Source organism: Pseudomonas sp. Pmew2, from assembly GCF_058129885.1.
Genome location: NZ_CM176702.1, coordinates 2,825,682 through 2,883,352, shown reverse-complemented (window position 1 = coordinate 2,883,352; position 57,671 = coordinate 2,825,682). Strand labels below are relative to the sequence as shown.

Annotated in this window: 50 protein-coding genes, 8 pseudogenes and 1 other annotated feature (2 of these 59 cut by a window edge); of the genes and pseudogenes, 31 read left to right on the top strand and 27 right to left on the bottom strand. The window is 56.3% G+C overall.

Going from position 1 to position 57,671, the window contains the following annotated elements:
* The 7 genes and pseudogenes from tssH to tssA all read right to left on the bottom strand — a co-directional run.
* Positions 1-1,985, bottom strand: the 5' portion of a protein-coding gene (gene tssH / locus AC4ANK_RS13160; protein ID WP_031596000.1) for a type VI secretion system ATPase TssH. It extends 610 nt beyond the left edge of the window; only the first 1,985 of its 2,595 coding nucleotides appear in the window; the start codon lies at positions 1,983-1,985; its stop codon lies beyond the left edge, outside the window.
* Positions 1,973-3,001, bottom strand: a complete 1,029-nt coding sequence (tssG, locus tag AC4ANK_RS13155; RefSeq protein WP_460382779.1) for a type VI secretion system baseplate subunit TssG — start codon at positions 2,999-3,001, stop codon at positions 1,973-1,975. The genes tssH and tssG overlap by 13 nt, the downstream gene beginning before the upstream one ends.
* Complete coding sequence (gene tssF / locus AC4ANK_RS13150) at positions 2,965-4,752, bottom strand: type VI secretion system baseplate subunit TssF (protein WP_002553525.1); 1,788 nt, start codon at positions 4,750-4,752, stop codon at positions 2,965-2,967. The genes tssG and tssF overlap by 37 nt, the downstream gene beginning before the upstream one ends.
* 92 nt (positions 4,753-4,844) lie before the next feature.
* Positions 4,845-5,252 (bottom strand): type VI secretion system baseplate subunit TssE, encoded by a 408-nt coding sequence (gene tssE / locus AC4ANK_RS13145; RefSeq protein WP_460382781.1) that lies wholly within the window; start codon positions 5,250-5,252, stop codon positions 4,845-4,847.
* An 8-nt stretch (positions 5,253-5,260) separates the two neighbouring features.
* Positions 5,261-6,712: pseudogene (gene tssC / locus AC4ANK_RS13140) on the bottom strand (type VI secretion system contractile sheath large subunit).
* Between the two features lie 28 nt (positions 6,713-6,740).
* Entirely contained in the window at positions 6,741-7,241 is a 501-nt protein-coding gene (gene tssB / locus AC4ANK_RS13135) for a type VI secretion system contractile sheath small subunit (RefSeq protein WP_002553522.1), read from the bottom strand.
* Positions 7,242-7,272: 31 nt separating this feature from the next.
* Entirely contained in the window at positions 7,273-8,823 is a 1,551-nt protein-coding gene (gene tssA / locus AC4ANK_RS13130; RefSeq protein WP_002553521.1) for a type VI secretion system protein TssA, read from the bottom strand.
* Positions 8,824-9,424: 601 nt separating this feature from the next.
* On the opposite strand from tssA, the gene AC4ANK_RS13125 reads away from it, so the two are divergent.
* The 8 genes and pseudogenes from AC4ANK_RS13125 (at position 9,425) to AC4ANK_RS13090 (ending at position 15,643) form a co-directional block, all read left to right on the top strand.
* Positions 9,425-9,943, top strand: a complete 519-nt coding sequence (locus AC4ANK_RS13125) for an Hcp family type VI secretion system effector (RefSeq protein ID WP_005759943.1) — start codon at positions 9,425-9,427, stop codon at positions 9,941-9,943.
* 69 nt (positions 9,944-10,012) lie between these two features.
* Positions 10,013-10,219 (top strand): annotated as a pseudogene (locus tag AC4ANK_RS13120) (type VI secretion system tip protein VgrG); the annotation flags it as partial.
* A 49-nt stretch (positions 10,220-10,268) separates the two neighbouring features.
* Positions 10,269-11,491, top strand: a protein-coding gene (locus AC4ANK_RS13115) for an IS3-like element IS51 family transposase (RefSeq protein ID WP_095178853.1) whose coding sequence is annotated in 2 segments (ribosomal slippage) — positions 10,269-10,554 and positions 10,554-11,491 — 1,224 coding nt in all. Because the reading frame shifts where the segments join, the coding sequence is not laid out codon by codon here.
* Positions 10,547-10,663 (top strand) — a sequence feature (AL1L pseudoknot). It overlaps the preceding gene by 117 nt.
* An 87-nt stretch (positions 11,492-11,578) precedes the next feature.
* Entirely contained in the window at positions 11,579-12,388 is an 810-nt protein-coding gene (istB, locus tag AC4ANK_RS13110) for an IS21-like element ISPsy4 family helper ATPase IstB (RefSeq protein ID WP_005741073.1), read from the top strand.
* Between the two features lie 244 nt (positions 12,389-12,632).
* The gene (locus AC4ANK_RS13105) at positions 12,633-13,382 is read left to right on the top strand and encodes an IS5 family transposase (protein ID WP_460382697.1); all 750 of its coding nucleotides are present in this window, start codon (positions 12,633-12,635) and stop codon (positions 13,380-13,382) included.
* Between the two features lie 79 nt (positions 13,383-13,461).
* A complete protein-coding gene (locus AC4ANK_RS13100; RefSeq protein ID WP_044424202.1) occupies positions 13,462-14,442 on the top strand; it encodes an IS5 family transposase in 981 nt (326 codons plus the stop codon).
* A 131-nt stretch (positions 14,443-14,573) separates the two neighbouring features.
* Positions 14,574-15,011: pseudogene (locus AC4ANK_RS13095) on the top strand (permease); the annotation flags it as partial.
* Positions 15,012-15,067: 56 nt separating this feature from the next.
* Positions 15,068-15,643 (top strand): GNAT family N-acetyltransferase, encoded by a 576-nt coding sequence (locus tag AC4ANK_RS13090; protein ID WP_005734614.1) that lies wholly within the window; start codon positions 15,068-15,070, stop codon positions 15,641-15,643.
* 71 nt (positions 15,644-15,714) lie between these two features.
* Here AC4ANK_RS13090 and AC4ANK_RS13085 read toward each other — a convergent pair whose 3' ends face one another.
* Positions 15,715-17,283, bottom strand: a complete 1,569-nt coding sequence (locus AC4ANK_RS13085) for a TerC family protein (RefSeq protein WP_031597214.1) — start codon at positions 17,281-17,283, stop codon at positions 15,715-15,717.
* A gap of 652 nt (positions 17,284-17,935) precedes the next feature.
* Between AC4ANK_RS13085 and AC4ANK_RS13080 the strand changes: the two genes are divergently transcribed.
* The 5 genes from AC4ANK_RS13080 (at position 17,936) to AC4ANK_RS13060 (ending at position 20,851) form a co-directional block, all read left to right on the top strand.
* Positions 17,936-18,217 carry a hypothetical protein gene (locus AC4ANK_RS13080; protein WP_002553776.1) on the top strand — a complete coding sequence of 94 codons (282 nt, stop codon included), beginning with the start codon at positions 17,936-17,938 and terminating at the stop codon, positions 18,215-18,217.
* Between the two features lie 150 nt (positions 18,218-18,367).
* A complete protein-coding gene (locus AC4ANK_RS13075) occupies positions 18,368-18,709 on the top strand; it encodes an FKBP-type peptidyl-prolyl cis-trans isomerase (RefSeq protein ID WP_002553777.1) in 342 nt (113 codons plus the stop codon).
* Between the two features lie 130 nt (positions 18,710-18,839).
* Entirely contained in the window at positions 18,840-19,067 is a 228-nt protein-coding gene (locus tag AC4ANK_RS13070) for a hypothetical protein (protein WP_002553778.1), read from the top strand.
* A 51-nt stretch (positions 19,068-19,118) separates the two neighbouring features.
* The gene (locus AC4ANK_RS13065; protein WP_002553779.1) at positions 19,119-19,823 is read left to right on the top strand and encodes a YoaK family protein; all 705 of its coding nucleotides are present in this window, start codon (positions 19,119-19,121) and stop codon (positions 19,821-19,823) included.
* A gap of 65 nt (positions 19,824-19,888) precedes the next feature.
* Positions 19,889-20,851 (top strand): class I SAM-dependent methyltransferase, encoded by a 963-nt coding sequence (locus AC4ANK_RS13060; protein WP_002553780.1) that lies wholly within the window; start codon positions 19,889-19,891, stop codon positions 20,849-20,851.
* 62 nt (positions 20,852-20,913) lie between these two features.
* Here AC4ANK_RS13060 and AC4ANK_RS13055 read toward each other — a convergent pair whose 3' ends face one another.
* The 3 genes from AC4ANK_RS13055 to AC4ANK_RS13045 form a co-directional block, all read right to left on the bottom strand.
* Positions 20,914-22,536, bottom strand: coding sequence for a methyl-accepting chemotaxis protein (locus AC4ANK_RS13055; RefSeq protein ID WP_460382787.1), 1,623 nt, complete (start codon positions 22,534-22,536; stop codon positions 20,914-20,916).
* Positions 22,537-22,846: 310 nt separating this feature from the next.
* A complete protein-coding gene (locus AC4ANK_RS13050; RefSeq protein WP_460385213.1) occupies positions 22,847-24,466 on the bottom strand; it encodes a methyl-accepting chemotaxis protein in 1,620 nt (539 codons plus the stop codon).
* Positions 24,467-24,664: 198 nt separating this feature from the next.
* On the bottom strand, positions 24,665-25,504 hold the full coding sequence (locus tag AC4ANK_RS13045; RefSeq protein WP_002553783.1) for an IclR family transcriptional regulator: 840 nt from the start codon (positions 25,502-25,504) through the stop codon (positions 24,665-24,667).
* Between the two features lie 241 nt (positions 25,505-25,745).
* Here AC4ANK_RS13045 and AC4ANK_RS13040 point away from each other — a divergent pair, with 241 nt between their 5' ends.
* The 9 genes from AC4ANK_RS13040 to moaA all read left to right on the top strand — a co-directional run bounded on the left by AC4ANK_RS13040 (position 25,746) and on the right by moaA (position 35,128).
* Positions 25,746-26,774: an ABC transporter ATP-binding protein gene (locus AC4ANK_RS13040; protein ID WP_002553784.1), complete on the top strand. Its 1,029-nt coding sequence runs from the start codon at positions 25,746-25,748 to the stop codon at positions 26,772-26,774.
* Positions 26,771-27,643, top strand: a complete 873-nt coding sequence (locus AC4ANK_RS13035; RefSeq protein ID WP_002553785.1) for an ABC transporter permease — start codon at positions 26,771-26,773, stop codon at positions 27,641-27,643. The genes AC4ANK_RS13040 and AC4ANK_RS13035 overlap by 4 nt, the downstream gene beginning before the upstream one ends.
* Before the next feature lie 3 nt (positions 27,644-27,646).
* A complete protein-coding gene (locus tag AC4ANK_RS13030) occupies positions 27,647-28,441 on the top strand; it encodes an ABC transporter permease (protein WP_005734602.1) in 795 nt (264 codons plus the stop codon).
* Positions 28,442-28,458: 17 nt separating this feature from the next.
* The gene (locus AC4ANK_RS13025; protein ID WP_002553787.1) at positions 28,459-28,749 is read left to right on the top strand and encodes a (2Fe-2S)-binding protein; all 291 of its coding nucleotides are present in this window, start codon (positions 28,459-28,461) and stop codon (positions 28,747-28,749) included.
* Positions 28,746-30,137, top strand: a complete 1,392-nt coding sequence (locus AC4ANK_RS13020) for an FAD/NAD(P)-dependent oxidoreductase (protein WP_002553788.1) — start codon at positions 28,746-28,748, stop codon at positions 30,135-30,137. The genes AC4ANK_RS13025 and AC4ANK_RS13020 overlap by 4 nt, the downstream gene beginning before the upstream one ends.
* Positions 30,134-31,318: an NAD(P)/FAD-dependent oxidoreductase gene (locus AC4ANK_RS13015; RefSeq protein WP_002553789.1), complete on the top strand. Its 1,185-nt coding sequence runs from the start codon at positions 30,134-30,136 to the stop codon at positions 31,316-31,318. Before AC4ANK_RS13020 ends, AC4ANK_RS13015 begins: the two co-directional genes overlap by 4 nt.
* Entirely contained in the window at positions 31,315-32,367 is a 1,053-nt protein-coding gene (locus AC4ANK_RS13010) for an ABC transporter substrate-binding protein (protein WP_002553790.1), read from the top strand. The genes AC4ANK_RS13015 and AC4ANK_RS13010 overlap by 4 nt, the downstream gene beginning before the upstream one ends.
* Positions 32,368-32,516: 149 nt before the next feature.
* Complete coding sequence (locus AC4ANK_RS13005) at positions 32,517-33,878, top strand: cation:proton antiporter (protein ID WP_460382791.1); 1,362 nt, start codon at positions 32,517-32,519, stop codon at positions 33,876-33,878.
* A gap of 251 nt (positions 33,879-34,129) precedes the next feature.
* A complete protein-coding gene (gene moaA, locus AC4ANK_RS13000; protein ID WP_002553792.1) occupies positions 34,130-35,128 on the top strand; it encodes a GTP 3',8-cyclase MoaA in 999 nt (332 codons plus the stop codon).
* A 39-nt stretch (positions 35,129-35,167) separates the two neighbouring features.
* Here moaA and AC4ANK_RS12995 read toward each other — a convergent pair whose 3' ends face one another.
* From AC4ANK_RS12995 to AC4ANK_RS12935, 13 genes and pseudogenes are all read right to left on the bottom strand, one after another.
* Entirely contained in the window at positions 35,168-35,701 is a 534-nt protein-coding gene (locus AC4ANK_RS12995; protein WP_002553793.1) for a DUF3833 domain-containing protein, read from the bottom strand.
* Positions 35,702-35,718: 17 nt separating this feature from the next.
* The gene (locus AC4ANK_RS12990) at positions 35,719-36,237 is read right to left on the bottom strand and encodes a chalcone isomerase family protein (protein ID WP_002553794.1); all 519 of its coding nucleotides are present in this window, start codon (positions 36,235-36,237) and stop codon (positions 35,719-35,721) included.
* Between the two features lie 224 nt (positions 36,238-36,461).
* Positions 36,462-36,779, bottom strand: a complete 318-nt coding sequence (locus tag AC4ANK_RS12985; protein ID WP_002553795.1) for a hypothetical protein — start codon at positions 36,777-36,779, stop codon at positions 36,462-36,464.
* A 643-nt stretch (positions 36,780-37,422) separates the two neighbouring features.
* Positions 37,423-38,763 (bottom strand): DUF6531 domain-containing protein, encoded by a 1,341-nt coding sequence (locus tag AC4ANK_RS12980; protein ID WP_460382794.1) that lies wholly within the window; start codon positions 38,761-38,763, stop codon positions 37,423-37,425.
* Between the two features lie 293 nt (positions 38,764-39,056).
* Complete coding sequence (locus AC4ANK_RS12975; RefSeq protein WP_031597223.1) at positions 39,057-39,344, bottom strand: hypothetical protein; 288 nt, start codon at positions 39,342-39,344, stop codon at positions 39,057-39,059.
* A 427-nt stretch (positions 39,345-39,771) separates the two neighbouring features.
* Positions 39,772-41,022, bottom strand: a pseudogene (locus AC4ANK_RS12970) (RHS repeat-associated core domain-containing protein); the annotation flags it as partial.
* Positions 41,015-41,402, bottom strand: a pseudogene (locus AC4ANK_RS12965) (chemotaxis protein); the annotation flags it as partial. The pseudogenes AC4ANK_RS12965 and AC4ANK_RS12970, both read right to left, overlap by 8 nt.
* An 85-nt stretch (positions 41,403-41,487) precedes the next feature.
* Positions 41,488-42,210: a general secretion pathway protein GspK gene (locus AC4ANK_RS12960; protein ID WP_044423844.1), complete on the bottom strand. Its 723-nt coding sequence runs from the start codon at positions 42,208-42,210 to the stop codon at positions 41,488-41,490.
* Positions 42,207-42,629: a type II secretion system protein gene (locus tag AC4ANK_RS12955; RefSeq protein ID WP_002553800.1), complete on the bottom strand. Its 423-nt coding sequence runs from the start codon at positions 42,627-42,629 to the stop codon at positions 42,207-42,209. Before AC4ANK_RS12955 ends, AC4ANK_RS12960 begins: the two co-directional genes overlap by 4 nt.
* Before the next feature lie 188 nt (positions 42,630-42,817).
* Positions 42,818-43,754, bottom strand: a pseudogene (locus tag AC4ANK_RS12950) (nitrate- and nitrite sensing domain-containing protein).
* 417 nt (positions 43,755-44,171) lie between these two features.
* A complete protein-coding gene (gene poxB / locus AC4ANK_RS12945; RefSeq protein ID WP_460382798.1) occupies positions 44,172-45,890 on the bottom strand; it encodes a ubiquinone-dependent pyruvate dehydrogenase in 1,719 nt (572 codons plus the stop codon).
* 151 nt (positions 45,891-46,041) lie between these two features.
* Positions 46,042-47,931 (bottom strand): penicillin-binding protein 2, encoded by a 1,890-nt coding sequence (mrdA, locus tag AC4ANK_RS12940; protein ID WP_002553803.1) that lies wholly within the window; start codon positions 47,929-47,931, stop codon positions 46,042-46,044.
* Between the two features lie 138 nt (positions 47,932-48,069).
* Positions 48,070-48,498 carry a winged helix-turn-helix transcriptional regulator gene (locus tag AC4ANK_RS12935; RefSeq protein WP_002553804.1) on the bottom strand — a complete coding sequence of 143 codons (429 nt, stop codon included), beginning with the start codon at positions 48,496-48,498 and terminating at the stop codon, positions 48,070-48,072.
* A gap of 88 nt (positions 48,499-48,586) precedes the next feature.
* Here AC4ANK_RS12935 and AC4ANK_RS12930 point away from each other — a divergent pair, with 88 nt between their 5' ends.
* The 5 genes and pseudogenes from AC4ANK_RS12930 to AC4ANK_RS12910 form a co-directional block, all read left to right on the top strand.
* The gene (locus tag AC4ANK_RS12930) at positions 48,587-49,444 is read left to right on the top strand and encodes an SDR family oxidoreductase (RefSeq protein WP_002553805.1); all 858 of its coding nucleotides are present in this window, start codon (positions 48,587-48,589) and stop codon (positions 49,442-49,444) included.
* 97 nt (positions 49,445-49,541) lie between these two features.
* Positions 49,542-49,847, top strand: a complete 306-nt coding sequence (locus AC4ANK_RS12925) for an RcnB family protein (protein ID WP_002553806.1) — start codon at positions 49,542-49,544, stop codon at positions 49,845-49,847.
* Between the two features lie 183 nt (positions 49,848-50,030).
* Positions 50,031-50,345 (top strand): annotated as a pseudogene (locus AC4ANK_RS12920) (AraC family ligand binding domain-containing protein); the annotation flags it as partial.
* A gap of 83 nt (positions 50,346-50,428) precedes the next feature.
* Positions 50,429-51,178, top strand: coding sequence for an IS5 family transposase (locus AC4ANK_RS12915; RefSeq protein WP_460382697.1), 750 nt, complete (start codon positions 50,429-50,431; stop codon positions 51,176-51,178).
* A gap of 14 nt (positions 51,179-51,192) precedes the next feature.
* A pseudogene (locus AC4ANK_RS12910) lies at positions 51,193-51,723 on the top strand (helix-turn-helix domain-containing protein); the annotation flags it as partial.
* 9 nt (positions 51,724-51,732) lie between these two features.
* Here the strand turns inward: AC4ANK_RS12910 and AC4ANK_RS12905 are convergent.
* Positions 51,733-52,317 (bottom strand): LysE family translocator, encoded by a 585-nt coding sequence (locus tag AC4ANK_RS12905; protein WP_004667690.1) that lies wholly within the window; start codon positions 52,315-52,317, stop codon positions 51,733-51,735.
* A 198-nt stretch (positions 52,318-52,515) separates the two neighbouring features.
* Here AC4ANK_RS12905 and AC4ANK_RS12900 point away from each other — a divergent pair, with 198 nt between their 5' ends.
* The 3 genes from AC4ANK_RS12900 to AC4ANK_RS12890 all read left to right on the top strand — a co-directional run bounded on the left by AC4ANK_RS12900 (position 52,516) and on the right by AC4ANK_RS12890 (position 53,571).
* Complete coding sequence (locus AC4ANK_RS12900; protein ID WP_460382802.1) at positions 52,516-52,947, top strand: DUF3828 domain-containing protein; 432 nt, start codon at positions 52,516-52,518, stop codon at positions 52,945-52,947.
* A gap of 63 nt (positions 52,948-53,010) precedes the next feature.
* The gene (locus AC4ANK_RS12895) at positions 53,011-53,214 is read left to right on the top strand and encodes a hypothetical protein (RefSeq protein WP_002553810.1); all 204 of its coding nucleotides are present in this window, start codon (positions 53,011-53,013) and stop codon (positions 53,212-53,214) included.
* Between the two features lie 159 nt (positions 53,215-53,373).
* Positions 53,374-53,571, top strand: a complete 198-nt coding sequence (locus tag AC4ANK_RS12890) for a hypothetical protein (protein ID WP_002553811.1) — start codon at positions 53,374-53,376, stop codon at positions 53,569-53,571.
* An 8-nt stretch (positions 53,572-53,579) separates the two neighbouring features.
* Here AC4ANK_RS12890 and AC4ANK_RS12885 read toward each other — a convergent pair whose 3' ends face one another.
* Together AC4ANK_RS12885 and AC4ANK_RS12880 are read right to left on the bottom strand one after the other, a co-directional pair.
* Positions 53,580-55,031, bottom strand: a complete 1,452-nt coding sequence (locus tag AC4ANK_RS12885) for an MFS transporter (protein ID WP_002553812.1) — start codon at positions 55,029-55,031, stop codon at positions 53,580-53,582.
* Positions 55,032-55,092: 61 nt separating this feature from the next.
* Complete coding sequence (locus AC4ANK_RS12880; RefSeq protein WP_161938286.1) at positions 55,093-56,400, bottom strand: Nramp family divalent metal transporter; 1,308 nt, start codon at positions 56,398-56,400, stop codon at positions 55,093-55,095.
* Positions 56,401-56,716: 316 nt separating this feature from the next.
* On the opposite strand from AC4ANK_RS12880, the gene AC4ANK_RS12875 reads away from it, so the two are divergent.
* A protein-coding gene (locus tag AC4ANK_RS12875) for an MFS transporter (protein WP_057425673.1) crosses the window boundary here: on the top strand, positions 56,717-57,671 show its 5' portion. Its footprint extends 464 nt past the window's final position; the window shows 955 of its 1,419 coding nt (coding positions 1-955); its start codon is at positions 56,717-56,719; its stop codon lies off the right edge, out of view.

Sequence of the window (57,671 nt, the reverse complement as noted above, 5' to 3'; positions counted from 1 at the left end):
ATGCCTCCCTCGCCATAACCGACGTAGCCCGGCGGTGCGCCGATCAAACGGGAAACGGTGTGTTTCTCCTGAAATTCGGACATGTTGATCGTCGTGAGAAAACGCTCGCCGCCATACAGCAGGTCAGCCAGAACAATAGCTGTTTCGGTTTTGCCGACCCCGCTGGGCCCTACCAGAAGAAATACTCCGGTTGGGGCACCGGGTTTGTTCAAACCGGCAGCCGATGCCCTCACCGATTTCTCGATGGTCTGCATCGCCTGCTCCTGGCCCCTGATGCGCAAACGTAGTTCTGAAGAGAAGCGGTCAATCCGTTCACTGTGTTCCTGAGCCAATCGCGACACCGGAATTCCAGTCCAGGCACTCACCACTTCTGCGATCAGTCTGGGGCACACTTCAAAGCTCACCAGACGCTCATTCACTTGCGTATCGATCAGGGCCTGTCGGACCTCAGTCAACTCGGACTCCAGCGCCTGCGTGTATTGAGAGTCGCTACCCTCGCCTGCCTGCTGTACTTTTCGGTCGGCCAGTTGACTGCGCAGATTAATGAGCCGCTTGACGGCTGCGAGTTGATCAACCCACCTGCACTCAAGCGCATCCGCGTCGCTCTGCATTAGTGACAGGTCAGAAACCAGCGTATTCAGCAAGCTTTCATCAACCGACAACCCGGCATTGGCATCACGCTGTATTGCCTCGAAATGCCTTCGTTGCCGAGCAAGTTCACCTCGCAGATGCTCAAGACGTTCAGGCACGGCAACCAGACCGATTCGCACACGAGCACACGCTGTATCGAGCAGGTCAACTGCCTTATCCGGCAACTGACGCCCGGAAAGGTAGCGGGCCGAAAGCCGGGCAGCGGCAACCACAGCGTCATCGCGCAGATAGACGCCATGACTGCGTTCATATAACGGCGCGAGCCCACGCAGAATGGTGATGGCCTGCCCCACCGTGGGTTCCATTACGCGGACCGGTTGAAAGCGACGTGCAAGCGCCGGATCCTTTTCGAAATATTGTCTGTATTCGGCCCACGTTGTCGCTGCAATGGTACGCAGCTCCCCGCGTGCCAGCGCAGGCTTCAACAGGTTGGCCGCATCCGACCCTCCGGCCTGAACACCGGCCCCGATGAGCGTGTGGGCTTCGTCAATGAACAGAATGACAGGCCTGAGTGAAGACTGGACTTCCTCAATGACCCCCTTCAAACGACGCTCGAACTCACCCTTGATACTGGCGCCCGCCTGGAGCAACCCCATATCCAGCGACAGTAGCTCGACATTCTTCAACAGATCAGGCACTTCACCATGAACGATCCGCAGCGCCAGTCCCTCGACAACTGCGGTTTTGCCGACACCCGCCTCGCCCACCACAATCGGATTGTTCTTGCGTCGACGAGCCAGTATGTCGACCATCTGGCGCAAGCAGTCATCACGACATAGTACGGGATCCAGCAAACCCTCTCGGGCCTGCTGCGTCAGGTTATGAGTGAAACGTGCAAGTAGCGATTCACTTTGATTCAGGGCTGGCTTTGCGACGTCCGGTGATTGCTGGGCAAGGGCGTAATCGCGAAAGCGTTCAATGTTGATCCTGCCCAATAACGGCTGGTATGGACGGTCCGCATAGCGCGAAGGATTGCGCAGCAAGGCAAGAATCAACGCAGCCTGGTCAATGAGGCTTTCGCCCAAATCCAGATTGGAAATCAACAGCGCGTCTTGAAGCCACTGAACAAGCTCGGCAGAGAATACCGGGTTACGGATTGCACTTTGCTCGATCGGCTGGCGAAGGAAGCCTGCAAATTCGTCAGCTGCAACATCGGCCTCCAGCAGCGCACGCGCAAGCATTCCATCAGGCCGTTCCAGTAGGGCAACCAGCAGATCCTCAACCGAAATTTTACTACTGCCTCTGGAAACACAACGTTCGGCGGCCCCCTCAAGCTCGCTGCGTGTAGGGGCATCAAGGGCTCTGACGAGCTGCTGCAGGTCTACATCGATGATGAATAGTCCTTATTAGTCGGTCTGTTGAACGTCACAAGCCCTTGGGCATGCTCGCGCCCGAGCCAACTGGTCCAACCCAGGTGGCAAGTGTTCGATTGGCCAATGCGCAGATCCCTGATATCCGAATTAAGAAGCTCGAGACAAACGTCGTAATCCAGTGGATCGCGCAACGTGAACCGCACAAGTGCGCCCAACGGTTGGTAGCTCCGGCCGGCGGGTAGAAATTCGTGGAAGCGCTCCCAATCAAGCTGTTTTATATGAATGCGAAACTTGCCACTCCGATCTGGAACACGAACACCCAGCACCATATTCCGCCCTGGCTGGTTGTTGGCTTTGCCAAGGCAATTGAGCTGAGCACGACTGATCTCAACCGTTCGCTCAACACATTTTTCGATGAACATCCGGGCATGCTTGAAGTAGTAACGAAGCACCGACTCGATCAACGCGGCAGAATGAGCACGCAGGCTCAAGAGCCCCAGATAGGGCAACAGCCGCTTCCAGTTCAACTCGGTTGTTTCTCGAATGCGCGCGCCATGTAAACCGATCAATGCAAAGAGATGTTCGGAAAAAGGATCGGTTGCGCCACTGGCGAATACCGCGTGATAGCGGTACTTGCGCCAGACAGGCAACATCAGTTTTTGCAGGCGATGATTAAAAATATCCAGGAAATCCCGAGTGGCATTAGGCTTGTCCCGTTCCCCCAACGCCTGCTCGGCATAGAAAGCCGGCAGCGGTGAACCGGACCCGACCAGGCTCATCACGTTGAGGTACAACCGGACATACAGGTCAGTGTGCTCATGAAAAAAATCCAGACGTTCTATGTCGCTACAGGGAAATCCAAGACTGGGATTTGCCCTTAATTCAAGAAAAGCATGCAGTTGCTCATCATCGGCATCCGGGTGAACTTCACGTAAAACCCCGAGGATCAAAGGTATCGCCTGATACACGGAATATTCCCGTATATGCTGACTGAGCGTAGTCAGAGCAGCGGCTGCTGCCCCATGCGTGGCGTCCATTCGTAACCACCTCCCTGAGCGGTTTTTACATGCAGTTCATGGAAAGAATTCAAACTGGCATAAAGCGCAAAGAATTCGTTTAGGACTGACGCAAACAGAAACAGACTGGCTTCGTCTGCAAGCGCGCCAGGGGCAATGAGCAGCTCGGTTTTAATGCCTCGCACCGGCCGGCCATCATGCAAGCGATCAACGTGCTGGTGACGTATCGATTTCAGCCCACTTAACAAATGCTGACTGACCTTCTCCGCTTGCTTGTCGTAATAACGCGGCAAGTCGTAGGTCTCGATAATGACCTTTAAAGCTTCGATACTTGCCAGAGACAGATAATTCAGCGACATGTTACTAATGACGCGCCATAGAAAGTCACGTCCAATCGGCGGCGCATAGCTTTTAGTTGCTGGTGTAATATTTCTGAACCGCAGGAAGTCTGGAGTGCCTTCGCACGGCTTGCATATCCCGCCGGCCCTGATCTGCTGTGGAAGATTATGGTTGGTGCAGGTCAATCCAATCGAGATCGTTTCGTTGTCTCGGTCGCCACGCGTATCGAAACTCAGGTAAGTATCCAGCCCTCCATGCGCTACGGAGTCACGATGACGCACGCTGTAATAAGGGGCGTTGCTCTGCACATCGACGGCCGGATCATGTTCGAAGGACTCAAAGGGCACATAGTTCTGATATCCCCTGCCTCCTGGCTGCCATCCGGTGACGGTATCAACCGAGTAAACCCCGCACTTGCCATGACCGTAGTGCGCAGGAATCAGCAGATACTCATCCTGTCGTGCGTCGGCCAAAATGGGGAGTGCATCCTGTTTGAACAAGTTGACCACGGGTGTGCAATATAATTTTATATGTTCAACCTTCGGCCGAAGATGCAGCATATCCTCGCCATGCACTTCAAAGATCAGCTGAAAGCCACGAGCAACTTTCAATACATCTTCACTCACTGATGCGATGATCTGAAGACCGCCAATATCAGAAAAAAGGAATTTCTCCGGAAAGCAAAAATACTCTTGCAGGTAGCGATAACCGCGAAAAGTGTTCAGCGGATAAGGGATCAATGACTCATCTTCTGCAAAGCCCACTGGCTGTACTTGATCTACAGAAATGCTCAGTTCATATGATTTGCCATCCCCATCCAGAAGCGGCTTGCCCTGTTCATCCAACAGTAATATCTTAACGCTTTTAAGTTTGCGCATGAGGCCAAGATACAGCGCTTGGCTAATAGCGCGATCGCCTGCAAAGTGCAGGCGTAGCCTATTCAGCTCCAGTGCCCCCAGGTGCCCGTCACCTGTCATCTCCAGAGACAACGTCAAAGTCGTCGCCTCCGCGCTGGCCGAGTAGGAAACATTTGCCAACTTCAGTGGAAGAATGTCGGTTGGAAAGCAGGTACGAAATTGACAGACCTGCCCCTTCACGGGCTCACTTTCTACCGGGGTATCGCGCTCGACCCTTATGCCAGGCCCTACAGCCATCAACGGATCGAACTGCAACATGCTCACTGCCGGCATCGGTCGCATATAATTGGGCCATAACAATTGCATAAGCGAATGAGTCAACTCAGGCAGATCATCATCGAGTTTTTGACGCAAACGACCCGTCAGGAAAGCAAACCCTTCAAGCAACCGTTCAACGTCGGGATCCTGACCTGCCTGCCCCAAAAAAGAAGCCAATGCCGGATTCCGATCAGAAAACTGCCGGCCCGACTGACGCAGGGCCATCAGCTCCTCTTGATAGTAATGGTTAAATGACAATGCTCACCTGCCGGATCTTGTTTTATGAATAAATAACGGAGTTTATGTAAAGAAATAGGAAACAACCGATTCGCGAGAATCACTTGGCATAGTCAACTCACCCTTACCCTTCCGGCTTCGCTGACAGTTGCGGAAAACCGAACAGCCTTTTTAATGCCGTCAGCTTTTAAAATTGCATCAATAAAAAATTGCAGTGTCAGCCTATTTTCCGAGTGCCCTTCAGACATGACGTAAACCTCTGACAAGCGGGGCTCATAGAGCCTGACAGCTTTCTCGATCGCCACTCGGGATTGCCTCAATATATCGTGAGCGCTCATGCTCATGTCATTCAAGTCAGGCAAGCCATAATCAGATAGCATTTTCACGCTTCCTGCACGAGCGCCAAGCATGTTCGACAAATGTGTCGCTATCGATGCCGTTAACTGTTCTTCCTCAGAAAAGCCTGGCGGCTGTAACCTCACTTCGGCAAGGCGTTCAAAAAGACTACCGAGGCCTCTCATGGCGTCACCTATTCCTTTTCCATTTTCCCGACCAGCGACAGAGTAAAATCAGCCCCCATATATTTGAAATGAGGACGGATATTCAAACTGACACGGTACCAGCCAGGATCACCTTCAACGTCGCTAACAATAATTTGCGCTGAGCGTAACGGGCGTCTTCCTCGCACTTCCGCGCTCGGGTTTTCCTGATCTGCAATGTACTGGCGAATCCATTTATTAAGTTGACTCTCCAGATCCGCTCGCTCTTTCCAGGACCCGATCTGCTCTCGCTGCAACACCTTGAGGTAGTGCGCGAGGCGGTTGACAATCATCATGTAGGGCAGTTGGGTCCCCAGTCTGTAATTATGCCATCCGAATGGTTGCCAAAGAACTTGGGCTTTTGCACCGAACTCGCGGAAAAGAACGCGGCGTTATCGCTTCCTTTGCGCATGGTCAGCGCGATAAACCCCTCTTCTGCGAGTTCATACTCTCGGCGATCAGAGACCAGGACCTCCGTCGGAATCTTTGTCTCGATTTCACCCATGCTGTGGAATCGGTGCAAGGGAAGGTCTTCCACCGCACCACCACTCAGTGGCCCGATGATGTTGGGACACCAACGAAATTTGGCAAAACTGTCTGTCAGCTTCGTCGCAAATGCATAGGCCGTATTTCCCCATAGATAGTGCTCGTGGCTATTCGCAACGTTTTCCTTGTAGGCAAACGTTTTTACCGGGTTTTCCTCTGGCTCGTAAGGACTGCGCAGCAGGAAACGCGGCACGGTCAAGGCAAGATACCGAGCGTCTTCTTGCTGCCGGAAGCTCTGCCATTTGGCGAACTGCGGCCCTTCGAAATGATCGCTCAGATCCTTGAGGTCAGGCAGACCGGTGAACTGCTCAAGCCCGAAAAAATTGAGCGATGAAAGGTGCATGCGCCATACAGGCAACGCTTGAAACGTATTGCATGGTTTTGACATCAGGGGCGCTTGGCGAGAAAAAATAATTGGCGATGATTGCGCCAACGGGATTACCGCCAAACTGGCCGTACTCAGCGGTGTAGACGTGTTTATAGAGGCCCGACTGAACAACTTCAGGTGAATCTTCGAAATCCTCTAGAAGATCCTGTTTGGAAACGCTTAATAACTCGATTTTTATATTTTCACGAAAATCGGTTCGATCAATCAGTAACTGCAACCCACGCCATGAAGCTTCCAATGCCTGAAATTCTACATGATGGATGATCTCGTCCATCTGGCGACTCAGCTTGACGTCAATCTCGGTAATCATCCGGTCAACCAGCGCTTTTTTGACCGGTTCGTTGTTATTACGCGGCTTCAGCAACTCTTCAATAAATGCAGCCACCCCTCGTTTGGCAATGCCATAGGCGTCGTCACAAGGCTCTAATCGGGTATGCGCAATAATCTGATCGAGAATTCCATGGTGAAGCTCATTTACGTCGCGCTGCGGTATGGCTTTTGTGTTCATATATTAATTCCTGACAATAAATCCGACATTACCGTTGCGACGCGACATCCAGGCCAAGCTCATCCAGCACGTTCTTACGCGACGTTTCATCCGTAATGACATGCTCGATGGCCTTGCGAAAAGAAGGCATGTTCCCCAGCGGCCCCTTGAGCGCCATTAGGGCGTTGCGGAGCTCCATCAGTTTTTTAAGCTCCGGAATCTGTTCGACGAGACTGGCAGGGTTGAAGTCTTTCATCGAAGAGACCTTGATGCTGACAGTCAGCTCGTCAGCCCCGCTATCAGCCTGCAAGCGGTCAGGTATATTCAGTACCAGTTCAAGCTCCTGTTTCGCCAACACATCATCGAAATTATTCTTGTCGATACTGATTGATTTACGGTCCTCAAGCTTTCGCTCGTCCGCGCGTTGTATGAAATCGCCAAGAACCAGCAACTTCAGCGGCAGCTCTATTTCTTCCTGTGCGCCACCAACAGCAGGTTTGAACGTCACGTTAATCCGTTCTTTGGGCGCTACAGAGCCTTCTCTGGCCATCTCATTTCCCCTCAATTCATTCAACTGTGCATTAGCTATCAATAAACCGCTCAAGGTCGTGATGACACAACCTCTGGTAAATTACTTCTTTGCGCGCTACTGCCTTTTCGTTCAGAGCAATGCGCTCGTAACAGCTGTATAACAAGCGCGACACATCCAGGAAGACCGTGGGTTCCCATGCCGGCAACCCTGCTGTTTGAAGTTCTTGATCAAGGTGCTCAAGTTGAACCTTCGCCAACTCGTATTTTTTTGCATCTATACAGAGACGTGCGATGCATAGCTTGCAGAAAAATCGCTCTCGCCCGCCCTCCACGCCTTTCAAATGATCATTCACCAATCGCACAGCGGCCTTCAGTCCTTTTTTCTGCAAAACCGGCAGTGCATCGTGATACAACGAGCTTTGTTCTAAGGCGTCATGCTGACTTTCGCTGCCACGCGCATTACTGACATGAACTTCAGGAACCAGGATATGAGCGGCGATCCACTGTAACGTCTCCTCGTCTGCAAACGGCACACCATCATGAAAGCGAAGTTCAACAAGGTCTGGAATGCGCTTTAAAAGTAAAGCAAATTGAACCTCCACCTCGCGCATTGCCGCTTCGCCACCCAAGGCTTTCAGACAGTTCCAGACCATTCGCTGACCATCAAACCAAAAAGGCGAGCCTGCAAGACTTGCTTCAAGGTCTACAATGAGGTCTGCGTAAAGACCCTGTTCGAATCGCTCTTGGTAATTACTCAGTTTGTCAGCGGGCAATCTCCTTAACTGCGTTATTTTCTCACTATTTCTTTCAGGAAGACTATCCACCGCATACCAGACCTGCGAGCGACCAAGGCGAAAAGCCCGCAGATCTGTAGTTTTTTGCTTGAGCCACCATCTGCAAAGGCTGCGTACGGAGTTCTCTTGCATACTTAAAGCCCGCTGCGCATCTCTCTCGTTGTCAATGTCGGAGTCACTTGAAAATAACTGAACCGCAGCCTGCTTGACGCGCTCCACCACCTTGACAGGCTCTTGCTCAACCTGCTCAGCACGCTGAATCATACGGGCGAGCCGTCTTCGCAACGGCAGCAGCAACGGGGCGTCACTTCCCAGATACAGATTAAATATTTCATCCAGGCCATCAAGCTGCCTGAGCAGTTGCTGGAACTCAGGAAGCTGGTGAGTAATGGAAATATCTTCTCCCAGTGCCTTTTCAAGTTTCAGCAAGAGCCATTGCATGCTCGCCGAACGTGTTCGTAACTTTCTGGGATGAAAGAGCAGCCAACGCTCTTTGCACAAATAATGAATCAACCCCAGGCCCGCAGCTAATCCGCTGACAGACTCGCATTCATATAGAGCCCAGGCCAGCCAGCTGGCGACGCGCAGGTCTTTGGACTGGTTTGAAAGAATATGTTCACAGCCCTCTCTGATCCGCAGCCAGTCTACATTTACTTCCCCGAAAACGGCCTGCGTACAGCCCAGCTCACGCTCCAAGACTTCAAACATCGTAGAAAAACGAATGTCTTCGCCTGCGTAATCGTCCGCAGCTACAGGGTGCCGAGCCAGATCCAGATATAGAATGGAGAGCTTGTCTTTACCTGCCACTGCTCATACACCCCACATAGCGTACACTTCATTGTGAAAAGCTTTTCCAGCTACTCATAAAACCAGGCAAACCTTATCTTCATAAAAACCAGCAAGCAAGGTGACACCTGAAAGATATTAAACTTTCGGAAAATTCTTACACCCGAGCAGAGCAAATATGTAGGAAGCAATTAATTTATGTACCAAAATATTTATAGCTTTAATTATCCATTGACCGGATACGCTGCTATATGCGTATCAGAACTCACAGATATATTCGGTCTAAAATTCACCGAAAGGGACTACTGAACGGCCAAAAATCTTGTCAGGAGAACGTGCGAAAAATGTGACTTTCCACACAGAAAGACCAGATATGAAAATATTAATATTTTCAGATAGCAGCTTGGAAAGCTGCGCAAAAAAAATGATAACGGTGCGCAAAAGCCTGCACAATTTACTCGAAGAAAACTCACTACAAGCGTCTTCTGCATATCCTGTAAATGGCCAAACCAGCTGACATTACTGACTTAAGAGATACCTGGCACGTAACTTGTTATAGCAATGCTTCGATCTCCAAGCCGATTCGCTTGTGAGGTACCATCGACTGTAAGGAAGAACGTTAATGCCTACACCCGCCTATATGACTGTCATAGACGCCAATCAAAAAACGCTGACAGCAGGAGCTTTCACAGCAGACTCTGTCGGTAACGTCTATCAGGAAGGCCATGAAGATGAAGCGATCATCCAGGCATTCAGCCATAACATTATTACACCCTGTGATACGCAGTCAGGTCAGCCTACTGGCCAACGCATTCATGGGCCTGCCTGTGTCACAAAAATTTTCGACAAAACCTCGCCATTGCTTCTGGAGGCCCTTTGCTCAGGCTCAACACTGAGCAAAGTCGAAATCAAGTGGTACCGGACGTCTATCGATGGCAAGCAGGAACACTATTACACCACCACCCTTGAGGATGCGGTCATCGTCAACATCAAGTCCTATATGCACAACTGCCAGGATCCGAAGAACTCACACTTTGGACACCTGGAGGACGTTCAATTCAGCTATCGCAAAATAACCTGGGATCACGTAAAGGCCACTACTACCGGATCTGATGACTGGAGAAGCCCAAAGTCGGCATAACTCCACTGCTCCGTCGGTCCGACAGGATCGGCGGGGGTTTTCATAAACCGGCTAGGCACGGTGGTCCATATGACGCTGAACCCCGCTGATCGACCTTACTTCAGCCTGAGCGTCGACGGCCTTGAGCATGACTTTCAAATCCTTTCATTTACCGGCCATGAAGCTATCAACCAGCCCTTCTGCTTTACGCTTGAGCTGGTCAGCGAGCGCACGGCGCTGGACCTTGAAGACCTGCTGAATCGTCCTGCATTTCTGCAGTTCGTGCCTGACGGTGGTGAACCGCCCCGGGTTTCTCGGAGACTCCAACCTTTGAGAGGATGGAGCGATGAAAAAACTACCGAAGTATTCCCCAGAGGTCCGTGAGCGGGCCATCAGGATGGTTTTCGAACACCTTCCTGAGTACGAGTCGCAGTGGGCCACCATCAGTGCCATTGCCCCCAAGATCGGCTGCACGCCCGAGACATTACGGCTGTGGGTTCGCCAATCTGAGCGCAACAGCGGCCAGCGTGATGGGCTGAGCACAGTCGAACGTGAGCGAGTCAAGCTCTTGGAGCGTGAGAACCGTCAGTTGCGTCAAGCTAACGAGATCTTGCGTAAGGCCTCAGCCTATTTTGCCCAGGCGGAGCTCGACCGCCCATTCAAACGATGAAGACGTTTATTGATGAAAACCGCCAGTCTTACGGGGTCGAGCCGATTTGCAAGGTGTTGCCAATCGCCCCGTCGACGTACTACCGGTACGCTGCTCAGCAGGCTGACCCCAGCCAGCAGTCAGCGCGTGCGCAGCGTGACCAGGAACTGGGTGAGCACATCCAGCGAGTCTGGGATGAGCACTTCCAGGTATATGGCGTGCGCAAGGTCTGGCGACAATTGCTGCGTGACGGACTGCAAGTCGCCCGCTGTACGGTGCAACGTCTGATGGGAGAGCTGGGCCTGCAAGGCGTGGTACGCGGCAAGCCCGTCAAGACGACGGTCAGCGACCAAGCCAGGCCGTGCCCGCAGGATCATGTCAACCGTCAGTTTGTGGCTGAGTGCCCGAACGCCCTATGGGTATCGGACTTTACCTACGTCAGTACCTGGCAGGGTTTTGTTTACGTGGCCTTCATCATTGATGTCTTTGCCCGATTCATCGTCGGTTGGAAGGTGTCCAGTTCAGCGCGTACCGATTTTGTACTCGATGCACTGGAGCAAGCCCTTTACGCCCGTCGCCCAGTCAAGCAGGGTGGACTCATTCACCACAGTGACCGTGGCGTGCAGTACGTGTCCATTCGCTATACCGAGCGTCTTGTCGAAGCCGGTATTGAGCCATCGGTCGGGAGTGTCGGTGACTCTTACGACAATGCTTTGGCTGAGACCATCAATGGTCTTTACAAGGCTGAAGTGATTCATCGACGCTCTTGGCCCACACGGGGGGCGGTGGAGCTGGAAACCCTGAAATGGGTGGACTGGTTCAATCACCGCCGCCTGCTGGAGCCAATCGGTCATATTCCACCGGTCGAAGCAGAAGCAATCTATTATCAGCAACTCACCGAGTCTGCCCAGGTGGCATGACTCAAACAAAAGGGTCTCCGAGAAACCCGGGGCGGTTCACTTGCAGCATCCGCTGTCGGTTTATGAGCAACTGCTGGAGGTGAGAGCATGAACCTTCAACATGCTCGCCTGACAGAACTATGCAAGGGGCTAAAGCTTGAGCGCGTCGGGGTGGACTGGCCGCACCTGGCCCAACAAGCAGCAAGCGGCGAAGACAGCTTTGCCGACTTCCTCGAAAAGCTGCTGGCTGCCGAGACCGATGCCCGAAGTGAACGCTCTCGACAGGCCCTGCTGAAAACTGCCGCGCTGCCCGCTGTGAAAACGCTGGAGCAATACGACTTCGCGTTTGCCACCGGCGTCCCCCGGGCACAGCTCCAGGAGCTGGCAGCACTGAGTTTTGTTGGACGTGCCGAGAACATCGTGTTCCTGGGGCCTAGTGGTGTAGGCAAGAGCCACCTGGCTATCGCCCTGGCCTACCGGGCAGTGATGGCCGGTATCAAAACCCGCTTCGTCACGGCGGCTGACTTGATGCTGCAACTGACCGCTGCGCACCGCCAGGAACGGCTCAAGGAATACTTCAGTCGTGTGGTGATGGCCCCTGGGTTGTTGGTCATCGATGAAATCGGCTACCTGCCGTTTGGTCGTGATGAAGCCAACCTGTTCTTCAATGTTGTCGCCAAGCGCTACGAGCAAGGCAGCCTGATCCTCACGAGTAACTTGCCGTTTACCCAGTGGGCCGGAACCTTTGCGGATGATCAAACACTGACAGCGGCCATGCTGGACAGGCTGTTACATCATGCCCATATCGTGCAGATGACAGGTGAAAGCTATCGACTCAAGGACAAGCGCAAAGCAGGAACCAAATCTTCTCGGGCCGAACCGGCTCGAAAATATGAACCCGAGGGGGGTCAAAACTAAGTTGGCGATTTAGCACGGAAGGGGGTCACTTTTTAGTTGGCGTTGACAACCAATCCCCTTTACGCAGTTGGCAGCATAGTCTCGGCTCAACCATCACCACATTTGTTAATCAACGTCCGCAACAAACCTCTCAGCAGGGCTTCACTCTGCTAGGGTCTGTTCCCGTTTCGACGTAACCCATTGATCTCTATGAGAACAGGCCCGTATTGTTGGAGTTCTCACACAACACCAATACGAGCCTGCAATGCCCCGATTAATGCTCAGTGATGAGCACTGGCCGAAGCTTCGAGAAATTTTGCTGCACGAATCGATCTACAACAAGCGAGATTTGCGCACCACGGTTGAAGGCATGCTGTACCGCATGCGTGTGGGTTGCCCTTGGCGAGACCTGCCGAAAGCGTTTGGAAACTGGAGCAAGGTCTACAAGCGGTTCAATGCCTGGTCTGCTTCAGGCAAGTGGGTCAAGGTGCTTGAGGTGCTGATGACCGATCCTGACATGGAGTGGGTTTTCATTGATGGCAGCTATGTAAAGGCTCATCAGCACAGTGCAGGTGCTGCCAGCACGCAGGACCAGGCCATCGGAAAAAGCCGAGCCGGTAACACCAGCAAGATTCACCTGGCTGTAGACGCTTGTGGGCTGCCCATTGCATTTGACGTGACCGGAGGCCAGACCAATGATTGTTCGCAGGCGGCCTCGTTGATTGCCAAGATGCCCAATGCAGAAGTGATCATTGCGGACAAGGGCTACGACACTGAAGCGATACGCGCTCAGGTCGAGCAGCAAGGCAGCAAAGTGGTGATTCCACGAAAGCGCAATTCTCTGAAAGGGAACGCAGATCTGGACAAAGGGTTATATCGCAATCGACATCTCGTAGAAAACGCCTTTGCCCGGTTGAAGCATTTCCGGGCGGCGGCTTCTCGGTTCGACAAACTCAAGAGAAACTATGAAAGCGTCATAGCAATGGCCTGCGCTTTTCTGTGGCTGCCAATGTGAAACGGGAACAGACCCTAGGGAATCTCCGAACAAGTCCCGGTTATGCGAAAATCGCCTGACCACCTGATCCGAGCCTCCCATGAGCCAGATGAGCTTTTCCGATTTCGAATATGCCAGCAAGCGCAAGCAGACACGCCGCGAACGCTTCCTCGCCGAGATGGATCAGGTCGTCCCCTGGACAGGTCTGCTGGGCCTGATCGAACCGTTCTACCCCAAGGCCGGCGGTGGCAGAAAACCTTATCCGCTGGAAACCATGCTGCGCATTCACCTGCTGCAGAACTGGTTCTCCCTGAGTGATCCGGCCATGGAAGAAGCGCTCTACGAAATCACCCCCATGCGCCAGTTTGCACGCCTGACGTTGAGTGCGCCGATACCGGAAGACACCACGATCATGAACTTCCGGCACCTGCTGGAGAAACATCAACTGGCTCCTGCAATCCTCGCGGTCATCAACGGTTATTTGCAGGAAAAAGGCCTGTCGCTGCGCCAGGGCACCATCGTCGATGCCACCATTATTCATGCCCCAAGCTCGACCAAGAACAAAGACGGCGAGCGTGATCCCGAGATGCATCAGACAAAGAAGGGTAACCAGTATTTCTTCGGTATGAAGGCCCACATCGGCGCTGACGTTGAGTCTGGACTGGTTCATCACGTCCATGGCACTGCGGCCAATGTGGCCGATGTCACTCAAGTCGCCGAACTGCTCCACGGGGAAGAAAACGCGGTCTATGCGGACGCTGGCTACACCGGTGTCGAGAAGCGTGAAGAGCACGAAAATCGTAACGTGATCTGGCAAATCGCGGCGCGGCGCAGCACGTATTCCAAGCTGAACAAACGCAGCCTGTTGTACAAAGCCAAGCGCAAGATCGAGTACTGCAAAGCGCAGACACGCGCCAAGGTCGAGCATCCGTTTCGGGTCATCAAGCGCCAGTTTGGTTACGTGAAAGTACGCTTTCGTGGGCTGATGAAAAACACGGCCCAACTGACCACGCTGTTCGCCCTGTCGAACCTGTGGATGGCTCGAAAGCGACTAATGGGTTTGGGTGAGTTGCGCGCTTAACACGGAAAACCGAGCGAAAAACGCGCTCGACTCACACTGCATCAGACCGTTTTCAGAAAAATAGCGCTATGTGCCTGGCAAATTACGGCTTGCCACCGCTGCGCGGCAAGTTGATCGGAGCATCCCTAGGTGTCCGCCAAAAAACCATCTACAACTACACCATAAAAACCAACTGCGCCCACCTGGAGTACTACCTCCATTACCCCGACTTCGCCTCGTCCTTCTTCAAGGGCATTGCCATAGCCGTCATCCTGATATTCGTCTTCATAGCCGCCCTCACCGGCTCACTGCTCTTCCTGATCGGCCCAGCAGCCATGGCCTGTATCGCAGCCCTCAATCTACTAAACTGGGAAAACCCCATTCATCATGAACAAAGCCTGCCCTGGGATGAGTACAACTTTGTAACCGTCGACCGTAAACGCCTCATGATCATCACGCACCGCACTGACGTCACGCTAGGCTTTGAGGCCCGTTTCCAGCACGAGGTACTGTTCAACAAATACCTGAATTTTCTCCACACCGTACTCCCCTCCACCGCCGAGTTCACCGAAAAAGCCTGGAAGTGGTAGCACACCCAAGCTAACGTACACGCCGGAATTCAAGCCATACCCACCAAGGCCTCACCATGATCCAGATCCGCCCCATGACCCCGGAAGACTTCGAGCGCTTCTGGCCCACCTTTCAGGCTGTCGTCATCGCTCAGGAAACCTACGCCTACGACCCTGCCGTCACTCAGGAGCAGGCCCGCAGTCTGTGGATGGAGCTGCCGCTGCACACGCTGATTGCCGAGGAAGACGGCCAGCTGTTAGGCAGTTACTACTTGAAGGCCAATGCGGCAGGTCCGGGGAATCATGTCTGCAATTGCGGCTATATGGTGACGGATGCGGCGCGGGGTCGTGGTGTGGCGCGGTTGATGTGCGAGCACTCGCAGCAACTGGCGCGCGACAGCGGGTTTCTGGCGATGCAGTTCAATTCGGTGGTGGCCAGCAATGAAGTAGCTGTCGCGCTGTGGGCCAAGCTGGGTTTCGAGACAGTCGGGCGTTTGCCCAAGGCTTATCGTCACGCCCGATTGGGGCTGGTGGATTGTCTGGTGATGTTCAAGTGGCTGGCTGACGCGCCGATGGCCAAAGAGCCTGCGCAGCCCAAGCTGATCGGCCGCAAGAATATCGAATCTGTGGTGTCGCGTCCGCGTCGCAAATAAGCGCGACGCTCACATGAAAAACGGGGCCTGCTCACCATGAGCAGGCCCCGTTTTGTATTACAGCTCCGTGCTTATTTGCCAGCCCCGACCTCAGGCTGTTTCTGCAACAACACCCGAGTCACCCGGCGCTCTTCCACGCCGACAACCTGAAGGTTCCAGCCCTGCCAGTCCAGGCTATCGCCGGTGGACGGCAGGCGATCCAGCAGGCTCATGACCAGTCCGGCGAGGGTCTGATAATCCTCGGTGGCCTTGGCCTGGAAGCCGGTGCGTTCGCGAATCAGACTCAGGTTCAAGGCACCCGATACCACGAAGTCCTCGCCTTGCTTGACGATGTCCGGGCCTTCCACTTCGCTGGCGTCCGGCAGCTGGCCGGCGATGGATTCCAGAATGTCGGTCATGCTCAACACGCCGATGAAATCACCGAACTCGTTGACCACAAAAGCGATGTGCGTCGACTCCTTGCGCATCTGCTCCAGGGCATTGAGGATGGTGAAGCTTTCCAGCAGGTTGATTGCCTTGCGCGACATCAGCTTCAGGTCGGGCTCGTTGCCGGACAACAATTCCTTGAACAGCTCTTTCTTGTGCACGAAGCCCAGCGGCTCATCGATGCCTCGCTCGCCAATCAACGGCAGACGCGAGTAGGACGAGTGCATCAGTTTCAGACGGATTTTCTCGGCATCGTCTTTCAAGTCGATATAGTCGATTTCGGCCCTCGGCGTCATCACCGTGCGAATCGGCCGCTCTGCCAGTTGCAGTACGCCGCTGATCATCACCCGCTCACGACGGTCAAACACCGGCTCGCTGCTTTCGCCTTCCAGCATGTCGGTGATTTCCTCATCGACATCGCCAGACTCCAGCTTGCGACCGCCCAGCAGACGCATCACCGCATGGGCAGCCCGCTCGCGACGCGGCAGGTGGCCATGAGCAGACTTCTTGCTGCGCTTGCGAGCGATCTGGTTGAACACCTCGATGAGGATCGAGAAACCGATGGCCGCGTACAGATAGCCCTTGGGAATATGGAAACCCAGACCCTCGGCGGTCAGGCTGAAACCAATCATCATCAAGAAGCCCAGACACAGCATGATCACTGTCGGGCGGCTGTTGACGAATTTGGTCAGCGGCTTGCTGGCAATCATCATCAGGCCGATGGAGAAGATCACAGCAATCATCATCACCGACAGGTGTTCGACCATGCCGACGGCCGTGATTACGGCGTCCAGCGAGAACACCGCGTCGAGTACCACGATCTGCGCAACGATGGGCCAGAACAACGCATAACCTGCGTTACCGGCGCGCTGGGCAACATGGCCTTCCAGCCGTTCGTGCAGTTCCATGGTGGCCTTGAACAACAGGAACACACCACCAAACAGCATGATCAGGTCACGACCGGAGAACGTCTTGTCGAAGATCTCGAACAACGGCTCGGTCAGCGTCACCATCCAGGAGATGCTCGCCAGCAGGCCCAGGCGCATGATCAGTGCCAGCGACAGGCCGATGACGCGCGCCTTGTCGCGTTGCTCGGGGGGCAGTTTGTCCGCCAGAATGGCAATAAACACCAGGTTATCGATACCCAGCACCAGTTCCAGCACGATGAGGGTCAGCAGGCCAAGCCATGCCGTGGGGTCAGCGATCCATTCCATGGTAGTTATGCAGCCTCACGAGAAAAATGGCGAGAAAACTCATCGTTGGCCACAGCTGGCCAAGCACTGCAATGAATTGCCATGCGCAAAGGTGCCTTGCGACCATGCACAGGCATGTCGGGGCCATTGCAACACGAGAGAGAGTGTAAACCGGCGTTCGAATCAAACGGCCTGCCTGGTGAATGGGATATCACTGGCCAGCCATCAGCGGTGAAGGGAAGGCAACTCGGAGGCTCCTGGAGGGTATTCATACGGTCCTGAAAATCAATACGGGCGTTGATCGTACAATACACACAACTGTTTCGTATTTTGTATAAGTATTACAAGACTTGACCAAAAGCACGGCGTATTCCTAAGCCTCGCTCAACCCGGAGCGACGTTTTGCCGCACCTCCAAGTACGACCAGTTGTCTGACAACGGCAGTGTCCGGGTAGATCACACAAATCATTTGTTTTAAAATGTTGCAATAACGTCAGGCCTGCGCAGTGTCCAACGCGACTTGTGTGAATGCACGATCCCCTGCCCTCTGACCAGAATCATAAAAAGAAAGCCCGTCATAGACGGGCTTTTTTCGTTTTCAGCTTTTGCACCCCGAAGCCGGTGACCGGCATCGCGGACGACCCGTTTCTTTTAACCTTTGAGGTGATTTCCCATGCTGCGTATCGTTGTCGTTCATTTGTTCCAGTGGCTCAAGCGCCTATCGTCCGCGCTGTTCTTCCGCAGCGCCGAGGACAACTATTCCCGTAGCTTCACTCGGGAAAACGATGACGAAGGCCGCTGGACCTTTGTTTCAATCGTCATCGTTCTGACCCTCAGCCTTTACTGCCTGGCTGGTCTGGGTTACTACGCCAAGACCAATATCTGGGACGGTTTCACCCAGGAGCAGAAAGAGAATATCGCTCAGGCCATGGTGGTCAGTTCGCAGAATCTCTGACGAACGACACAATCGGAATACGACGGGGAAGCGAAAGCTTCCCCGTTTTCGTTTCGCCCGCTTGTCACAGGCATGCTTTTCTGCGAGAAAGCGCTGCGAAAATGCACGCTCTCGGCATTCATTGAGCGCGCTAAAAACGGAAGCCTTGTAATGAGCAAAGAATTACAGATTACCGACCTGCATCCCGGCGAAGGCAAGGAAGCGGTCAAAGGTGCGCTGATCACCACGCATTACACCGGAACCCTCGAAGACGGCACTGTCTTTGATTCCTCTCACCAGCGTGGCAAGCCGTTTCAGTGCGTGATCGGCACCGGACGCGTTATCAAGGGCTGGGATCAGGGCCTTATGGGCATGAAGGTGGGCGGCAAACGCAAACTGTTCGTGCCTGCCCATCTGGCCTATGGCGACAGAACGATGGGCGCGCACATCAAACCGGGTGCCGACCTGACGTTTGAAATAGAGCTGCTGGAAGTGCTGACCCGCGACGATTGAGCGAGCTGCCTTGCAGATCGCCTTGAATCGGCCGATAACCCTAGCTGACAGGCATAAGCCTGATTGCTTGTTATCGCGGAAAAAGCCATGCTCCGGGTATGGAATTCAAGGTCTTGGCACAGGAACACGTATGGCGCTCAATAAGTCGACTCAGGAGCTGAAGCGGCACCTGAAAGGGACAGCAACCAATCTGGAAAACACGGCGGAAGAAATTCTCAAACTCGCCTCGCAAATGAAAGATGTCGACGTGACGGCAGTACTGCAGATGGTCAACCGCCTTTACAGCGATGCCGATCAGCTCAAGGCCTATGCCGATGAGGTCAGGGCCAAGCGAATCGTACGCGCCAAGCCACTATGAACCGCTGAAACCAACGATCAGACGCGCTTCCATTGGTCCAGAGGGCCTTCGATGCTGCCACAGCCCGCCAGAATCAGCGCCAGCCCCAGGCACCTCAACATGCAGAAATGGCGTGGCCGGGTCGGCATGTGCCTGGTGGCGAGCCTTTCGGTTCTGGCGGGCATGACCGACGCCATCGGTTTCATGGCGACCGGCGACTTCGTTTCGTTCATGAGTGGCAACACCACCCGGCTTGCCGTCGCCATCAGTGCCGGCGACCTGAGCGTGACCCTTCGCCTGGCACTCGCAATCTTCGCCTTTATTGCCGGCAATGCGCTGGGCGTCGTCGTTGCACGGCTTGGCGGCCGGCGCGCCCTGCCCCTGCTGCTGGGGATCGCCACGCTGCTGTGCGCCGCAGCCGCATGGCCGCTGGAAAGCAATATGCTCGCACTGATCTGGGCCATTCTGGCAATGGGCATGCTTAACGCCGCCGTGGAACAGGTCAACGGGCTGCCGGTCGGCCTGACCTACGTAACCGGCGCGTTGTCGCGTTTCGGGCGTGGCCTGGGCCGCTGGATACTGGGCGAGCGCCGGGATGGCTGGCGCGTGCAACTGGTGCCGTGGGTTGGCATGTTCATCGGGGCGGTCATCGGCGCACTGCTTGAACAACGCCTGGGGCTTAATGCCCTGTTGATCAGCGGCAGCCTGTCGGCATTGCTGGGGCTGGTTTCATTGAAAATCCCGCATCGCTGGCAACGTCAGTACATGCCTCGCTGAACCCTGCGATTCCCATCTGCTGAAATACGTTTACCATACGCCGCCTTTCATAACCGACCTTCGTCATGACCCCTGAAGCACTCGCCATCCTGCAACAGCATCTACCCGCCGCCCTGAACAACGTTCCGACTGAAACCCGCCGCCTGTTTCATGGCCGTGGTCGCGTATGGCCGGGGCTGGAGCACATTACCGTCGACTGGATGCAGGGCGTGGTGCTGGTCTCACTGTTCAAAGAGCCTCTTGAGCCCGAACTGGCAGCTCTGACGCAGCTGTTGAACGAGTTGATCGAAACGCCGCAGTGGCAACAAAGTCAGGCCCATACCCTGTTGTTGCAACACCGCTATTTGCCGCAAAGCACTACACAATGGCTGACCGGCGAGGTGGTCGATGAATGGGTGATCACCGAAAATGGCCTGCGTTATAAAGTCGATTTCGGCAAGAAGCAGAACAGCGGTCTGTTTCTGGACATGCGCTATGGCCGCGAATGGGTGCAGGCCCAGGCAAAGGGCAAGCGCATCCTGAACCTGTTCGCCTACACCTGCGGCTTCTCGGTCGCCGCCCTTGCCGGTGGTGCAGACCATGTAGTGAACCTGGACATGGCCCGCGCGGCATTGAATCGCGGTCGTGAGAATCACCGGCTCAATGATCAGGATCTGAGCCGGGTGACCTTTCTCGGGCACGACCTGTTCAAGTCATGGGCCAAAGTCACCCGCTCCGGCCCTTACGACCTGATCATCATTGACCCGCCGTCTTTCCAGAAAGGCAGCTTCATGCTCGACAAGGACTACCAGCGAGTCCTGCGCCGTCTGCCAGAGTTGCTGGATGAAGACGGTTCGGTGCTGGCATGCATGAACGATCCGGCGCTGGGGCCGGACTTTCTGATTCAGCACACGGCAATCGAGGCACCGTGCCTGCGCTTCGAGCAACGCCTGGAGAACCCGCCGGAATTCCCGGATGCGCGGGTCGATGGCGGCCTGAAGGCTTTGGTGTTCAAGGCTGAAGGCTTGAGTCGCACAGGGTGGGCGTGAACCCCGTAACGACTTTCAATCAAGCCTTCAAAACAGTGGCCCGTGCTCGGACCGGGTTTGGATCAGACTGAAAACCTCGATACTAGGCGACTCAGATCCACAGCCAGGCGGGACAGCTCCTGACTGGCTGTGGAGGTCAGGCTGGAGGCAGAAGAGCTCTGGACTGACAAATCGCGAATGCTCACCAGGTTCTCATCGACAGAGCGGGCAACATGCGCTTGCTGCTCCGAAGCCGTTGCAATCATCAGGTTGCGCTCATTGATGTGGCTGATCGATGTGGTGATCTCCTTGATTGCAACACCAGCCTGCTGAGCGATCAGCAACGTCGCGTCGGTTTCCGCATTGCTCTGCTTCATCGACTGGACGGCACCGCTGGAGTTTTTCTGAATACCCTGGATCATCTGTTCTATTTCCTGGGTAGACGTCTGAGTACGATGGGCCAGCGCCCTGACCTCATCGGCGACCACGGCAAATCCACGACCCTGTTCACCCGCGCGGGCGGCTTCGATAGCGGCGTTGAGCGCCAGCAGATTGGTCTGCTCGGCAATCGCGCGGATGACATCGACCACCTTGGCGATATCCTGCGCCTGATGGGCCAGTCCTTCTACTTCAACTCCAGTCTTGTCCACTGTGGTACTGAGTTTTTCCAGCGCAGCGATGGTCTGGCCGACGCAATCCTGGCCGGTCTGCGCAGACTTTTCACAGGCTTGCGTGGAGGTCGAAGCAGCGACCGCATTGCGTGCAACTTCTTCAATGGCTGCGGTCATCTGGTTGACCGCCGTGGCGGCCTGCTCGGTTTCCATCGTCTGGCGTTGGATACCTTGCGCGGAGTCCTGAGTGATGGAGCTCATTTCTTCAGCAGCCGACGCCAACAGGCCCGAGGCATCAGAGATGTGCTGAATGGTGCCCTTGAGGCTTGAGAGCATGGTTGCAGTGGCTTTTTGCAGTTCGGTCAGCTCATCGGCCCCGTTGACTTCCACCGTGGTACGCAAGTCGCCCTCGGCGATTTTGCGTGTCGAGTCGAGCAATGCCTGAACGGGTCTGGCGATGCTGCGGGTGAATAAAGTGGCAACAATCAGGGTAATAATCACGGCCAGAACAATAAGTGTAAGGGTGACGGTTAGTCCACTTTCATAGTTTTTGTCTGCTATGGCCCCTGATTGTTCTGCACCCTTGACGTTGACTTCGATCAATTGTTCTATAGATGATTGCAAGGCCTTCGCCTGCGGGCTGGTAATATCACGGATAAATACGAATAGTTCGCTGTCGGATTTGCTTTTGCTAAGTTCAACCAGCTGGTCGATCTTGTCGCTGTAGGCCAGCAAATCGGCTTTGACTTGTTTCCAGACCTGTTCTTCCTGTGGGCTCGACACCAGCGAGCCGTAAGTGTCGGCTGTTTGCAGTAAGGCATTCTTCAATCCGTTCAGCTTATTGACAGACTCCGGCGACTGCCGCTGGTCATCCATCACAAAACGTCGCGCGTCGAGGCGATACAACAGGCCCGCCGTCTCTATGCGTCCAGCCTGTCTGACGCTGGGCAGCCAGTCTGTCTGCAACTGGTCGGCGGACTGGTGTAACCCGTTCATTTTAAAGACTGCGTTCGTGCCAACCCCGGCAAGCAGCAGGCAAATAATGCCGAAGCTGAGAAGCGCCCTCAAGTTCAAACCTATATTTCTTATTGGCATTTTATAGATCCCCTTGCTGTCACAACGGTAGGGCGGGAACCATGCACAAATGATGGCACCCAAACATCACTTTAATGATTTAAAAATAAAAAAACTACTGTTTAGTGCAAAAACTCCTGGCACCACATAACGCCTTTAATAGTGCTTTAAACCCACCAATAGTCAGACTTTTCAGTTGAGACTATGCTTTTAGTATTACTACCTCATCAGGGTAAATCCCGTAACGCTTGATGCTCTGTTTATACTGACAAATAACACCCGCAGTGTTACCTCTCTCCATGACCGGAGAGCGGTAACACTGTTAAGCGGATCACGCACTCAAGCGCGAGATCACATCGTTAAGGCCAGCTGAAAGGCCTTTCAGTTCATGGCTGGCGTTCTGGGTACGTTTGACGTTGTCCTGATTGGTCACCGCGATTGCGGTGATTTCAGTCAGGTTGCGCGAAATATCCTCTGCCACAGAAGTCTGCTCTTCGGCAGCAGTCGCTATCTGGCGATTCATGTCGCGAATATTCTCGACTGCCACGGTAATGCGCTGCAGTGTAGCGCCGGCATGCGTAACCTGCTCGACACTCTCTTCGCTGTGCGCCTGACCGCCCTGAATGGCTTGCACCGCGTCGCTTGCGCCGGTCTGCACCGAATTAATGATCTGATTGATCTCGGCCGTGGACACGGCGGTACGTTGTGCCAATGTCCGGACTTCGTCAGCCACCACGGCAAAACCGCGCCCGGCTTCACCTGCACGTGCAGCCTCGATGGCGGCGTTGAGCGCCAGTAGATTGGTCTGATCAGCGATCCCGCGAATCACCTCAAGCACCTTGCCGATACGACCGCTGTCTGTTTCCAGGCGCTGAATGACGTTGGCCGTCGAGGAAATCTCACTGCGCATCCGGGTGATGGTGGCGATGGTCGACTGCATGACTTTCTCACCGTCCTGCGCGCTTTGGTCAGCCTCATCCGCAGCCCGTGCAGCATGTGCCGCATGGCGGGCAACTTCCTGGGCAGTAGCGGACATTTCGGTCATCGCGGTAGCGACCTGATCGGTACGCTCAAATTGCTCGTGAGTGCCCTGAGCCATTAATTCGGCAATGGCATTCAGCTCGCCGCCAGCAGTATCGAGGTCGGTGGTACTGCGCTTGAGGCGACTGAAAGTATCTGCCAGAAAATCACGTAGCGTGTTCGCTGCGACGGCCAGACGGCCGAGTTCGTCCTGGCGCGTCACGTCAACGCGTGCAGCGAACTTGCCTTCACTCAACTGGGCGACGTATTCGATAAGCATGCGAATCGGCGCAACCAGATTGCGATTGACAATCCACAGGGCAAGCAGACCTACCAGCAGCGCAGAAACGAGCATTACAACTGCACCAGTCAGGATCGTGCGGTCGGCTTGCTGACTGATTGCAACCGACCGGGCATCGCTGGACTTGTGCAGTTGATCAACCAGGATGGCCATCTGCTCGCTCGTCGGACGGTCTACGCCTTTGACTGCGGCGTCGCCAGCAGAAGCATCGTTGCCCGCCGCGATGAATGCATCACGGCCAGTGCGATAGGCAGTGCCCAATGTGCGGTGCGCCTGCTGCAGTGCCTGCACCTGGCTTTTCAACGATTGATCGGTGCCTTCCATTTCTGCCAGCAGACCCAACGTACTTTGCACCTTACGTTCCTGCTCTTCGAATTGCCCCCAGAATTTGTCGCGGTCTGCCGATGCCTTGCCGCGCAACAGAACGTTTTTCCACTCCTGGACCTGAACCTTGAATTGCAGGTTGGCCTCATCAACGAACTGCGAGGCACGGACCGGACCTTCAAGAAGACTGCGATAGGACTGCACGTTACCGGACAGGAAGTTGAAACAGGCCAGCGCAATGATCAGCACCAGTACAAGACTGCCGCCAAGCAAGCCAAGGATTTGGAGCCTCAGGGATTTCGACATCATGATGATCTCTTGAGAAAAGCGGGTCTGCGTCAGCACGCAGAATATGACGAGCCTCATCCCTTACGGCCGAGCCAGCCCGGCACGTGTGCTCTATGAGGTCATCATCGGCTTGCGCCAATTTTTCTTTAAAAACAGCGACAGTCGGTATAAATGTCAGAAATACGTCAAAAAAATGCCAAAAAGAGAGTAAAAGATCTAATCCGCCTGCCCGAATACCTGACTGGGCCGTCGCAGCGAAGGATCGAAGGGATTGATTCTGGCACTGATGGCCGTGGCTTCACGCTTGAGTAGTTCTACCACGGTCATCAGGCGATCAGGCCCCAAGCGGTCGGAGATAGTTGCCACGCTGAGCGCTGCCACTGCCCGGCCGCTGCGGTCCAGGATCGGCACGGCCAGCCCGGCCATGCCCGGTAGCGCGCCGGTGTTGCGCCCGGCGTAGCCGAGGCGGCGCACGTTTTCGACCTCTGAACGCAGAAACACCTCGTCGTACAGGTGAAAATCCTTGAGCCGTGGCAGGTTGTAGGCAATCACCGTTTCCCGCTCGTCCTCGGGGAGAAACGCGAGAATCGCCAAGCTGCCCTGCCCTACGCCCAACGCAACACGGCCACCAATGTCGCCGGTGAACGTGCGAATCGGGTACGGGCCCTCACTGCGGTCCAGACAGATCGCGTCAAAGCCACTGCGTGCCAGCAGAAACAGCGAGTCGCCCAGCGATGCAGACAGGCGTAACAGACTGGGGCGTACCACGTCGCGCAGATTGCCGGTGTTGCCCGCCTTGGCGGCCAGCGCAAAGAATTCGATGCTCAACCGATAGCGCTTGCTGAGCAGGTCCTGCTCGACCATGCCCTCATCCATCAGGCTGCGCAGCAAGCGGTGCGTGGTGGGTTGCGAGAGCCCGACACGCTGGGCGAGTTGTGTGACCCGCTCGCCGCCCTCGTCGCAATCGCCCAGGCAATGCAATACGGCGAACAGACGCGACACCGCGCTGACGCCCACTTGCGCAGAATAAGTATTCCGATCAGTGGAATTATTCATGAATATAGCTCGCTATTTTTCCACTAAAAGAATTAATTCGAAGAAAGATGTTATTCAGTGAAATTCCTTATTGAGCCCATCCTAGCCTTCGACCTACTCTCAGTCCACAGGGGCGATTTGAACAATCATCGGTAGCCGACTCAGAGCGAGCACCAACGTCCACAGAACTGCATGACTTCATTTCGCATCTGCCCATGACAAACGCGTGCTTCGGCGCGCATGCACACAGGTGGAAGCAGGCATGGCATTTCTGCAGCTCGAAGGTCTCTCCAAACGCTACGGCTCTATTGACGCGGTCGTTGCCACCAACCTGGCCGTCGACAAGGGCGAATTCGTTTCACTGCTCGGCCCTTCCGGCTGCGGCAAGACCACCACTCTGCAAATGATCGCCGGCTTCGTTGAAGTCAGTGACGGGCGCATCGTGCTCGACGGCCGCGACATTACCCACGCCAAGCCCAGCAGTCGGGGTCTGGGCGTTGTATTTCAGAGCTATGCATTGTTTCCACACATGACCGTGGCCAACAACGTTGCGTTTGGCCTGCGCATGCGCAAGGTGCCTGCTGCCGAGTTGCAACAGCGTGTCACACGGGTGCTGGAACTGGTTCGTCTCGGTCAGCATGCCGAGCGCTACCCGCGCGAGTTGTCTGGCGGGCAACGGCAGCGGGTCGCGCTGGCCAGAGCACTGGTGATCGAGCCGCCGGTGCTGCTTCTGGATGAACCGCTGTCCAACCTTGACGCCAACCTGCGCGAAGAGATGCAGTTCGAAATTCGCCGTATTCAGAACGAAGTCGGCATCACCACGCTGATGGTTACCCACGATCAGGCTGAAGCCCTGTCGATCAGTGATCGGGTAGTGGTCATGCAGGCCGGGCGTATAACGCAGATCGACGAGCCCTACACGCTCTACGAACACCCGCGCACGCGCTTTATCTCGGGGTTTGTCGGCAAAGCCAATATGTTGCAGGGCGACCCGGACAGCAGCGGCAACCCGCAGATCCGTCTGCTACCCGGCGATGGCACGCTGACACTCAGCCTGCGTCCAGAGAAAATTGATCTGGTCGAACCCGGCTGCGGAAAGCTGTCAGGGCGTATCGTCACGCGTTATTTTCTCGGCAGCCAGTGGCTATATCGCATCCAGACCGGCATCGGCGAAATAACCGTAGTGCGTCGCAACGACGGCCAGGCACCGCTGGAACAAGGTGCTGCGGTCGGCATCGATTGGCCAGCCGAATTGCTGCGCGTGCTGGACGCCGACGAGGTGCGCGCATGAGCCTGATGAGCGAAATGCGTCAGGGTGGCCGCGGTTATTGGCTGTCAGCCCCGGCACTGGCGTTGTATATCGGCTTGCTGGTGCTGCCGCTGGGCCTGACGCTGCTGCTGTCATTCAACGTGTTCGACTATCAGGTCGGGGTGAAAAGCGACAGCTATACGCTGGCCAATTACACGGCCGTGGTCACCGATTCGTATTTCTATGAAATCTTCCTGCGCACCTTCTGGATCAGCGCGCTGGTAACGTTGCTCTGCGTGTTGATCGGCGTGCCGGAGGCCTACATTCTGAGCCGCATGGGCACACCGTGGCGCTCGATCTTTCTGATTCTGATCCTCACGCCGCTGCTAATCTCGGTGGTGGTCCGGGCCTTCGGCTGGAGCCTGCTGTTGGGGGCGGACGGTCTGATCAACCAGGCCATCCAGTTAATGGGCGGTCGCCCGGTGAAACTGCTGTACACCCCGTTTGCCGTGATCATCGCGCTGGTCCACGTCATGTTGCCGTTCATGATCATTCCGGTCTGGACCTCGTTGCAAAAGCTCGACCCCACCGCCGAACAGGCCGCGCTGTCGCTGGGTGCCAGTCAGGCAAAAGTCATGCGCCTGATCGTCCTGCCACAGGTCATGCCGGGCGTGCTGTCCGGCTCACTGATTGTCTTTGGCCTGGCCGCCAGTTCGTTTGCCATTCCCGGCCTGCTCGGTGGTCGACGTTTGAAGATGGTCTCCACGGTGATCTACGACCAGTACCTCTCGGAGCTCAACTGGCCGATGGGCGCGACCCTGGCGGTGGCGCTGCTGCTGGTCAACCTGCTGGTCATGCTGTCCTGGAACCGCATGATCGAAGGCCGTTACAAAAAAACTCTGGGGGAATGATCCATGTCCAAGAACGGTCCTTTGGCCCTGTCGTTTCATGCGCTGGTAGTGATCTTCATGATGGCCCCGCTGGTGGTGGTGTGCCTGGTGGCGTTTACCCCGGAAAACACGCTGAGCCTGCCCACTACCGACTTCTCGCTGCGCTGGTTCAAGGCGGTGTTCGAACGCGCCGACTTTATCGACTCGTTCTACAACAGCCTGATTCTGGCGTTTGTGTCCGCAACGCTGGCGACGTTGATCGCGGTGCCTGCTGCGCTGGCGATCACCCGCCATACATTTCCGGGCCGCAACTTTTTCAATGCGCTGTTTCTTTCGCCGATCATCATTCCGCACCTGGTGCTGGGGGTGGCGATGCTGCGCCTGTTTGCGCTGATGGGCGTAAACGGCAGCTTCACCTGGCTGATCTTCGCCCACGTGCTGGTCATCACGCCTTACGTACTGCGTCTGGTGCTGGCGGCGGCGATCGGTATCGACCGCAGCGCCGAACACGCCGCCGAGTCATTGGGGGCCAACCGTTTCACCCTGTTTCGGCAGATCACCCTGCCGATGATCCTGCCCGGCGTGGCAGGCGGCTGGTTGCTGGCGTTCATCAACAGCTTCGATGAAGTCACGCTGTCGATCTTCGTCACCTCGCCTGCTACCCAGACCCTGCCGGTGCGCATGTACGTTTACGCCACCGAATCCATCGACCCGATGATGGCTGCCGTATCGGCACTGGTCATCGCCCTCACCGCCGCCACCATGATCCTGCTCGACCGGGTCTATGGGCTGGATCGGGTGCTGGTCGGCAAACACTGATCCGGAGCTTTCACGTTATGGCATTGCTGAAACGACTGGCTGAACATGATCGCCCCGTTCTGCCCTTCACCCTCGATGGGCAACCGGCCAATGGTCTGTTGGGCGACACCGTGCTGACTGCGGTATTGACCGCCAGTGAGCACCTGCGCGGCAGTGACTTCAGTGCCGAGCCGCGCGCCGGGTTCTGCATGATGGGCGCCTGCCAGGACTGCTGGGTAAGACTCGGCAACGGCCAGCGAGTGCGTGCCTGTTCGACGCTGCTGGAAGCTGGCCAGGCGATTATTCGTGAACCGGGGCGGCGGCCATGAGCAAAGACCGCGTTGCCATTATCGGCGCCGGCCCAGCCGGGATTCGCGCTGCCCAGACGCTGCTGGAGCACGGTGTCAAAGCCTGCCTGATCGACGAAGGTCTGCGCGGCGGCGGGCAGATCTATCGTCGCCAGCCAGAGAATTTCCAGCGTTCGGCCAAGGCGCTTTACGGCTTTGAAAGCGGCAAGGCCGTTGCACTGCATCAGGCACTCGATGCACTGACAACACAGATCGACTACCGACCGCAGACGCTGGTGTGGAACGTCGAAGGCAATCAACTCGATACCCTGCACAACGGAACAGTCGCAACCCTGGATTTCACCCGACTGATTGTCGCCACAGGTGCCACCGACCGCATTCTGCCAGTGCCCGGCTGGACACTGCCCGGCGTGTATAGCCTGGGTGCAGCGCAGATCGCACTTAAATATCAGGGCTGTGCGATTGGCGAACGCGTGGTGTTTTGCGGCAGCGGCCCCTTGCTGTATCTGGTCGCCTATCAATACGCCAAGGCTGGCGCGAACGTGCTGGCGGTACTCGACAGCGCGCCGTTTTCAGCCCAATGCAAGGCGCTGCCTGCGCTGCTCGGCCAACCGGCAACCCTTGCCAAGGGCCTGTATTACCGCGCGTGGCTGAGTGCGCATGGCATTCCCGTGCACCAGGGCGCACACCTCACCCGCATCAACGGTGACAAACGCGTAGACGGCATTCACTGGCAACGCAACGGCCAATCAGGCCAACTGGCCTGCGACGCAGTAGCCTTTGCCCATGCGCTGCGCAGCGAGACACAACTGGCCGACCTGCTCGGCTGTGAATTCGGTTGGAGCCCGCTTAACCGAGCGTGGCTGCCCATTCGCGATGACTGTGGGCGCAGCAGCGTGCCAGACGTGTATCTGGCAGGCGACGGTGCTGGAATCATGGGCGCAGACGCGGCGGAAATGGCCGGAGAACTGGCCGCGCTCGGGCTGCTGCAAGACAGCGGTGTCACCGTCGACGCCGTGCGTATCAGTGACCTGCAAACCGCACTGCAACGCATCGAACGCTTCCGCCACGGGCTGGAAACCGCTTTCCCGTTCCCCGAAGACTGGGCCGCCAATGTAGCGGATGACACTGTTGTCTGCCGCTGTGAAGAAGTCTCTGCGGGCGATATTCGCACCACCGTGCAGGACGGTCATTGGGAGATCAACCGGGTCAAGGCCATGTGCCGGGTTGGCATGGGCCGCTGTCAGGGCCGGATGTGCGGCCTGGCAGCCGCCGAGATCATCGCCCGCGAGAGCGGCCGACCACTTGAGCAGGTCGGCCGTCTACGCGGCCAGGCACCGATCAAGCCACTGCCGTTCGGCCTGGAGATGCTGCCCGTGGACAAACAATCAGCGGAGAAACAACCATGAGCACGCTGATTGAAAGCGATGCGATTGTCATCGGCGGCGGCATTGTCGGCTCGTCGGCAGCCTTGGCGCTCGCCCTGAAGGGCAAGCGTGTGGCCCTGCTGGAGCGCGACTTTTGCGGCTCGCACTCCAGCGGCGTCAATTATGGCGGTGTGCGCCGTCAAGGCAGGCCCTTGTCGCAACTGCCCTTGTCGCAACGGGCGCATCAGATCTGGAGCGGCCTGCGTGAGCTGATCGGTATCGACGGCGAATACCAGCGCTCCGGCCACCTCAAACTGGCGCGCAGCGAGCGGGACATGGATGCGCTGCGCAGCTACGCCGAAGCCAGCCGGGGGTTCGGGCTGGATTTGCAACTGCTGGATCGAGAGCAACTGCGCGCCCGTTACCCTTGGGCGGGCGATGTCGCCGTCGGTGCATCGCTGTGCGCCGACGACGGGCACGCCAATCCGCGTCTGGTATCGCCCGCCTTTGCCAGCGCAGCTCGCCGAGCGGGCGCTCAGGTATTCGAGCAGGCGCCGGTCAGCGAAGTCAGTCACGACGGCAACGCCTTCATCGTCACGACCGCCAGCGGCCTGACACTGCGAGCCCCCTGGCTACTGAATTGCGCTGGCGCCTGGGCAGGAGCGCTGGCGGCACAATTTAACGAACCGGTGCCGATGTATTCGGGGCATCCGGCGATGCTGGTGACAGAACCACTGCCGATGTTCATGGACGTCAGCACCGGTGTCGAAGGCGGCGGCATCTATGCCCGGCAGGTGGCACGCGGCAATTGCGTGCTGGGCGGCGGACAAGGCTTTGCCCTCGGCCCTGCGCATGCCAGGCCGGGACAGGCGGCAGTGCTCGACATTCTGCGCAACGCCGTCGAACTCTACCCGCCATTGGCCGGCGCCCAGGCCATTCGCACCTGGAGCGGCACTGAAGGCTACCTGCCTGATCGCGAACCGGTGCTGGGCCCGAGCCTGACCCGGCCCGGGCTGCTGCACGGCTTCGGCTTTGCCGGGGCAGGCTTTCAGATCGGCCCGGCAGCGGGCGAAGCGCTGGCCGAATGGGTCTGCGACAGTGCCTCAACGATCTCGCTCGAGGCCTTTTCCATCGGCCGCTTCCGCCAGGCAGCTAGCCAACCCACTGCGATAGAACCCGCTACTAACGTCATCCCATTGCACAGAGGAAGGTCGTCCCTATGAAAAGCACCAAACGTCTCGCCCTCACCGGCTTGTCATGCCTGCCCTTGGCGGCCGCACTCGTGTCGTTGCCTGCCCAGGCCGAAACCACGCTGTACCTGGGCATGAACGGCGGAACCATGGAGCGCCTGTACGCCGATCAGGTTATGCCTGCTTTCGAGAAGGCCAACAACGTCAAGGTGGTGATCGTGCCCGGCACCTCGGCCGATATCCTTGCCAAGGTGCAGGCGAGTAAAGACAACCCGCAGATGCACGTCATCTTTCTCGACGACGGCATCATGTACCGGGCTATTTCCATGGGCCTGTGTGACGCCCTGCAGCCCAGCGCCAGTCTGGCTGACCTGCCTGCCAAGGCCAAAATCAAGGAACAGGCAGCGGCTGTCAGCCTGGGTGTGACCGGCCTTGCTTACAACACGCGGATGTTCAAGGAAAAGGGCTGGAGCGCGCCCACCTCGTGGATGGACCTGGCCGACAAACGTTTCAAGGACAAGGTGGTGTTCCAGTCACTGGCCTCCTCGACCTTCGGCCTGCATGGCTTTCTGATGTTCAACCGTATCCAGGGCGGCAGCGAGAAAGACGTCGAACCCGGCTTCAAGGCCTGGCCGAAAACTGTCGGCCCGAACGTGCTGGAATACATAGCCAGCTCGGCAAAGATCTCGGAAATGGTGCAAACCGATGAAGCCGCGCTGTTCCCGCTGACGCCTACGCAGGTGACCGCCTTGAAGATCAAGGGCGTGCCGGTGGAGTACGCCTCGCCCAAGGAAGGCGGCGTGGTGTTGAACGTGGCTGAATGTGCAATCGCCAATAACAACCAGCCAGAGCTGGCCCAGAAGCTGGCGGCCTACCTGCTGACACCGGAAGCACAGGCACCTGCGTTGGAATTCGGCGATCAGATCCCGTCAAATCCGAAAACCCCCACCTCCGAGAAGACGCGCGCGCAAGTCGAGGCCATGGAAAAGTACCTGGAAACAGCGGTAACCATCGACTGGGATCAAGTCAACCAGATCCGCCCCGAGTGGAACGCACGCTGGAGCCGCAGTATCGAGCGCTAGTCGCAAGCGGCAAGGTCAAAAGGCCGTGCCGTTTACAGGCAAGCACCGGCTGATCACCGCCCGGCAAATTATTTCAACTTATTACCGCACAAGAGAGTCCCACCGTTACGCCCTCTTCTTGAGGCGCATTTAACGGTGGTTCTTTCTTTATGAGTTTTATTGTCTGCATGAGCGTGCTTGGCGTGCTCTTGATGCTATTGGCACTCACGTCCTCGTACCTGCGCTGGATGCCGGTGACCACGTCAGCGGTATGCCTGGGATTCGGCTTTGGCATCGGGCCGATGGGCCTGGATATCGTCAATCTGGATTTCGAAAAATCCTACGAATGGCTGGAGCGCCTGACCGAGGTGGCGGTGCTGTTTTCCCTGTTCGGTACGGGCATCAAGTTGCGCCTGCCGCTGCGCGGCAAGGCCTGGCACTCTGCCTACTGGCTGGCCGGGCCAGTGATGCTGGTGACCATTGCTGGCGTGACGGTCGCGGGGCACTACATCATCGGCCTGGACTGGGGCGTGTCGTTGTTGCTCGGTGCCATGCTGTCGCCGACCGACCCTGTACTGGCCGGGATGGTCCAAGTGAACAACGCCCAGGACCAGGATCGCCTGCGGTTTGGTCTGTCCGGCGAAGCGGGCCTCAACGACGGGACGGCGTTTCCGTTCGTGATCTTTGCCTTGCTGTACCTGAGTTCCGGGGGCGCAATGAGCGACTGGGTCCAGGGATGGCTGATCAAGGACCTGATCTGGGCGGTTCCGGCCGGTTTGTTGATTGGTTACGGCATGGGCCGCGGCGTTGGCCATCTGATGATCTTTCTGCGCATCAAGAACGCCGACAGCACCACATCACCCAATGACTTTCTGGCGCTGGCATTGATCGCCCTGGCCTACGTGGTCGCGCAAGGTGTGGGAGCCTTCGGTTTTCTTTCGGTCTTTGCCGCCGGATTCGGGCTGCGTCAGGCTGAAGTACGTGTCACGCGCTCAGAGCTGCCATCGGAGCATGCCGCGCAACCGGTCCTGGGGCATATGACTGCATCCCTTGAACAGGGCACAGTAGCGCAGGGCGAAGACATGAGCGACTCGCAACTGGCTGCCGGGGTAATGATGGGCGATATGCTCGCGTTCGGCAGCCTGGTGGAACGCGCGATGGAAGTGTTGCTGATCACCCTGCTGGGCGCTGCGCTGGCAATGTACTGGGACTGGCGCGCGATTGGTCTGGGTATCGCGCTGTTCTGCGTGATTCGTCCTGCCAGCGTTTGGTTGCTGGTGAGTCGTCGCCTGCTCAACGTCCGACAAAAAGCACTGGTTGGATGGTTCGGTATTCGTGGGATCGGCAGTCTTTATTACCTGTGTTTTGCGTTGTCACACGGTCTGGCACACGATGTCGGCCACGTTGTGATCGGCATGACACTTTCGGTCGTAGCGCTGAGCATTCTGGTAAACGGCATCAGCATCCAGCCTTTACTGGAACGCTACGAGCGCAGCGCCGCCGCCAACCCTGATTACGGCAAAGGGCCATAGATGAGGTCGATGAGGGTATTGGAAGAAGCAATTGGACTGCGGCATTTCGACTCGGTAGCGTGGCGGCCATGTAGCAGGTGCATAGCCGCCAGTGCAAAGCTTGAGGCGTGCAGCTAATATGTGGGCAGGCTTGGGCACTTTGCCAGCCTGCGCAAAGGCCCGGATGCTGCACCTTGCAAAAGAGCTGAACCCCTGTAGCACGCTGGCCTCCAAACCTGGAATACAGCTCTCTCGATCATTTAGAAGGTGAAATGTCAGAACCCGTCCTGATGGACCGCTTTGCACGTAAAGTCGATTATCTGCGCATGTCGGTCACCGACCGGTGCGATTTCCGCTGCGTGTACTGCATGGCCGAAGAGATGACGTTTTTGCCTCGGCAACAGATTCTTTCGCTGGAGGAAATCCTTCAGGTAGCCGAGCGCTTCGTGGCGCTGGGTACACGCAAAATTCGTCTCACCGGTGGTGAGCCACTGGTACGCTCGGGTGTCGTGGGTCTGTGTGAAAAGATCGCCGCCCTGCCCGGCCTGCGTGAACTGTGCATGACCACCAACGGTTCACAACTGGACAAACTGGCCGCCCCGCTGTTCAAGGCCGGCGTCACCCGTCTGAACATCAGCCTGGACAGCCTCGACCCGCAACGTTTTCGCGAGCTGACCCGCACGGGTGATCTGCACAAGGTCATTGCCGGTATCGACGCCGCCAATGCTGCCGGTTTTGTGCACACCAAGCTCAACTGCGTGGTAATGCATGGTCGCAATGATCACGAGATCAACGACCTGCTGGCGTTCGCCATCGATCGCAATCTGGATGTCTCGTTCATCGAAGAGATGCCGCTGGGCATCATCAGCGAGCACAGCCGTGCCGAGTCCTTCTACTCCAGCGATCAGGTTCGCGAGCGCATTGCCGAACGTTACACGCTGGTGCCTTCCACCGACTCGACTCAGGGGCCGTCGCGCTACTGGCGTCTGGCTGAAGCGCCGGGCATTCGCATTGGCTTCATCTCACCGCACAGTCATAACTTCTGCGGCACCTGCAATCGCGTGCGCCTGACGGTCGAAGGCCGCTTGCTGCTGTGCCTGGGCAACGAGCACTCCGTGGACTTGAAAGCGGTACTGCGCGCCAATCCCGGTCAGCCTGAGAAACTCGAAAAAGCCATCATCGATGCCATGCAAATCAAGCCGTGGAGCCACAACTTCACCCACGACGATGGCGTGCAGGTGGTGCGCTTCATGAATATGACGGGCGGCTGACAGCCGCCCTGAAGGATAACGCCTCATACGAGGCGTTATTTATTTGCCGGCCTTGCGAAAGAACAAGGTGATCTGCCCGACTTCGACACCCAGCTTGGTCATCGACGAACGATTGGCCATGGTCTGCTTGTCGATCAGGTACATCCAGTCATCCAGGCTGACGTCATACTCGGTGCCGTCCACCGGCAACCTGAGCACATAGTTCCAGTGGAAGCTGTTGCCTGACACTTCGCCATAGGCCTCGCCAACCACGTCACCTGCCGTGCCCTTCCAGCGTCCCGGACCATCGGGACGCAAACGCCACTCCCGAACCTGCTTGGTGCCATCGCTGTAGCTGAAGGCCTCGTGCATGACCAGCACTTCGCCTTCACTGTGCCCGTCGATCACCACGGTAAAGCGCTTGGTGACTTCACCGGAGCGCTTTTGAAACATTCCCCAGGCCTCGACACGCCCGGTGAAGTACTGGCGCAGATCGAGCTTGGGCTCTTCCTGACTGTAACGGGTTACCGGCACACCGCCGCAGCCGCTCAGTACAAGCCCCGCAAACAACATCAACATCCACTTTCTCAGCATGCGCCCTCCTTGATGGGTCATGAGCCGGTACTGCCGAGCAACTGCTCACGCAGCTCGGGGTTACGGGTTTTCGGGTCAAGCCAGATGGAAAAGAAAGCCTTGGCGAACTCACTGTCGGGCACGACATGCTGGAGTTTGTCGCCGACATAGAAACGCGCTTCGCGGCCGGGCAGGTAAACCCCGGTAATCTTCATGCCCGGCTTAACATCGACAAATGACTGGTTCATTTGCTGACGCCATTGCGCCAGTTGCTGATCGTTCACCTTCGACCCGGAAATACGCTTGATCTCATCGATACTGGCATCGACCAGATCTTCGCGGTCAATATCGCGATGGTAAGTCAGCTCAAGAGCCAGCGGCGCACTCGCTACAAAGGGTTTGGCGGGACTAAGCAACCTGGCCGTGTAGACACGAAAGCCGAACAGGCTGAGATCACCGCCACCGACAACCTGGGCATTGGGCAATGCCTCCCGCCAATCCGCCGAAGCGCCAGCGCTGAGCAACATCACCAACCATAGCCATCGTGGCGCACGCATCGGCAACCTCTGTGTAGGTCAGGTGCAGGCGCTGCCATGAAAGCATCGGCAGGCCGGGAATGAGAGAAGCCAGATAACTGACTCATGGCCGGAATCTATACCAGCAAAAACACTTTGTACAACCAATAAGGCAATTACCCTTTCGGGCGCTGAAAATAAAAAAGCCTGTTCCCGATCAGGTTCGGGAACAGGCTTCAGGGCTCAATACTTATCGCACCTTGAATTCAGGCGACCTGAGAGTGTGCCTGCAGACGGCTCTTTTGCCATTCGCTTTTCAGCGCCTGCAGCGTATTTTCCACATACGTGCGGTCGGCAGCCGCTTTTTTGCCGACATAACCCTGACCGCGGCGAAACATCTTCAGCGCAGTGCGCATCTGTGGATGAGCGTCACGGAATTCGTCTTCCTGGGTGAATGGCGACATGGCGTCGACATGGACTTCACCCGAATCGGCAATCCATACGATGTGGTTGTCCAGCGTGTCTTTGCATGCTGCAAACAGACGAGCCAGTTCATCAATAGTCGGTTGCTTGTTGATATTCATGTGATGCTCCTTCGCTCGTAGACCGTTCAATAATTGATACATCAAGTTCATGCGCCAGAGCGTCATCAATGCAACACACGTAAGTGTTGGTCGAATGTCGCTCCAGCCCCTCAAGGACATGCAGGTAGCCTTGATGAAGAGCCGCTACACAGCGGCATCAGCGTAGAGAGAAGAAGTCACGAAACCCAAAGACCTGGCCCAGGATCGGCAATCGATCCATTACAAGCATCATGAGGACGTTTCGCCAGCTTCTCGCCCTTATCAGTTCAGCTCCATCAATCTGCCTTGTGGGCAGCCTACATCCGGGAACATCTCGACGGCTTGCCGAGCCTGTTCAGTACACTTTTGCAGCGCTCCCGATCGGGGAGACAGCTGCATAATGCAAAAGGAAAACGGGTACGTCAACGATTATGTAGTGATTATTTTTAGTCACTACATAATCGTATGCGGGGCGGGGGGTTAGGTGAAATGGTGACTGGAGGGTCATGATTGGGGTCGACGATTATCGTGCCAATGCGCGTTGGCGTGCAGTTCTGGGCGCTCTGCGTCCGCCAAGCTTCATGATCAGCTCTACCTGAGCGCCGCCCGCTTGAAATACCCTTCGCAACCTACAAATTCCCGACAGCGCGCACATAGAATAAAACTACCGAGCGACAGACTGCCGACTGATTTCTCTCCCTTGGTCATCATAACGATAAGAAGTGATCCGCTGGTCATCGACAGTTTTGACAGGTAGAAATCGCGCTGGGTCCCACTCCGTTGTAATGGTACGAGCGACTGGTGTGCCACTTGCTTCGGTACGACTGACCTCAAGACCGCGATCATCGTAGGTGTAGGTAGTCACCAGGCCTTTCGCATCGGTCTTGGTCAGCATCAGACCGCGCTCGTCATACGTATAGGTGGAGTTGCTAGCAGGGCAATTTGCAGATGGCTCGCCTTCAACGGATATGACACGCTTGATGCCACCGATCTGTTGATAATGATAAATGGTGGTTTTGCCCAATTCGTTTGTGACCGTGCTGGAGCCGTCTGTGTTGTAAGCAACCTGAGTGAGGCCTGCACCATCGCTGTGCTGGCTACTGACTGCTCTCCCCTTCTCGTCGTAGGACCACGTTGCAAACCGGACCCCGCGCTCGTCTGTGATGCCAGTGAGCAAACCAGTGTTTCGGGGGTCTTCGTAATGGTAATGCCTGCGGGCTGTCACTCCATTCTGAACACGCTCTACCTCAGTCAGATGAAGATTGGCATCGTACTTATAGTTGATGATTACTCCCTCAGAGCTGAAACTCAAAGGCTGATGTCTTGCGTCCTCCGTAAACGTCAATACTTGACCATTTAATGCAATGACTTTCACCTCCCGACCAGCGTAGGCCAGCGTGTATTGAATACTACCGGCCTCAGTTACCGACGTTAACCGACCTGCAAGGTCAAATTGATAAACTGTATTAGCTGGGCTCCTGTACTCCCATCCAGCCTCCAGCCTGACCAGACTACGATTGCCAGAATCATCGACGTACACGCCTTCAGACAACTTATAGAAAATGGCTTTTCCGTCCGCACTAACGAAACTTACATACTCACTTTCACTGGTTATATTTAAGTGAGCGGAATAACTATGCCTCCAAGAGCCATCCAGGCTATTGTAGAATCGCCCAAAAGCCAGACCCGATGAATGAACGTAATCTTTTTCATACTCGAACTTGTTACCCGATGCAGGCAAGATAGGGTTACCCACCCAGTCATTTTTTGCGGGCAAACCTTGCATTTTATCTACGCCGCACGTTCCAGTTGTGGGATTGTATTCGAGGCCATTAGCACAGCCATCACCAACCCGAAAAAAAGTATAGTTTTCAGTAGAATAAAGCACGCTAAGGTCCGGCTTCATCCTAAAAGAAAACCGGCACCCCGCAACAGCCTTTACAGAATAATTAACAGGGTAATAAATATTAGCAATCGATATAGTATTTTCCTCGACTATAGTCATACTAAACTCTAGCTGTCGCAACACAGTGTCTCGACATGCTGCTTCAGCCGACGGAAAAAAATTTATATTTTTAAAAGTCCACTGATATTCATCTGCAGCCGCGTCCGACGCTGCGACGCTGCGACAAGAAAAATAATGCTTATATACAACTTAAAACCCGTGATGCATCCTTTTTTATTATATCCACGCTCTGAAAAACTAAAATAATTATAGCAAAACCAACAACCAGCACAAAGGCAGTTAGCGCATTTAAATCTGCAGACACAGTAAAACGCAGCCATAAAAACTGACGATCAAAATAAACTTAGACGTGAAATTATCGCATCGAGTTCAATCAGCGAACTGTCTATCAATTTTTTCTCATCTACAGTCAAATGACGCCCAGCATCAAGAGTAACTCCATTTATTTCTTCCATCAAAGAAATCAGCGGAAATACAGCTTCTGCCCATTCTTCGGAATCGATTATCGCCCTAACACCTTCAACCCCTTGAATAAGACTATTTAAATTGAGCACACCGTCACGGTAATCGCTCACAAGACGATGCAATACAGAGACTTGGCGATCAAGAAACTCATTCATCATTAGATCCTTACTTAGGGATAACGTTGATTACTCTACCACCGCTGTTAGTGACTACCGTGACGCCGTTCGAACCAACGTGGACGGTAGTTCCTGGAGTATTACCCGAAGATGACTTACCATTCTGGATTGCATCTTCAACTGCTGACGGGGGCACACCTCGCCCCTGCATACGATCCAACGCATGTCCTGAGTATTCGCGGCCATCTATTTCAGTAGGCTCATTTGTACCAGACTCAACATCAATAGGACTTCCTCGTTGACCCGTCGGGGTACTTGCATCCTTGTCGCCACTATTGGGGAATTCTTCTGCAAAAAACCCTCCCAACAGGGCTCCCGTTACAGCGGTGCCTATGGCAGCACAAGCAGAAGCCGCTGCTTCTGCCGTAGCTGTACACGCTGCCCAACCGATACCAGGAACGAAACACAGTGCTAAAGGATTGAGTCCTTTAGGGTCGGTATATTTCAGCGGGTTGCCAAGCACGTATCCGAAGGTGTTGAGCCCACCACCCAACCCAATCGGGTCACTCTGCACATAACGCCCGGTATCCGGATTGTAATCCCGATAATAGTTATAGCTTAGCTGCGTTTGTGCATCGTAAATCTGTCCCGGAAACCGCAGCGCGATGCTTGTAGCCTTGCCATCACCGTCCACATCCTCCTCGGGTGAGCCGACACCATACGCATCGCTGTTCCATCGCCACAGCAGTGCCTGGGTGCTGTCTGTCGCCAGTCTTGGCGTGTTCAGGTGATCGACATGCAGGTAGATCAGTTTGCTGCTGCTTACCTCGCCCAGCGTGGAGAAGTTGGCCGTCAACTGTGCCAGTGGCATGTTGTCCAGCCAGAACCAGTATTGACCGCTGGTTTTCTGGCCGTTTCCGTCATAGAAGGTTTGGCCGATCAGTTTGCCGTTTGGATCATACAGGTAGGTGGTTGTACCCGCCAACGCCTGGCTTCCCATCACGTAAGCGCGCTTGATGATTCGTTGGCCTAACGCGTTGTACTTGTAGTCGGCAATTTTGTAGATGTTTGCCTGATAAACCTCGCTCAGACGGCCTTGGCTGTCGTAGGTGAATCGACGGCCATTGATCTGCGTGTGGTTACCCGCAGCGTCCACAGGCAGTGTGGAGCCATTGATGCTGGTAAGCCGGTTACTGTCTCTGGCATAGTTTAACGACTGAGTCTCAGTGGCATCGCTTGTGGTCAGATTGGTGGTGGTACGCTGAGTCCTGTTGCCTGTGGCGTCGAAGCTGTAAGCCTTTTTGACGCTGTTGGTTTGCTCCTGAGTCAGACGGCCCAGCGCATCATATTCATACTGGACCGCGCCCCACAGGCTGGTGGCCGTTTCGGAAATGTTGCTGTCAGCGTCGTAACGATAAGTCGTCTGCCAGTTACCGACCTGCTGCTGGGTCAGTTGATAATCCTGGTCATAGGTTCTCGACAGCAGGATACCGTTGCCCCAGGTCAGCGAATTGACTGGGCCGAATGGCTGGTAGGAAATGTTGCTTGCCAGTGTCGCCGTCTTGTTGCCAATTGCCAGCTTGACGCCTGTTACCTGTGCCGCGCTATTGCGGGTGTAGGTCAGGTTGATACTTGATGGATAGCCGATTTGCACCAGATTACGGGCAGCGTCATAACCGTAATTCAGCGTTTCGTAATAGTCGCCGCTGTTAACGCCCCACCAGCCCCTGCTGCTCAGCAAACCTGGCCAGTTCACGACTCCTGACTGCTGTCTGCTCTGCACCGGCACTCACCTTAATGACCAGTGAGTTGATGTCATTAACGTTGCGGTGGATCTCTATCGGCCACCAGGCTTTGCTCTTCAGCGGCCGAAGCGACCTGAATATTGCGGTCACTGATGTTCGCGATGCCTTCGGCGATTTCTTCCAGCAGTTCGCCAGCGCGTACGACGTTGCTGGCACCCTCCTGCGCAATGCCCAGGGTTTCCTGCATGGACGCGGCAGCGCGTTCGGAGCAGAACTGCAAGTTGGTCTGATCGGCGACGCCTCGGATGACACCCAATACCGAGGAAATGGCGTTGCTCTCGCCCTTGAGCTCGTCACAGCCTCAGGCAGATATTGCTGGGGCCAAGGCTCTTGCTTAGCCTGCGTCCATAGATATGACGCTCTGCTGCAATCCTGCCTCACTCCTCCCACCGCAACACCGTATAGGCCTTGCCTCGCCCCTCCATCGAATTCAACAACACCGTCACCTGCAGCCGCGCCATAGACCCCTCTGCCCTCTGCGCGCGGCTCTCGATCACCAGCACCTCCCCAGGATCGACGCCCACCGCGTTTCCTGTTGGCAGATTGAGTGCCATGCGCATCAGCGGGCTTGCGAAGGCCGGATCAGGTCGGTCGAAGCCGCTCCACAGCGTGATTTCAGGCAACAGCCTGCTGTACAGCGCTTGCGTCATGCTCGGCAGTTGCCGAACTTCTTCAAGCAAGCGAAATGGCGGCTGGCCGTGATTTCGCCGAACTTCGAGTTCACCGGCTATTTGACTGGCTTGCGCCTGACTCGCGCCGCACGCCATTGCCAGACGGGAAAAGTCTTCCGCTTGAGCGTTGTTCAGGTAGAGCTTGCCGTTCTCGCTGTGCAGGCTGACGTAGAGCTGCGTGTCGTCGAATTTCAGGGCTATTTCACGTGCGTCGGCGACCCACTTTTTGCGCTGCACAGGGTCAGCCAGGGCCTGCACCGCCAGCTCGACGCCAACCTCTGCGGCCAGCAGTGCCTGGCTGTGCTGGCGAAGATGCAGCGCCTGGCGATTTTCCAGTTGCACCCAGCCGGCCAGTGACCCCAGCAGCAGGCTGAGCAAGGCCATGACCCAAAGCACCACCAGCAATGCAATGCCACGCTGCGGCATCATGCACACACGCCATCGTTGGGGATTAACAGGTGCACCTGATCAGTCGCCGGACGCAGTCTCAAGGTACTGAAACGCGCCTGATGCCGGGCGTCGCTTACCGTCAGGTCCAGGCGAAACAGGCGCAGTTGGCCTTGACGTGTCGGTTGCCGGGCGACGCTCAGTTGCCAGTTGATACCGCCACCCAGACTGCCCTGGCGGATACCGTCAGCCAACGGCCCTACTGCTTCCTGATCCATCACGCTCATGGCGGCTTCGGTCAGGCGGTCGCTCTGCTCGGCCTGCGACAGGGAATGCACACTCTGGCCGAAGGCGACCAGCAGGACCGTGCTGCAAATGGCCATAAGGGTCAATGCGGCAAGCATCTCCAGCAAAGTGAACCCACGCTGGTGGCGTGCGGCGTCGGCTCGGCTCTCACACATGCGGTTCAGCCTCGGGGTCGCGGTAGGGCCCTTCAGGACGATGCTATTTTCTTTGAGTTCCGAAAGTATGCCGAGCCAAGCCGTCGCACAAGAACTGCCACTCGAATTCCTGCCGCCCGACAACCACTACAAAAAAGCCCGAGAGCTAACGCTCCCAGGCCTCTGAACACCCAACAACCCCCTTATCGTCAGCTCACTTTAAACCGTCCCACCAGCCCCTGCTGCTGCTCAGCAAGCCTGGCCAGTTCACGACTCGTGACCGCTGTCTGCTCGGCACCGGCACTCACCTGGATGACCAGCGAGTTGATGTCGTCGACGTTGCGGTGGATCTCTTCGGCCACCAGGCTTTGCTCTTCAGCGGCCGAAGCGACCTGGATGTTGCGGTCGCTGATGGTCGCGATGCCTTCGGCGATCTCTTCCAGCAGTTCACCAGCGCGTACGACGTTGCTGGCACCCTCCTGCGCCTTGCCCAGGGTTTCCTGCATCGACGCTGGTCTTGAATACTTCAGGGGACCAGCGTTGAAACGCTTCGAGGTAACCGGAGAACTCTCCGAGGTTACGACTGAAGCGTGACAACAGGGGCGCGTCAAAGCGGTTCTGGTTGAATGCCTGGACCAGCAGCACGCGCTCGCGACCGGCACGTTCCTTCATGTCGATGAACTGGTTGAGCGAACTCAGGCCACGCAGTATTTGCGGATCTTCGATACTCGCCTCCAGCGAATAGGAGAACCCGACAAGTGTTTTGATAACGTCGGTGAAGCGCGTAGAGGACTCGGTGTTGTTGATCCCCAGCGTATCGATCTTGAGGCGCAACGCAGTCAGGTCATCCAGTGCACGGTAGACTTTGTCCGGACCGGGAATACCGTCGGTCGACTGGGCACGCATCTCGCTTATCGCCTTGTCGGTTTCCTGACGGAAGGTCTTCAATTTGTCCTGCATGGGCTTGCCGCCGCTGCCCAGAAACACGCCGCTGGCACCGCGCTCGCGCTGGATGGTAGTGACCACGTTGCTCAGTTTCTGTGCAACTGCGGTGGCTGTTACTGCTCGCCTCATGTCACCGAGGTTTTCGCTTTTGTCAGCGACGAACAAACCTGCAAAGGCCAGGAAGCCCAATAGGGGGAATATTAAAATAAGCAGCAGTTTCATACTCAAAGGAGCATTTCTAAGCATTGCAGACCTCATGACGTGCAGACTTTTCTATAAAGGCTATCCAGGGCGTAACGTTCTGTATTCGTCGACGTTTTTTTGTCGCCAGGGACTATTGGTTTATCAGCCTGCCGTAGCCGGTCTTGCTTCCGTATCACTGTCTCGGCTGCCTTCCGGGAAGCTTTACCCACTATTTGGATTTGTTAATTCAAATAGCGAACTTGATAAAGCAGAGGGCGTGAGAAGTTTGGATCCGCAAAGAAATGACCGCCTGGGGCGGTCATGATGAGAAGATAAATATAAAACACCGAGAGCGTCACCTGTAACAGCGATGACAATCTCGATAGAGAGAAGTTGCAACTTTTTTCTATTAAACCCATACGTTTTTATAATTGATTAACGCAGGTTGGTTTTCGCCAGCTCCAGCACCTCACTGCCCCGCCCGCTCATGATCGCGCGCATCATGTACAGGCTGAAGCCCTTGGCCTGGGCCAGCTTGATTTTCGGCGGGATGCCCAGCTCCTGCTTGGCAGTGACCACGTCGATCAGCACCGGACCGGGATGATCGAACGCCTTGCGCAAGGCGGCAGGCAACTCTTCGGCATCCTCGACACGCAGGCCGAGAATGCCTGCGCCCAAGGCAATCCCGGCGAAATTGGTTTCATGCAGGTCGGTGCCGTGCGGCACGTAGCCACTGGCTTTCATTTCCATATCGACAAAGCCCAGCGAGCTGTTGTTGAACACCACCATTTTGATCGGCAGGTTCAGTTGGCGGATGCTCAGCAGATCTCCCAACAACATCGACAGGCCACCATCGCCACACAACGCCACCACCTGACGATCCGGATGTTCGGCCTTGGCCCCCAGAGCTTGTGGCAAAGCGTTGGCCATCGAGCCGTGGTTGAACGAGCCGAGCAGACTGCGCTTGCCGTTCATGTGCAGGTAGCGTGCGGCCCACAGCGTTGGCGTGCCTACATCGACGGTAAAGATTGCATCAGCGTCCGCTTGCTCGTCGACCAATCGAGTGAGGTATTGCGGGTGAATAGGCGTGCCGTCTGGCGTAGGCGTGGCCAGTTCGTCCAGCTCTTCACGGGCCTTGGCGTAGTGCTTGAGGGCCTTGTCGAGGAAGCGGCGGTCGGCGTGCGGCTTGAGTTTTGGCTGCAATGCGTCGAGGGTTTCCCGTACCCCGCCGACCAGACCGAGCGCCACCGGCGTGCGGCGACCCAACTGTGTAGGGTCGAGGTCGATCTGGATGATGTTGGCTTTTTCCGGGTAGAAATTCCGATATGGGAAGCTGCTGCCGAGAATCACCAGCGTGTCGCAGGACAGCATGGCGTGATAGCCGGAGCTGAAGCCGATCAGGCCGGTCATGCCGACGTCGAACGGGTTGTCGTATTCAACGTGCTGCTTGCCACGCAAGGCATGAACAATGGGGGCGCCCAGCGTATCGGCCAGTGCAAGAATCTGCTCGTGAGCACCTGCACAGCCTGCACCGCACAGCAAGGTCACGGCTTTCGAGTCGTTGAGCATGTCGGCCATCGACTGCAAGTCGTTGTCTGCCGGGACGACAGCTGGCGGCGTGGGCTCAATCCATTTCGCTGCTACATCAGGGGATTCGCTGAGCGCTACATCGCCGGGCAAGACGATGACGGCAACACCTTTCTGGCTGATCGCCGCGCGCATGGCACGTTCCAGCACACGGGGGAATTGCTCGGGGTTGCTGACCAGTTCGACGAAGTGGCTGCACTCCTTGAACAGCTCCTGCGGGCGGGTTTCCTGAAAGTAATCCAGGCCGATTTCCGAGGAAGGAATGTGCGCAGCAATTGCCAGCACCGGCACGCGGTTGCGATGGCAGTCGTACAGGCCATTGATCAGGTGCAGGTTGCCCGGTCCGCAGCTGCCTGCACAGACCGCCAGCTTGCCGCTGGATGCCGCCTGGGCACCGGCGGCGAAGGCTGCGACTTCTTCATGACGGGTGTGCATCCAGCGAATCGAATCGGTGCGTTCCAGGCTGTCGGTCAGGCCGTTGAGGCTGTCACCGGACACCCCCCAGATGTGGGAAACACCTGCCGCTGCGAGGGTTTGCGCAAGATGGTCGGCGATGGTCTTGGACATTAGGGGTTCCTTGTCGAGGCAATAATGAATTCGGTAAAACGCGCGCAGCGCTCTGCTACGCCTGTTGTGGTCGACCCGATGAATTCTCGACAGTTCAGAAAACCTGAGCCCTGTTCAGGGCTCGGTCAGACAGTTTGCATTGGCAAACAATTCAGGCGTGCGGGTTGCCCGGCGCCTTGGCAGGGACTGCGTATTGCGGTTTGAGCTTGCCCTCGCTGTCGAGCAGCCAGGCATCGAGAATTTCCCGGACCACAGGACCCGCGACTCGACCGCCCGCTTCGCCGTTCTCGATGGTCACCGACACCACGATCTTCGGATGATCGGCTGGCGCGAAGCCGACGAACAAGGCGTTGTCACGGTTACGCTCCAGCGTCTTCAGACGGTTGTAACGCTCACCCTGCTTGATCGCCACCACCTGCGCCGTACCGCTTTTGCCAGCGATGCGGTACTGCGCGCCCTTGGCGGCATCGCGCGCAATGCCGCGCGGATCGTGCATGACCATCTGCATGCCGGTGTTGACCTGATTCCATTCATTGGGATCGCGCAGCACGATGTTTGGCATCGGGTGCTCATCAAGCGGCACGTCGTGGCCTACTTCCATCGCCAGGTGCGGTCGATGCCAGACGCCTTTGCTGGCAATCAGTGACGTTGCCTGAGCCAGTTGCAATGGTGTGACCTGCATGTAGCCCTGGCCAATGCCGAGAATCACCGTTTCGCCCGGGAACCAAGCCTGACGACGCGTGGCCCGCTTCCATTCGCGGGACGGCATAAGTCCTGCAGACTCCTCGAACATGTCCAGCGACACCTTCTGGCCGATACCGAACATGGTCATGTAATCGTGCAGACGGTCGATGCCGAGCTTGTGCGCCACCGTGTAGAAATAGGTGTCATTGGAACGCATGATCGCCGTGTCCATGTCCACCCAGCCATCGCCGCTGTGGTTCCAGTTACGGTATTTGTGGTCGAAGTCCGGCAGCTGGAAATAACCGGGGTCGAAGACCTTGGTCGAGGCTGTGACCACACCGCTGTCGAGACCGGCAATCGCCACCTCCGGCTTGACCGTCGAGCCCGGTGCGTAAAGGCCACGCAGCACCCGGTTGAACAGCGGCCGGTCAATGGAATCGCGCAGCGCAGCGTACTGCTTGAAGCTGATGCCGGTGACGAACAGGTTGGGGTCGAAGCTTGGTTTGCTGACCATCGCCAGCACTTCGCCGGTTTCCGGGTCCAGCGCAACCACCGAACCACGTCGATCACCCAGAGCGTTTTCCGCTGCGGCCTGCAAATGCGCGTCCAGCGTGAGGGTGATGTTCTTGCCCGGCACCGGGTCAGTATGTTTCAGCACCCGCAGCACGCGCCCCTGGGCGTTGGTTTCGACCTCTTCGTAGCCTACGTGGCCGTGCAGCTCGGATTCGTAGAAGCGCTCGATACCGGTCTTGCCGATGGATTGAGTGCCGCGATATTCGTTGTCGAGATGCGACGCTTCTTTTTCGTTGATACGCCCGACATAGCCAATCGAATGAGCAAAATGCGCGCCCAACGGGTAGTGACGAACGAACTGCGCTGCCACATCCACGCCCGGTAGCAGGTACTGATTGACCGCCAGTATGGCGATCTGCTCCTCGGTCAGCTCATACAGCAGTGTTGCGGGCTCGAACGGGTGGCGAACCTGTTTCAGTTCCTTGTCGAACAGAATCCGGTCTTCGTCGGGCAACTCCAGCAGGGTCATCAGTTCATCGATCACCTTGTGCCAGTCACCGGCGCGCTCACGGGTCAGGGTCAGGTTGAAACTGGGGCGATTGTCAGCGAGCACTTCGCCATTGCGGTCAAAGATCAAACCGCGCTCGGGCGGGATCGGCAGCACGTGAACACGGTTGTTTTCGGAAATGGTCGAGTGATAGTCGAACTCGGTGACTTGCAGGAAATACATGCGCGCGACCAGACAGGCAGCCAGCAGGCCGACCAGCACCGCGCAGGCAATCAGGCGCTGATTGACCAGCCGCGTCTCTTTTTCGTGGTCTTTCAGGGGAATTGGATTGGGCATTTCTACAGCTTCTCGGTGAAGGGCAAACGGCGCAACTAAACGTGTATATAAAGATTTCGGCGCGCACCATACCAAGAAGCGGCTGATTGCAGGCGATCAAGCCGACAATCGCAGGATGAAAAATCTGTCAGAAAAGACTCATTCGGGCGTGATCTGCAGCGTATTCGACGCTTCACGGGCCTGCATAATGCGCGGCAGATTGGTCTCGATCCAGGTAACGAGTGTTTCAACCTGCAAGGCGACTTCTTCGCCCATCGGGGTCAGCCGGTATTGAACATGCGGCGGCACCACCGGCAGTGACTTGCGGCTGACGAAGCCGTCCTGCTCCAGGTGCTGCCGGGTTTGCGCGAGCATTTTCTCGCTGACCCCGCCAATTTTGCGCCGCACCTCGCTGAAACGATGCATGCCGCCGCGCAAAACCACCAGCACCAGCACGCCCCAACGGCTGCAAACATGGTTGAGCACAATCCGTGAAGGGCAATCAGTGGCCAGTACCTGCCCCTGACGAACGAAGGCCAGCATGGACTCGACCGTTTCAGACTGTGGACGCGAGGCAGATTCACTCATGACGCTTACCTTTTTGTGCGTACTTACGAAAGGTAAGCATGATGACTATGCTGGCGCTTCCTTTCAACCTGATTCAAGGAATCCTTCCATGATCGTTGTCACCGGTGCCACTGGCCAGCTTGGCCGTATCGTCATTGAACAGCTGCTCACTCGTGTACCTGCCGGGCAGATCATTGCCGCAGTCCGCAGCCCGGAAAAGGCCAGTGACCTCTCGGCAAAGGGCATTCAAGTTCGTCATGCCGACTATTCGCAGCCGTCGACGCTGGACAGCGCGTTTGCCGGTGCCGACAAAGTGCTGCTGATTTCGTCCAGCGAAGTGGGCCAGCGCCTGCCGCAGCACAAGGCCGTGATTGATGCGGCGAAACGCGTCGGGGTCAAACTGCTGGCTTACACCAGTGTTCTGCATGCAGACGCCTCGGCACTGGGCCTGGCCAGAGAGCACCGCGAAACCGAAGATTACCTGCGCGACAGCAGGCTGCCTTATGTCCTGCTGCGCAATGGCTGGTACACCGAAAACTACACAGCAGGCATTCCCGGCGCGCTGGGCCATGGCGCGGTCATGGGCTGTGCCGACGAGGGCCGCATCAGTTCGGCGTCGCGCCTCGATTACGCTGAAGCTGCGGCGGTGCTGCTGACCTCCGGCGAGGATCAGAGCGGTCGCGTGTACGAGCTGGCTGGTGACGATTCCTACACACTTGCTGAGTTCGCTGCCGAGCTTTCAAAGCAGGCCGGCAAGACTCTGCCTTACGTCAACCTGCCGCAAGCCGAATTCAAAGCCGCGCTGATCCAGGCAGGCTTGCCAGACTTCGTTGCGCAGTTGCTGGCTGATTCCGACGCGGCCGCAGCCAAAGGCGCGCTGTTCGATGACAGTCACCAGTTGAGCGCACTGATCGGCCGTCCGACCACCAGGCTCTCTGCAACCATCGCCCAGACCCTGCAAGGCTAAGCGCGGCAAACCCGATCGAATGATTTGCAAACGTGAGGGTCCCAGTTGTTACGAGGCATTAAGCCATCGCCTGATACCAAAGACTGGGAGTCTTTACATGAATAGCAAATCGTTGATCGCCTGCATGACCTTGCTCGGCTGCTTCTCCGCCGTCACCCTGCCCGCTCACGCAGAGACGGCGGACCCGAAAGTCACCGAATCCAAGGACAACGCCCATGAGCTGGAAGTAGGCTCCCGCGTTCCGGAAAAATATCGCCGCAGCGACCTGGAAGTGAAGGACTGGAAAAGTAAAGGCCTGGAAACACCCGCCAAGGAAAGCGAATGGGTAAAGATTAACGACAAGTACGTGCGTTTCCAGAAGGTCAATGGTCAGATTATGGACATCGTGCCGGTGAAGAAGTAAGGCTTACGCGCTTCGCTTTTTATGCTCTGCGTGAGCATGCCTGAGTGACGCAGCTCGTCACGACACGCATGCCGACGCAGAGCATTTGCACTAGCCGGTGCTTTTTAACGCAATGCGACACATCGGCATCGCGCTGGCACATGAGTTCAGCTACCCTCGGTGCTCTGCCGACGGGATATCAGCATGAGCACCATCCACTCCAGCGACTCGACCGCAACCCCCTTTTTCTGGCGCGATGAGTGTCTGCCTTTCATTGAGGCGCGCTCGGTAGAAGATGGCCGGCTGGTCTGCTATGCCCCGCATTCGCATGAGACTTTTTCCATCGGCGCGATTACCGCTGGGCAAAGCACCTATTTGCACGAAAAGAGCTCACAGCGCGTAACGGCAGGCACCGCGGTCCTGATGAACCCCGGAGATGTGCATGCCTGCAACCCGATCAACAATCAGCCGTGGTCGTACCTGATGCTTTATGTGGACAGCCATTGGCTAGGGTCTGTTCCCGTTTCGACGTAACCCATTGATCTCTATGAGAACAGGCCCGTATTGTTGGAGTTCTCACACAACACCAATACGAGCCTGCAATGCCCCGATTAATGCTCAGTGATGAGCACTGGCCGAAGCTTCGAGAAATTTTGCTGCACGAATCGATCTACAACAAGCGAGATTTGCGCACCACGGTTGAAGGCATGCTGTACCGCATGCGTGTGGGTTGCCCTTGGCGAGACCTGCCGAAAGCGTTTGGAAACTGGAGCAAGGTCTACAAGCGGTTCAATGCCTGGTCTGCTTCAGGCAAGTGGGTCAAGGTGCTTGAGGTGCTGATGACCGATCCTGACATGGAGTGGGTTTTCATTGATGGCAGTTATGTAAAGGCTCATCAGCACAGTGCAGGTGCTGCCAGCACGCAGGACCAGGCCATCGGAAAAAGCCGAGCCGGTAACACCAGCAAGATTCACCTGGCTGTAGACGCTTGTGGGCTGCCCATTGCATTTGACGTGACCGGAGGCCAGACCAATGATTGTTCGCAGGCGGCCTCGTTGATTGCCAAGATGCCCAATGCAGAAGTGATCATTGCGGACAAGGGCTACGACACTGAAGCGATACGCGCTCAGGTCGAGCAGCAAGGCAGCAAAGTGGTGATTCCACGAAAGCGCAATTCTCTGAAAGGGAACGCAGATCTGGACAAAGGGTTATATCGCAATCGACATCTCGTAGAAAACGCCTTTGCCCGGTTGAAGCATTTCCGGGCGGCGGCTTCTCGGTTCGACAAACTCAAGAGAAACTATGAAAGCGTCATAGCAATGGCCTGCGCTTTTCTGTGGCTGCCAATGTGAAACGGGAACAGACCCTAGGCGACATACAGCAGGATATAGGGCTGAACGCTGAATCCGGCTTTCAACCCCTGCCCTATACGCACACTAGCGATCCGCTACTGTTCGGTAAATTGACGGCGCTGTACCAGACCCTGACCGACGCAAAAGCCGATACGCTGCAAAAACATTGCACGGCGGTAGCGTTCTTCACCCTGACGCTGGAGACATTTGATGCTGCGCCAGCGCCGCCCCTCCAACTCTCCCCCCGAGTCACGCGCGCCGCTGAGTACATCAACGACAACTTCACCCGACCCATCAAACTCGCCGACATCTGTGCTGCAGCCAATCTCTCAGCGTCATACCTGATTCGCTCGTTCGAGCAGCGTTATCACCTGACGCCGCATGCCTACTTGCTCAACCGCCGTATCCAGCACGCCCAAACACAGTTGAAAAGCGGCAAGATGATTGCCGACGTTGCGCAGGAAACCGGCTTTGCCGATCAAGCGCATTTTCAGCGTGAGTTTAAAAAACACCTGGCAGCGACACCGGGGCAGTATCGGTTGTGATTGCACGGGTCAGATCAACAGATACAACGCACAGCCAGCCAATAACAGCGCCATGATCCGGTTGAAAACACGCACGCTTGCCGCGCTGCACAAATAGTTGCTCAGAAAACTCCCGGCAAAGACCCAGCAACCCAGTGACAGGTAACACACCACACAATAGATGGTTGCGAATTGCCAGATCAACGTGGCCTCGCCATTGGCAACAAAAACACCCATGCCTGCTATCGATGCCAGCCATGCCTTGGGGTTGAGCCATTGCATGACCGCCCCTTGTATCATCGAAGGACCGACTGCCTTATCGCCCAGGCTCAGTTGACCGTTGTCGGTTGCAAGCCGGAACGCCATATACAGCAGAAATGCCACGCCGGACCATTGAATGATTCGGGTCAGAAATGGCCATTGCTGCAAGGTTTCGTACAGGCCAAAACCGATGAGCAGCAGCAATAGGGTAAAGCCCAGCGTTGCACCCAGCACGTGGCGCATGCCCGGCCAGACCCCATAGCGCGCACCGGCACTAAACGCCACAATGTTGACCGGTCCCGGCGTGATGGACGAAGCCAGTGCAAACGCAGCCATGGAAATCAGCATAGTCATGGAACACCCCTTGAACATGATCAGAAATGACCCGCTCAAGGTAATGACGGCAATGAACAGCGTATTGAAGGAAATTGCTCACAATATTATTCCAGCCATCCGCTTCACCTAAAACCATTGCTTTTTTGTCCGCATGCCTTACAAATGCAATGTTCTCAGTCTGTAACCTCACTGCCACCTTCTCTGCGAGCCTGCTCCATGTCCAGAACCGTCGCCATTGCCTTCGCCTGCCTGCTTTCATCAACGGCCCAGGCCGCCTGCCCCGCCGCGACCCCGGTCGATACAGCGCGCTGGGTCTACGAAAAGCATCAGGACTTCTACCTCAGTGGCAAAGGCTCGGCTGATTACCTGTCCAAGCCTTTGCTGGGCTTGCTGAAAAAAGACTGGGCCTGTCAGAACGGTGATCAGTGCGCAGTCAGCGCCAACCCCTGGACCGACGCGCAGGCGGTGGTCGAGATGACCTACAACCTGGGCTACAAAGACGCCCCGCAGCAGCCGGTCACCAGCCAGACCACTCGTCTGTTGTTGACTAAAAATGCCAGCAGTTGCTGGGTGCTGGACAATCTTCAAGGGCCGCAGGGTGTCGCACTGATGCAGACCCTGGAGGAATTTCCTTACGAAGGTGATTGATCGGCCTTGAAACAATCCGTCATTCTCGGTATCACAGGCACTTGAATTTCACGAGCGAGCACCATGAATACCTTTGAGCAATCGATTATTGAGGCTGCGCAGGCCGCCACGCCCAATAACACCGATGCCGAACGCGAAGCTGCCAGAATTGCCGCCACGCAGGCAGTGGCCGAAATCATGTCCAGCCGCAGCGGGCTGGACCGTACCCTGGCATTGGCCGAGTTGTTGGATTCCTACTCGGAACATGACGATCAGGAAGACGATTAGGCGGGGCGGCAGCGGGCAAAAATTTATTACCTGTTTATTTACCTGCGACGCTAAAGAAAGCTACTGTAGCGGTCGATAATTAGATTGAGGGGGTTCATCACAGCCCCCATTCATTTAGTCATTTAGTGCGCTCGGATGCGACCTATAGGGGAACCATCCGTGCAAGTCGAACAACTGAAAGACATCCAGGCCTACGTCAGGCGCACCGCCGACGACCTTGAACGCGTCTCGGCCAATCTTGCCGGACATCTTTTGTACCTGGAGCGTACTTCTCGCCCGCATGAAGCGCAGGAAGTCAGCGAACGGATCGTCGGCTTGCGTGCGTCAGTCGATGGCCTTCGTGGCGTGTTCCGGTAACTGACCATTTACCTTTCCCCGGCCTGCGACAGCGGCCTCGCTACTTCCTCCAGAGACTTGCGCTCGGCAGCCGCGCCCCATATCGACTGAACCAGCGCCGCGAACATCATCAACCCTGCCCCGATCAGATAGCCGATCAGCACATTGCTGCGTTCGCCGGTTTCTATCAACTCACCAAACAACGTAGGGCCTATCATCCCGCCCAGCCCCGTACCGAAGGCGTAGAACACTGCAATCGCCAATGCGCGGATTTCCAGCGGAAAGGTTTCGGCCACTGTCAGGTAGGCCGAGCTGGCCGCTGCCGAAGCAAAGAAGAAAATCACCATCCAGGCAATGGCCTGCTGGGTTACGTCCAGCAGACCTTGCTCGAACATATAGCCACTGATCGCCAACAGCACGCCTGACACACCATAGGTCAGGCTGATCATGACACGCCGCCCCACCACGTCAAACAACCTGCCCAGCAGCAGCGGACCGCAGAAATTACCCAGCGCCAGCGGCAACACATACCAACCGACGCGCTCGGACGGCACGCCATAGAAGTCGGTCAATACCAACGCGTAAGTGAAGAAAATCGCATTGTAGAAAAAAGCCTGCGCCGTCAGCAGCGTCAGGCCAACCAGCGATCGCTGGCGAAACGTCACCAGCAAGGTTCTGGCAACCTCCCCCAGCGGCGTGTGGTCGCGCACGTGCAGGCGCAAGGGTTTGCCCTGCACGGGAGGCAGCACATGGCCCTGGCGCTGCAAATCGGCCTCTATCTGTTCAACGATCTTTTTCGCCTGCGCGGCCTGGCCGTGAATCAACAGCCAGCGCGGGCTCTCCGGCAGCCACAGACGCATCAGCAGCACCAGCAGGCCCAATACCGCACCGATCCCGAAACACAGGCGCCAGCCCAGTTCGGCACCTACCCATTGCGGATCGAGCAACACAATCGAGCCAATCGCGCCCAGCGCAGCACCCAGCCAGAACGTGCCATTGATGGTCAGGTCGACCCATCCCCGGTAACGTGCCAGGGTAAATTCCTGGATTGTCGAATTGATTGCGGTGTACTCGCCACCGATACCCATGCCGGTCAGAAAGCGGAACAGCATGAAGCTCCAGACGCTGAATGAAAACGCCGTGGCAGCCGTGGCGCCGACGTACAGCAGCAAGGTGATGAAGAACAGTTTGCGACGCCCGAGACGGTCCGCCAGCCAGCCAAAAAATAATGCGCCAAGTACGGCACCGGCGATATACGCGGCACCCGCCAGGCCCACGTCACTGTTGGTCAGGTTGAGCGCCGGACTGGCTTTCAGGGCGCCAGCCACCGAGCCTGCAAGGGTCACTTCCAGGCCATCGAGCAACCAGGTGATACCCAGCGCCACAACCAGCAAGGTGTGAAACCGCCCCCAGGGTAAGCGGTCCAGACGGGCCGGCAAATCGGTTTCGAACACTGCACCCGTTTCATCGGTTGTGGTCATTTCCGGCTCCCTGACAGCGAACATTGGTGTCAGGTTTGAGAGTGACTTACGGCGATCAAGTTCAGCTCACCCAGAACCACAGCAGCGTCAGATTGGCCGCCGAGATCAGACCGAACAGACCCCAGGCGGCAATCTTGACCAACCGACTATTGACGAACGGCCCCATCAACTGCGGATCACTGGTAAAGCGAATCAGCGGCCAGAGCGCAAACGGCAGTTGCAGGCTCAGCACCACCTGGCTGAGCACCAGCATCTTGCCGACCGAACTGTCACCCAGCCAGATAACGCCGATCAGCGCCGGAATCAGTGCCAGTGCGCGAGTAATCAAGCGCCGCTGCCAGCAAGGAATTTTGGCCTGCAGAAAGCCTTCGAGCACCACCTGCCCGGCGATGGTTCCCGTGAACGTCGAACTTTGCCCTGCCGCCAGCAAGGCGACGCCGAAGAGCACGCTGGCAATGGCACCGCCGACCAATGGATCAAGCAGGTGATAAGCGTCCTGAATCTCGACCACTTCGGTATGCCCGGTCTTGTGAAACGCCGCAGCCGCGAGGATCAGAATCGCCGCATTGATCAGTAGCGCAAGGCTCAGCGAACCGATAGTGTCCAGCCGGGCGTAGCGAATGGCAGTGGCCTTGCTGGCCAGGTCAGCACCATTGACCCGGGTCTGCACCACTGACGAATGCAGATAAAGGTTATGCGGCATGACCGTGGCACCCAGAATACCGATGGCGATATACAGCGGCTCCTGGCTGCTCAGTACATCCCAGCTCGGTTTCAGGCCCGCCACCACATCCGGCCAGAATGGCTTGATCAGAAACAGCTCGATGGCAAAACAACTGGCAATGGTTGCAATCAACCCCAGCACGATAGCTTCCAGACGCCGGAAATTGGCGCCCTGCAAGGCCAGCACGATCAGGGTATCGAAAGCGGTCAACGCTACACCGGTGGTTATCGACACGCCCAGCAACAGATGAAACGCCAACGCCGCCCCCAGCACCTCTGCCAGATCGGTGGCGATGATCGACAGCTCTGCCAGCAGCCACTGGCCTTTGGCGACATTACGGCTGTAGCGGGCAGCAGACAACTGCGCCAGATCACGCCCGGTGGCGATGCCAAGGCGGGAACAAAGGTTTTGCAAGACCATTCCCGACAGACTGGCGAGCACCACCACAAACAACAATGAATAACCAAAGCGTGAACCGGCCTCGATAGCCGTCGCCCAGTTGCCGGGGTCCATGTAACCGATGGAAACCAGCAGGCCTGGCCCCACGAACAGCATCATCTTGCGTAGCAAGGATGCGTTCGGCGGGATGGTCACGCTGTCGGTGGTCGCCGATGGGCAGAAAGGGGCTGTTGCAGTGGTGGGCAGTTTGTACGTCACGGGAACCCGACAGGCAGAAAATCAAGACCCTCATCCTAAGGTTTTGCGACACATGTTGATACATCATTGGAGGCTTCATGCCTGCTGTTTTGACGCTTGCTGGTCTTTGAGGCTGGCGCTGCATTGCTAATCACAAGCTATTTCAACGGTGTACAGCCCGACCCAACCGGTATAAACACTCAAAAACCGCACCAACTAAACAATTATTAATCTTTTAGGGGCCATTAACCGCATTAAAAGAACATTCATTACAAATTGTAAAGAGTACCATTCAGGCCTCTACAAGAACTCAGGATGGCCATCTATGAACTCATCACCTCGCACAGGTGCACCCAAGGGCGAACAGCTGCGGGCAGCGTATATCTCGGCGCGTATTGATCGACTGCCTGCGGTTGCCACTATCTGGAAACTGGTCGCCCTGCTGTCTATCGCCGGTTTTTTCGAGCTTTACGACCTGTTTCAGACGGCCTATATCAGCCCCGGCCTGATTCGCGACGGAATCTTTGCCACGGGAAACCAGGGCCTGTTCGGCTTTTCCGATCAGGCAGCCTTTGCCTCGGCGACCTTTCTGGGTCTGTTTTTCGGTGCCAGTCTGGTTAGCCCGATTGCCGACCGTTACGGTCGCCGCGCAATTTTTACCTTCGCGCTGATCTGGTACACCATTGCCACGGTGATCATGGGTCTGCAGACCTCCGCTCTGGGCGTGATAGGCATGCGCTTTGTAGTGGGTATCGGCCTGGGCGTAGAGCTGGTGACCATCGACACTTACCTGTCGGAACTGGTGCCCAAACGCATACGCAGTTCGGCGTTCGCCTTCGCATTTTTCATCCAGTTCCTGTCAGTCCCCAGCGTGGCGCTAATGTCATGGTGGCTGGTGCCCCAGGCACCCTTCGGCTTTTCCGGATGGCGCTGGGTGGTGATTGGCAGCGCGGTATTTGCGCTGTTTGTCTGGTGGCTGCGTTCAGCACTGCCAGAATCACCTCGCTGGCTGGCGCAGCAGGGGCGTTTCGACGAAGCCGAACTGATCATGGACGGAATTGAAGCACGTTGTATCAAAGACCAGGGCAAGCCGCTGGATGAACCTGAACCGGAGAAAGTCGCGCTGTCAGGCAACGGCAGCTTCGCTGATATGTGGCAACTGCCATACCGTCGTCGTGCACTGATGCTGATCGTATTTCACGTCTTCCAGGCCATTGGCTTCTTCGGCTTCGGTAACTGGCTACCCGCCCTGCTTTCCGGCCAGGGCCTGAGTGTCACAC

Excerpts from the sequence above, each read along its gene's own strand:
- tssG (WP_460382779.1), bottom strand. The coding sequence starts at position 3,001 with ATGGACGCCACGCATGGGGCAGCAGCCGCTGCTCTGACTACGCTCAGT.
- tssE (WP_460382781.1), bottom strand. The coding sequence starts at position 5,252 with ATGAGAGGCCTCGGTAGTCTTTTTGAACGCCTTGCCGAAGTGAGGTTA.
- tssB (WP_002553522.1), bottom strand. The coding sequence starts at position 7,241 with ATGGCCAGAGAAGGCTCTGTAGCGCCCAAAGAACGGATTAACGTGACG.
- AC4ANK_RS13125 (WP_005759943.1), top strand. The coding sequence starts at position 9,425 with ATGCCTACACCCGCCTATATGACTGTCATAGACGCCAATCAAAAAACG.
- istB (WP_005741073.1), top strand. The coding sequence starts at position 11,579 with ATGAACCTTCAACATGCTCGCCTGACAGAACTATGCAAGGGGCTAAAG.
- AC4ANK_RS13105 (WP_460382697.1), top strand. The coding sequence starts at position 12,633 with ATGCCCCGATTAATGCTCAGTGATGAGCACTGGCCGAAGCTTCGAGAA.
- AC4ANK_RS13100 (WP_044424202.1), top strand. The coding sequence starts at position 13,462 with ATGAGCCAGATGAGCTTTTCCGATTTCGAATATGCCAGCAAGCGCAAG.
- AC4ANK_RS13090 (WP_005734614.1), top strand. The coding sequence starts at position 15,068 with ATGATCCAGATCCGCCCCATGACCCCGGAAGACTTCGAGCGCTTCTGG.
- AC4ANK_RS13085 (WP_031597214.1), bottom strand. The coding sequence starts at position 17,283 with ATGGAATGGATCGCTGACCCCACGGCATGGCTTGGCCTGCTGACCCTC.
- AC4ANK_RS13080 (WP_002553776.1), top strand. The coding sequence starts at position 17,936 with ATGCTGCGTATCGTTGTCGTTCATTTGTTCCAGTGGCTCAAGCGCCTA.
- AC4ANK_RS13075 (WP_002553777.1), top strand. The coding sequence starts at position 18,368 with ATGAGCAAAGAATTACAGATTACCGACCTGCATCCCGGCGAAGGCAAG.
- AC4ANK_RS13070 (WP_002553778.1), top strand. The coding sequence starts at position 18,840 with ATGGCGCTCAATAAGTCGACTCAGGAGCTGAAGCGGCACCTGAAAGGG.
- AC4ANK_RS13065 (WP_002553779.1), top strand. The coding sequence starts at position 19,119 with ATGCTGCCACAGCCCGCCAGAATCAGCGCCAGCCCCAGGCACCTCAAC.
- AC4ANK_RS13060 (WP_002553780.1), top strand. The coding sequence starts at position 19,889 with ATGACCCCTGAAGCACTCGCCATCCTGCAACAGCATCTACCCGCCGCC.
- AC4ANK_RS13055 (WP_460382787.1), bottom strand. The coding sequence starts at position 22,536 with ATGCCAATAAGAAATATAGGTTTGAACTTGAGGGCGCTTCTCAGCTTC.
- AC4ANK_RS13050 (WP_460385213.1), bottom strand. The coding sequence starts at position 24,466 with ATGTCGAAATCCCTGAGGCTCCAAATCCTTGGCTTGCTTGGCGGCAGT.
- AC4ANK_RS13045 (WP_002553783.1), bottom strand. The coding sequence starts at position 25,504 with ATGAATAATTCCACTGATCGGAATACTTATTCTGCGCAAGTGGGCGTC.
- AC4ANK_RS13040 (WP_002553784.1), top strand. The coding sequence starts at position 25,746 with ATGGCATTTCTGCAGCTCGAAGGTCTCTCCAAACGCTACGGCTCTATT.
- AC4ANK_RS13035 (WP_002553785.1), top strand. The coding sequence starts at position 26,771 with ATGAGCCTGATGAGCGAAATGCGTCAGGGTGGCCGCGGTTATTGGCTG.
- AC4ANK_RS13030 (WP_005734602.1), top strand. The coding sequence starts at position 27,647 with ATGTCCAAGAACGGTCCTTTGGCCCTGTCGTTTCATGCGCTGGTAGTG.
- AC4ANK_RS13025 (WP_002553787.1), top strand. The coding sequence starts at position 28,459 with ATGGCATTGCTGAAACGACTGGCTGAACATGATCGCCCCGTTCTGCCC.
- AC4ANK_RS13020 (WP_002553788.1), top strand. The coding sequence starts at position 28,746 with ATGAGCAAAGACCGCGTTGCCATTATCGGCGCCGGCCCAGCCGGGATT.
- AC4ANK_RS13015 (WP_002553789.1), top strand. The coding sequence starts at position 30,134 with ATGAGCACGCTGATTGAAAGCGATGCGATTGTCATCGGCGGCGGCATT.
- AC4ANK_RS13010 (WP_002553790.1), top strand. The coding sequence starts at position 31,315 with ATGAAAAGCACCAAACGTCTCGCCCTCACCGGCTTGTCATGCCTGCCC.
- AC4ANK_RS13005 (WP_460382791.1), top strand. The coding sequence starts at position 32,517 with ATGAGTTTTATTGTCTGCATGAGCGTGCTTGGCGTGCTCTTGATGCTA.
- moaA (WP_002553792.1), top strand. The coding sequence starts at position 34,130 with ATGTCAGAACCCGTCCTGATGGACCGCTTTGCACGTAAAGTCGATTAT.
- AC4ANK_RS12995 (WP_002553793.1), bottom strand. The coding sequence starts at position 35,701 with ATGCTGAGAAAGTGGATGTTGATGTTGTTTGCGGGGCTTGTACTGAGC.
- AC4ANK_RS12990 (WP_002553794.1), bottom strand. The coding sequence starts at position 36,237 with ATGCGTGCGCCACGATGGCTATGGTTGGTGATGTTGCTCAGCGCTGGC.
- AC4ANK_RS12985 (WP_002553795.1), bottom strand. The coding sequence starts at position 36,779 with ATGAATATCAACAAGCAACCGACTATTGATGAACTGGCTCGTCTGTTT.
- AC4ANK_RS12980 (WP_460382794.1), bottom strand. The coding sequence starts at position 38,763 with ATGACTATAGTCGAGGAAAATACTATATCGATTGCTAATATTTATTAC.
- AC4ANK_RS12975 (WP_031597223.1), bottom strand. The coding sequence starts at position 39,344 with ATGAATGAGTTTCTTGATCGCCAAGTCTCTGTATTGCATCGTCTTGTG.
- AC4ANK_RS12960 (WP_044423844.1), bottom strand. The coding sequence starts at position 42,210 with ATGATGCCGCAGCGTGGCATTGCATTGCTGGTGGTGCTTTGGGTCATG.
- AC4ANK_RS12955 (WP_002553800.1), bottom strand. The coding sequence starts at position 42,629 with ATGTGTGAGAGCCGAGCCGACGCCGCACGCCACCAGCGTGGGTTCACT.
- poxB (WP_460382798.1), bottom strand. The coding sequence starts at position 45,890 with ATGTCCAAGACCATCGCCGACCATCTTGCGCAAACCCTCGCAGCGGCA.
- mrdA (WP_002553803.1), bottom strand. The coding sequence starts at position 47,931 with ATGCCCAATCCAATTCCCCTGAAAGACCACGAAAAAGAGACGCGGCTG.
- AC4ANK_RS12935 (WP_002553804.1), bottom strand. The coding sequence starts at position 48,498 with ATGAGTGAATCTGCCTCGCGTCCACAGTCTGAAACGGTCGAGTCCATG.
- AC4ANK_RS12930 (WP_002553805.1), top strand. The coding sequence starts at position 48,587 with ATGATCGTTGTCACCGGTGCCACTGGCCAGCTTGGCCGTATCGTCATT.
- AC4ANK_RS12925 (WP_002553806.1), top strand. The coding sequence starts at position 49,542 with ATGAATAGCAAATCGTTGATCGCCTGCATGACCTTGCTCGGCTGCTTC.
- AC4ANK_RS12915 (WP_460382697.1), top strand. The coding sequence starts at position 50,429 with ATGCCCCGATTAATGCTCAGTGATGAGCACTGGCCGAAGCTTCGAGAA.
- AC4ANK_RS12905 (WP_004667690.1), bottom strand. The coding sequence starts at position 52,317 with ATGACTATGCTGATTTCCATGGCTGCGTTTGCACTGGCTTCGTCCATC.
- AC4ANK_RS12900 (WP_460382802.1), top strand. The coding sequence starts at position 52,516 with ATGTCCAGAACCGTCGCCATTGCCTTCGCCTGCCTGCTTTCATCAACG.
- AC4ANK_RS12895 (WP_002553810.1), top strand. The coding sequence starts at position 53,011 with ATGAATACCTTTGAGCAATCGATTATTGAGGCTGCGCAGGCCGCCACG.
- AC4ANK_RS12885 (WP_002553812.1), bottom strand. The coding sequence starts at position 55,031 with ATGACCACAACCGATGAAACGGGTGCAGTGTTCGAAACCGATTTGCCG.